Below are 57,281 nucleotides of genomic sequence, written 5' to 3' on the forward strand. Positions count from 1 at the left end.
CGCTCGTTGATCTGTCGGTTTTGGCGCTGCTGGCGCTGCTGGATCGTGGTCATCATCACCAGCCGAATCCCGATGCCCACCAAAGCGAATAGGGCGACGCCGACCAGGGTGGTCAGGACACTCTCCCCAGAACTGAAATCGAGATTGCGCAAACTATTCTCCTGCAGCTGGCGCCAGAGTGCCATGCTAGGTGGATTGGTGCAAAGCGAGATCGGGATCGTCTTCTCGCGAGGTTATTACCCTTGCGGTTGCTAGCCAATGTCCCCTGGAACCAAAAACCGGGCATCCTGGGGAAGGGGATGCCATTGGGCCTGATTCTTGCTCGCAGCGTCGTCGGTGTTCCCTTGGTCGCGAACCAATCTCGTAAGGATATCGCCAACGCGGTTGGCCCGGCCATTCAATCCATTCGGATCGAGCGCGGGCAATAGCTTCAGAGAGGGGGCCACTCGGTGCTGGGAGGGATGCCTTCCTGCGGTGCAAGGGGAGATCCGCTTTTCGCATCGGGCGTCTGAAAAGCGGTCAGTCCGCAAGCCACCCCGAGGAGGGCGTTCCGGGGCGGCAAACCAGAACGGCTGGTTTCGGGAGTTTGATCGCGCTGGCTGAACGGCAGGTACGGGGCGCAATGCTGCTCGGCCGCAACCGTAAGCTGCCGTTCCAGTTCAGTTCGCTCCCCAGACGTATTTGTCCATGTTGCTCGACCGCTCGTCAGAAACGTACTCCATGCTTTCGACCGCAACCTGGTAGCCGGCAACGGTCACATCCACATTTGCTTTCTGGGCGGTCAGGACGCCGACAATCATCACGGGATCGAGCGAGAGCCTTGTCGCCAGTTCGATCCCTTCGGGGAAGTGCCCGAGCACAAGCTGGTTGGCTGGGGGCGGCGGCACGTGCACACAGGCGCCGGTGAAGGGTGCGAGGAGAAATGTATCAACGCGCATGCTGCGTGAGCCAAGAGCAAAGCCCATCGGGGTCACATAGCCAACCATGCGAACCCGGAGCCCGCTCAGGTCTTCGCGGATCGGTACGTCGCCGTCATTGACCAGCAGGGCGTTTCCGCCTTCGTCATGCTCCTGAAGCGGCACGGGGCGAGCGACATCGCCACCGACTGGCAGGAGTTCAACCCAGCCCAGATCGACGATATCCTGGGCCGCAGCTGCAGGCAGGGCCGCCATCATGGCTGCTCCGGAAAGAAGGAAAGTCCTGCGCTGCATGATTGCCTCTCAACTCTGGACCGCTATGCCATCGGCAAGTGATTTCCTGTATGCAAAATAAGCTGGAACGAGCCCAGCGGCGGCGGAGGTCGCTGCCACCGCCAACACGATCAGCCCATCGACTGAACCCGGTGCGGCAATATCGAGACCAAGTCCGAATGTGCCCTCGATCCAGGGCGCCGCGAGGGCCATGCTCGCATAGGCCGCGACGACACCCAGAAGCGCGCCGGTCGTGCCGATCAACGTCGCCTCGCTGACAAGTAGTCCCACGACGTGCCATGGGCCAGCACCGACAGCGCGCAGAATGGCGATCTCTCGCCTTCGATCGTTGAGCAGCGCCAACAACGTGGCGATCATGCCAGCAAGCGCTGCGACGACCATCAACGCTGCCACGAGGCGCAACGCGGCCTCGACGATCTCTACAACCGACCAGAGTTCAAGAAGCGCCAATCCCGGGATAACGGCGCTGATCGGCTCCTCGCGGTACTGGTTGAGGTCGCGCTGCGCCGTGAAGGTGGCAATCGGCGAGGTCAATTTGACGAGGGCCGCGGTGACCGATCGGGGGGTCAGGTCCATGGCCCTGAGGGCATCAGCTTCGGTGCGCTCGCCGAACGGAACGCCGCCGGACTGCCAATCGACATGGATGGCCTCTATGGCCGACAGGCTCACATGCAGCGCCTTGTCGACGGGGGTGCCGGTTCGTTCGAGAATGCCCGAGACCCGGAAAGGCAGGTCGCCATGCTCTGCTAGACCGATGCTGCCCAGCCCATGATTGAGCACCAGGACGTCGCCGATCTCGTAGCCGAGATCTTCGGAGACCGTGGCCCCCAGGACGACATCAAACAGATCGTCGAACGGGGCTCCAGCACCGAAGCGGAGCGACTGGTCATCGCGATAGCGGAAATGTTCGAAGTAGCTTTGATCCGTACCGACGACGCGGTAGCCGCGGTGGGAGTCGCCAAGCGACAAAGGAATGATCCAGTCCACATCCGGCCGTTCGGCGATCGCCGAGTAGGTTTCCCAAGTGAGATTGTTGGCCGCGTCGCCGATGCGGAAGACGGCGTAGAGCATCAGCTGCACATTGCCACTGCGCGCCCCGATGATGAGGTCGACGCCAGAAACTGTGCCGGCAAAACTGGCGCGCGCCCCGTCGCGCACCTTTTCGACGCCGACCACGAGGCCAACCGACAGGGCAATGCACAGCGTCGTCAGCGTGACGAGGGCGAGTCGGTTCAGGAGACTTTTAAGGGCGAGGCGAAGAATGATCATGCCAACGCCCTGCCGGCTCGAGCAAAATCGGCCAGCGCCACCACGCGATCAAACCCTGGCAGGCTTGGATCGTGGCTGACCATCAGCAGCGATGACCCAGTGCCTTCGAGCTGAGCCTGAAGCATCTGGAGGAACGCGGCCTGTCGATCGCGATCGAGCGCAGAAGTCGGCTCATCCGCCACGATGAGATCGGGCGCGCCGATCAGCGCCCGCAGCGCGGCAACGCGCTGCTGCTGGCCAAGGCTAAGCTGGCTCGCGCGCAACCCTGCAACCTCGGCCGATGGCAATCCAATGGCATCGAGCATCTGCAGCGCCTGCGTCCGAGCCCCTTCAACGCCTCCGGCCCGCTTGAGGCGCGCTGGGGCAAAGGACAGCGGCAGCAGGATGTTTTCCAGCGCCGTCAGATAGGAAACGAGATTGAGGCTTTGAAAGATGAGGCCAATATGCTCGGCCCGGAGGCGATCGCGCCGCCATTGCGAAAGGCGAGTAAGATCGGTTCCGAGAACGCATACACTCCCTTTTTGCGGGCGTGTGATTCCTGCAATGAGGCCGATGAGCGTGGATTTGCCGGTGCCGCTCGGCGCGACCAGCAGCAGTCTCTCGCCACGGACCATGGTGAATGTATCGACGGCAAGCGCGAAGCCCGTGCGTCCCTGCCAGGCAAATTGCATGCCGCTGAGCGATATGGCTGGGGACTGCGCCATGGCCGCCTAACGCAGGGTCATGGCGGGTTGCTGGCGAGTGAGGGTGCCGGATTGTGCAACCCCATCCACCAGGCCATCCACGTCGAGCGCCTCAGCCCTGTTGAACTGATCGAAGAGTCCGGTACGGAGTTCAACATCGCCAGCAGCAAGCCCGGGGCAATCGAGAGCGTAGCTGGCTGTGAACTCAGCATGGTGATCGTCGTCATGCGCCCCGAACTCAGCGGTGGCAGCTTTCACAGTGCAAGCGGTGTCAGGGGTGAACGCAAACAGGCCGGTTGGCTGTGACAGCGTCGCGATGGCGTTTACGACAGACGATTGCTCCTCTGGCGTCGTGGCCTGTCGCTCGAAACCAACAATGTCCGATCCGGGAATGGTCAACTCGATCGAGACCGTGCTGCCGTCGACCACCATCATGAGAAGCCCCGTGCCGTGCACGTGCGCTTCGGCATGGCGTGGTTGCGCCGATAGAGGCGATGCAGAGACAAGCATCAAGGCAAGAGGCAGGAGCAGGCGGCAGTTCAAGTCAACCATCAGTCTACCCAATAGAGATCGAAGTAGCGCCGGGGAGCTTCCTCCCCGGCTGCAGGGTCAATTGGTGGCCGGTGCAGGCACTTCGAGCTGCGGATAGTCAATGCCGAGTTGGTCGAGATAGGTCTCGTGCTGGCTCGGATCATAGTAGAATTCGGCCTGACGGGGCCGATTGCGTGCGTCCGTCTCGGCATTGAGGTGGGTCGAGGGGACGTCGGTTTCGCTTTCGAAGGGGTAGTACTTGAGGTCCTTGGTCTGCACGTCGGTGAAATAGGTTTCGGCCGCCTCGACCAGTTCCGGATCGGTCAGGATATCGAGCGCGGTGAGGGCGGTTACCTTGGCGCCGGCCAAAGCGCCCTTGTGGGCGATGGGGGTTGCTACGGCGAGCGCAGCCTGCCAGTTGTGGGTAATGGTGCCGGCAATGTTGGCGGGGTAGCTCAGACGCACCGTCGGCTTGGTCCACATCACTGCACCAATGTCGTCCGAGGGGCCGGAGCCGACCTTTTCGACGGGGCCGGCGAGGTCGCCGATCTCGGTGCGAAGGCCAATGGTTGCGGCGCCGATGGCTTCCTGGACGGCCTTGGCATAGGCCTGGTCGTCCTCGCTCCACTCCGGCATGCCGACGGACTTGATGTTTTCGTACATGGCCTTGGCGAGTGCTTCATTGCCATGTGAGGGCCAGGCCGAGCCCAGAATGCGGCGCTCATAGGAAGTGCCGGTCATCAGTGTCGCGCCCTCGGCGATGCCGTCGGCGATCTCGAGCATTTCCACCGCAGCATCCGGGGAGGTGTTGCGGAAATAGTACCAGACGCTGGCATTGTCCGGCACGATATTGGGCTGCAAGCCGCCATTGCTGATCACATAATGCGAACGCTGATCAGGATGGAGATGCTCGCGGCGGAAGTTCCAGCCCGCATTCATTAGTTCCACGGCGTCAAGCGCAGACCGACCCGACCAGGGGCTGACCGCGCCATGGGCGGAAACGCCTGTAAAGCTGAATTCAGCCGAAATCATCGACATTGAATTGGACTGGCCCCAGGAGGTGCTGAGCCCATTGCCGACGTGGTTGGAAATCACGACGTCGATATCGTCGAGAATGCCGGCCTTAACGAACCACTGCTTGGCCGCCAAGGCTTCCTCGGCGATCCCGGGCCAGATCTGCAGCGTTCCGGTAATGCCCTCGCTCTCCATGAGCTCCTTGGTCGCCAGAGCGCCGACAACGCTGACGGCGATGCCCGTATTGTGGCCTTCGCCATGTCCATCACCACCATCAACGAGCGGCTGGCGAGTAAGCACACCGGGCTTCTGGGATTGGCCCGGAAGGCCATCGACGTCGGAGTTGAAGGAGATCGCCGGCCCCTCGCCGTTGCTCCAGGTCGCAACCCACGCCGTCGGCATGCCGCCGATGCCAGTCTCGATCTCAAAACCTTCCGCCTCGAGCATCTCGGTCAGGTAACGCATGGTTTCGGTTTCGTGGAACCCCACTTCGGCAAAGCTGAAGACCGAGTCGACGATCTCCTGCGTGAGCTTTGCCTTGCCATCGACCAACTCACCGAGCTGCGCCTTGAGGGCGTCGATATCCTGGGCGTATGCAAGTGGTGCGGTCGTTATCAGCAATAGGGCTGCAAGCGAACCTAAGCGCGTCATTGTTCCTCTCCGTTTCCTGAAAGCCTGGCAGCGCCGAAATCTTGTTAGGATCGAAAGGGCGTGAAGGCTTTATTTCAGCCTAAGCCATGGTCCTCACTTGTCAACGATCAATGGCCAAATTAGAGGCATAGGCGTGAAGTGACCAAAATTCGCGCAAGTTTGTGGATTAGTGGATCGCCACAGGGACGCTGTTGCCTTCGCCTGCCTTGGTCTTTGGCATCAACAGGGCGATAAAGAGGATTCCGATGACCATGAAGCAGGCGACCAGATAATACTGCTGGGCACCGTGAGCCATGGACGGAGCGAGAGCTTCGCCGCCTGCCACATAGGCCGCACTGGCAGACGTCATGATCGAGAACGCGATCGCAATGCGGGCTGCGCCCGTCAGTTGCTGGATAGTGTTCATGATCGCCGACCCGTGCGGCAGCAGATGCTTGTTCAAAGCGCCGAGCGAAGCGTTGCGAGCAGCAGCGGGATGGGTGTGCCTGGAGCAAGGGTGGACAGAAAATACAACCCGACCGCATCGATAAAGGCGGTCGATCGTGAGGCCACCCGGCAGCATGAAAAGACCAGTTTGCAGGGGAGTCAAACCATACGAGGTTTGCAGCATGACAGGCATCAACGTCATCATGCCACCCGCAGCGGTCATGAACCCCATGGCAATGATGGCGGTCGTTGCGAAAGTCCGATTGGCGAATGGCCGCATATCCAGGAGAGCACGATCAGACTTTTGCAGCTGAAGCTGGCGTCCAGCGAACAGGGGAACGAAGACGAGGCCGACACCCATTGCAAGCCATGGTGACACGATGACGTGCTCAGCCGAGCCTTCGCCAAGCGAGGCCAAGCCATAAACAAGGCCGGAAAATCCTACAGCGGAAAGCAGCACCGAGAGCCCATCGATCTTTGAGTGACGGGGCGTGCTCGGCACCTTGATCATGCGGTTGCCAACGATAAGGCAGATAACCGCGACCGGCAGGATGGTGATGAACAGCATCCGCCACCCAGCCCCCGAAAGGATAGATCCGGCGATTGCGGGTCCGAAGGCGGGGGCAGTCGAAGTAGCAACTGTCAGCAAAGCCATCATCTGCCCGCGCCGGGACTGCGGCACCAAGGCCGTAACCGCAGTGAAGGCCAGCGGCGTCGCGATGGCAGTGCCAACTGCCTGTACGATGCGACCAATCAGCAGCACCGAAAAGCCCGGCGCCACTATGGCGATGAGCGTTCCTACGGTGAAGAGCGACAAGGCGATGGTATAGACCGTCCGCATCCGGAAGCGTTCAGTCAGGAACCCTGTGGCTGGGATAACGACGGCCATGGTCAACATGTAGCCGGTCGTGAGCCATTGGCCGGTGGAGGCAGTGATCCCGAGATCGACCATCACCTGTGGCAAGGCAACAGCCATCATCATCTCGTTCAGGATTACGGTGAAGGTGGAGGCAATGAGCACCGCGATGGCGATTAGTGCTTCTGGTGCAAGCTTTTCCCTTGCGACCCTCGTTTGAGTTCCTGCCCCTGAGGGCATGGCGATATCAGACATTGTAGCTTCCTAGTCTCTCGTACACTAGTTATATTGGTGTGCTTCGGTTGTAATGAGGTGCCAGCCGCGGTTTGTGCGGCTAGCAGGAATGGGTCAGGCTGACATGGCCCGGTTGTTCGAAGCCAAGCCTTCCCGGGTAAACTCAACTTTCCCGTCCCCAATGGCCTGCATGATGGCGTCACGGTTCTTGGGGGCTCTGTCCTTGATGGCATCGGCCAGAGCGGGCCTGAGTTCGTCGGTCGTCAGGTCTGTACAATAGGCAGGCGTGCCGGGTTGGAAGCTCCAAGACTTGGCAAGGGTGCCGGCGTCCACAGCGTCAAACCCAGAGATGTCTACTAGGTCGGCAACCACCTTCTTGGCAGCGGCACCGTCGCCGGCAATTGGTATGGCAACCCGGTTGGCTGCGCCCGACGAGACACCGGCCTCAGCCAGGGTCTGCGACAGCACGGCGTTCCACGCCTTCACCAATGGGCGTCCAACCTGCTCGCTGACCCAAACCGTTTCCGGCTTGCCAGCATCGACCTCGGCGATATTGCCATCGCGTGCGGGATAATAGTTCGACGTATCGACAACGATAGGATCGCTCGGTGCATTGGCCAGAAGCTCCGCAACATCCGGGTTTTTGGCGAAGGGCAGGGACAAGATGACCACGTCGACATCCTTAGGCGCATCTTCGTTTGACACCGCCTGGACGTTGGTACCTCGCACGATGTCGACCAGGCTCTCCGGGCCTCGCGAATTAGAAAGCTTCGCCAAGTGACCAGCTGCAGCAAATTTGCGTGCCAAAAGCGCGCCGATATTGCCGGCGCCAACAATGCCGATATTCATCTGTGATATCCTTGTTGACTAGTCTGCGGCAGGACGAGCGAAATCGTTCAGGGTGTCCCGAAGCGACGCCATACCAGCCTCATCGATCTTGCAGGCGCTTCTGATCTGGCCTGCAATGTTCCAGACCTGCTCTCTGATGGCCTGGCCTGCTGGGGTCAGATTGATTATGACCCGGCGCTCATCGCTGGGATCTCGCAGGCGGCTGATCATGCCACAGGCTTCGAGACGCTTGAGAAGCGGAGTGATCGTGCCGGTGTCCATGCCCAGACTCGTCCCCAAGTCGCCGACGTAGCGCGGGATTCCGGCATAAAGCTCAAGCATGACCAGGTATTGAGGAAAGGTCAGGCCTAGTGGATCGAGGAACGGTTTGTGCATGCGCGCCATCCCTTGCCCGATAGCTGGCGGTCGACTTACCACCCCATTTCGGCAATTACGGACGCTTCCTGTGAACGACCGCTTCTGGATCCATAGCTGCGGCTTGAATGACCCTATAGGTCGCACTGCCGCCAATTCGTAAGCCGTAGCAAGGGGGCAGTACATGCCCACCGGTGAAGCCCGGCCGTGGCGATATCACTTCAGGGCGTACCCCAAAAATGACGTAACAGCCTTGCGCCCACGCACGTCACCTCACGGTCGATATTGGCCGATGTGGCACTGCTCCACAGGTGCCTGAGCCCTGATGTGACAACGTGACGCCAGTTCACGACCGCGCGATGCGAAGCGGCCTTAGAACATCGTTAGCTATGTTGACGGCTTATGGGCCTGAGCAGTTCCGTCTCGCAGGTGAGGTCGGCTGACTAGATCCATTCCGAGTTCAAGATGCCAACATTGACCACGTGTGCTGCCCGAGCCGCCTTTGTTGCCGTACTTTCTATCTTCGGGAGCAATGACGCTCTAGCGCAGTCCCAGGCAATCACAGCTGACGCCATAAACACCGCGAGTCTAACCGATTACATTGCTGCTGCAGCTTTCGCGCCTGCCGTGGTGCAGGTAGCGTCAAACGAAGACATGGAGCCTGAGAGGGTTTTCGCCGACCCCGCTCTAGCGCGCCTCCAAATTCTGCTGGATCGGGCTGGAGCTTCCCCCGGCGTGGTGGACGGCTTCGACGGCGGAAACCTGCACAAGGCGGTTCTCGCGTTTCAGATGATGAACGGCCTGCCTGCCGATGGGAAACTGACGCTCGCTGTTGCGGCTCGACTGGATGAGCCCGGCGATGCCATCGGCGTTTACACCATCACTCCGGAGGACGCCGCAGCTATAGGCGGTCCCATTCCAACCGACTACGCCGAGAAGGCTGCGCTGGACTATCTTGGCTACGAGAGCGTCCCTGAACTGTTAGCCGAGCGGTTCCACATGGATATCGGCCTGCTTGTGGCGCTCAACCCCGCCTCTGGATTCGGGGTCGGGGACAGCATCAACGTCGCGATGACCGGCACCAGCCGCCAAGGCGTGGTCACTTGGATTGAAGCGGACAAAACCCTCAAACAGGTTCGGGTCTATGGCACCGACGGGGTATTGTTAGCTGCCTATCCAGCAACCATCGGTAATGAAGAAAACCCCTCACCGACTGGCACTTATGTGGTCGAAAACGCCACAGCCATGCCGGGCTACACCTACAATCCCAAGATCAACTTCCAGCAGGGCGAGAATACCGAAGTTCTGACCATACCCCCCGGACCAAATGGGCCAGTAGGATCGGTGTGGATCGGCCTGTCAAAGCCATCCTTCGGTATCCATGGCACCCCTGAGCCGTCGATGATCGACAAAACTGGCTCGCATGGCTGCATTCGCCTAACCAACTGGGACGCTGAGGAACTTGCAGCGATGATCGCTCCAGGTGTGACTGTGGACTTCCTGTAAGCACCGCCGGCTAGCGGTTGACACCGACTATTCACGACATGCGAGCCTCAGGTATATACCTTGAGGTGACACATGGCCTGCATTGGGCACGCCCGCGTCAGCAGCAATGACCAAGACTTAGATATTCAACTCGCAATCATAAAGCTGAGGGCTGCGACTGGGCTGCGACACCCAGGGAATGGCCCACAGCAGACAGGCTGCTAAGCCAGCTCGACTGCAAGGGTTATGGCAAAGCTTACGTGGTTCCTTGGGTACGGTTCCGTAAGACGTTCCCAGCAGGCGGACCTCCGCTAATCGGGCGCGCCAGTGGCGAACTATCGACTAATCTATAGGTTGCGCCGGGAACTGGGCGTTGTAGAGCTTGGCGTAGGCGGCTTTCTTGGCCAGCAGCTCATCATGTGTGCCCTGCTCAACGATGGTGCCGCGCTCCATCACGAGTATCAGGTCGGCATTGCGGATAGTGGACAGGCGATGGGCGATCACGAACGAGGTGCGGTCGCTGCGCAAGGCCGACATGGCCTGTTGCAGCAGCAATTCGGTGCGGGTGTCCACCGCGGAGGTCGCCTCGTCGAGAATAAGCAGCGCGGGGTCGGACACGAAGGCGCGGGCAATCGTCACCAGCTGCCGCTCGCCCCCCGAAAGGTTGGAGCCTTCCTCGTCGATCATCGTGTCGTAGCCCGCCGGCAGGGAATGCACGAAGCGATCCACAAAGGTCGCGCGGGCGGCCTTGAGGATTTGCTCGTCAGTGGCGCCGGGGAGCCCATAGGCGATGTTGTCGCGGATGGTCCCCTGAAAGAGCCATGTGTCCTGCAGCACCATGCCGATCTGGCTGCGTAGCGTGCGCCGCGGGATGGAGGAGATGTCGACGCCATCCAGCGTGATCCGGCCGCCGGTCACCTCGTAGAACCGCATCAGCAGATTGACGAGGGTGGTCTTGCCCGCGCCGGTGGGGCCGACGATGGCTACCGTCTGGCCCGGCTCAACCACCAGCGAAAGCCCTTCGATGAGCGGCGTCGCGGGGTCGTAGGAGAACGACACATTCTCGAAGCGCACCTCGCCGCGGCGGGCGTCCAGCGCGGTCACGGGGCCGGGGCGGTCCGGCCTTTCCTCCTTGGCATCGAGCAGCTCGAAGACCCGCTCGGCCGAAGCAACGCCCGATTGCATCAGGTTGGCCATGGAGGCCACCTGCGTCACCGGCTGGGTGAACTGGCGGGAATACTGGATGAAGGCCTGCACGTCCCCCAGCGACATGGTGCCGTTCGCCACCCGCACGCCGCCCAGGACGGCGATGACGACATAGTTGAGATTGCCGATGAACATCATCAGCGGCATGATGAGGCCGCTGATGAACTGGGCCCCGAAACTGGCGCGGTAAAGCGCCTCGTTCTCGCGCGCGAACACTGTTTCGACTTCGCCCTGGCGCCCGAACACCTTGACCAGCGCGTGTCCGGAAAATGTTTCCTCGATATGGGAATTGAGCCGGCCGGTGCGCCGCCATTGCTCGACGAACAAGCCTTGGGATCGGCGCATCACCACCCGGGTGACCGCCAGGGACAAGGGAATCGAGACCAGCGCCACCAGCGCCAGGAGGGGGGAGATCAGGAACATCATCCCCAGCACCGCCACAACAGTTAGCAGGGAAGTGAGCAGCTGACTCATGGTTTGCTGCAGCGTTTGGCTGACATTGTCGATGTCATTGGTGACGCGACTGAGCAGTTCGCCCCGCGGCTGCCGGTCGAAATAGCTCAGGGGCAGGCGGTTGACCTTGTCCTCGACCTCGGCGCGCATGCGCAGCACGGTGCCCTGCACGACATCGTTGAGTAAAAAGCCCTGCAGCCAGGCCAGTATCGAGGCAGCCATATAAACCCCCAGTGCCCAAAGCAGCACTTCGCCCACGGCGGTGAAGTCGATGCCCTGGCCGGGAACGAGGCTCATCGAGGCGACCATGTCGGCGAACTGGTCATCCCCCCGCGCGCGCAGCGTGGCTACGGCCTCCGCCTTGCTCAGGCCCGCCGGCAGCTGTCCCCCCATCAGTCCGGAAAAGATCAGGTCGGTGGCGCGGCCCAGGATTCTCGGCCCAAGGGCGGTGAGCGCCACACTCACAACCGCCAGCGCCACCACGGCGAGGGCTTTGGCGCTTTCGGGCGCCAAGCGCGCCACCAGCCGGCGCGCCGAGGGTCCAAAGGACATGGCTTTCTGGCCGACCATGCCACCGCCGAAATGGCCTCGCCCGGGGCCCCCGGCGCTTGGCGGAATGCGCTCGGTTTCCTTCAGCCGCCCGTCGCCGGTTGCCTCGGCGGGCGGCGAATTGCTCCTGTCTGGCGCGGTCATGCCGCCTCCTCTGCGCGCAATTGCGAAGCCACGATCTCGCGATAGGTCGCGCAGCCTTCCAGCAGTTCGTCGTGGCGGCCCCGGCCCACGATCGCGCCATTGTCGATCACGAGGATAAGGTCGGCGTCACGGATGGTGGACACGCGCTGGGCGACCAGCACCACGGTGGCGTCCCGGGTGACTGGATGCAGGGCGGCCCGCAAACGCGCATCGGTGGCCAGGTCCAAGGCGCTGAAAGAGTCGTCGAACAGATAGATCTGCGGCTTGCGGATCAGGGCCCGCGCGATGGACAGGCGCTGGCGCTGGCCGCCACTGACATTGGTGCCGCCCTGGGCGATGGGCGCATCGAGCTGCTCGGGCATGCCCCTGACGAAGTCGAGCGCCTGGGCGACCTCGAGGGCTTCCCACATCTGCTCGTCGGTGGCATCGGGCCGGCCATATTGCAGGTTGGACCGGATCGAGCCGGAAAACAGCCAGCTGCGTTGCGGCACGAGCCCGATCACGCTCCAAAGCAGGTCGGGATCCAGCTGGCGAACATCCACGCCGTCCACCAGCACCCTTCCACCGGTCACGTCAAACAGGCGCGGCACGAGGTTGATGATCGTGCTCTTGCCCGCGCCCGTCGAGCCGATGATCGCGACGGTTTGGCCCGGCTGGGCGGCGAAGGACACGTCGCGGACCACGGGCAAATCGGCGCCGGGATAGGTGAACTCGACCTTTTCGAATACCAGGGTGCCCCGCTCGGGCAGCTCGGTGACCGGCACCTGGGGAGGGAGCACCGAGCTTTTGGCGTCCAGCACCTCAGTGATCCGGTCGGCGCAAACCGCTGAACGGGGAACCATGATCAGCATAAAGGTTGCCATCATCACCGACATTAGGATCTGCACGAGATAGGCGAGGAACGCCGTGAGCGAGCCGACCTCCATTTGTCCGCTCGCCACCCGATGCCCGCCAAACCAGAGCACCGCCACCGAGGAGAGGTTGAGGATGAGCATGACGGTGGGGAACATGGTGGCCATCCAGCGTCCCGCCCGCACCGCCACTGCGGTGAGCTGCTCGTTTGCCTCGGCAAACCGCTCGACCTCATGGGGCTCGCGAACAAAGGCGCGCACCACGCGCACTCCGGTGATCTGCTCACGCAGCAGCCGGTTGACCTCGTCGATCCGCTCCTGCATAGCGCGAAAGCTCGGCACCATTTGCGAGACGATGAGCAAAACCGCCACCACAAGGGCGGGAATGCAGACCGCCAGCAGCCAGGAAAGCCCGAAATCCTCCCGCATGGCCATCACCACGCCTCCCACCATCATCAGGGGAGCCGTCACCATCAGGGTGCAGCTCGTAAGTACGAGCATTTGCACCTGCTGCACATCATTGGTTTCCCGGGTGATCAGCGAGGGAGCCCCGAATTGCTGCATTTCGCGTTGCGAAAAGGAGCCGACCCGGTGAAAGATCGCGGATCTGAGGTCCCGTCCAAAGCCCATTGCGGTCCGAGCCGAGAACCAGACCGCGGCAATCGAGCCCCCGATCTGCAACAGCGCGACCACCAGCATGATGGCGCCCGTCTGCACGATAAAGGGCGTGTCGCCCACCGCCACGCCGCGGTCGATGATGTCCGCGTTGAGGCTGGGCAGATAAAGGGCGGCCACTGTGCTGACCAGCTGCAACACCACGATCAGGCCCAACCAGGGTCGGTAGGGCTGCAGGTACTCCCGGACGAGGCGGACCAGCATCAGCTCTTCCTTCCAGGGGCCGGCAGAAAGGGCCATGTCAGCTGTCTGCACGGGGGCAGCTCGGTACAGGACCGGCCGGCCTTTACGCGAGTGGCCGCGACGACGAAGCTACGAGGGCCATGGTCGCCACTCTGGGTACCGCGAGCTCGTGACGGTGGGGGTAGAGAAACCCATAAGCGGACGGTTGGGGTTACATTAGGCCTTAGCCACGAACGCCCGTGGACCCGCCTAGGTTCAATAACCAGGGCGAAAATCTCAGCGTACGTGAAGGGCAGCTTTCGCCACTGCCTTTCGTGCGGTAGCCACCCCATTGGCAAAACGGGGGAGGGGACTGCTGTCGACCCCAACTAAGACGTACCACATGTGCCCCTTGGTCCCTGAAAGCTGCCGATGATCTCCGTGCTGTTTCTGGCGTCGACATATTGAGCTAACGCCTTTGATACGGTCGAGTGAATCAACGGAACAGTAGATTTCGGCGCGGGGCGAAGTTCACAACTACAAGCGAGCGCAATCGGCACACGCGCCGGCAATGCAGATCGCCCGCCTTCAAGTGCCACCGAGCGTTGCTATCGCCCGTTTCTGCGCCGCAATGCGGAATGGGGCGTTGACGGCGCCATAGCCGCGATAGCTGCCCCGGCGTTGCACGATCTCGAAAAAGAAGCCTTCCCCGATATTGCGCGAATAAAGCTGGAAGAATTCCCCGTCTGCATCGCGGTCGTAAAGAATATTGCTGGCGCGCAAGCGATCAAGCACGGCCTGCTCGATCCCCAGTCTCGCCCGCAGATCCTCATAGTAATTGGGCGAAATTTCCAGCGTCGCCATGCCGTTGGCCCGCAGCGCATCGGCGGCGGCGAAGATGTCGTGCGTGGCGAAAGCCAGGTGCTGGATGCTCGAGCCGAAGGTTTCGGCGATGAAGCGGCCAGCGAGAGTGCGGTGGCTTTCTGCCCCGTTCAGCGTCAGCCGCAACGAGCCGCTGTCATTTTCGATGACCTGGCTTCGCACCAGGCCCGAGGGATCCACCACATCCACCATCGGGCTCTTGTCGGTCACGAAGATGGACCGATAAAACAGGATCCAGGTCAGCATCTCCTCGTAGTTCATGGTTTGCGCCAGGTGGTCGATGCGCACGAGGCCGGCGCCCTCCAGCGGGTCGGGATCGCTCACGGTCTCAAATTCGATGTCCCAGACCTGACCAAGCCGGCTCCTCGTGTCGAGAAAATAGATCACCCCACCCCCAACGCCGCGAATGGCGGGAATGCTGAGCTGGTCGGGTCCCGCTTGCTGGTTGAACAATTGGGCGTCCAGAGCCCGGGCGCGTTCGACCGTCGCGGCAGCGTCATCGACGAGGAGGCCAATGGCATAGGCCGAGGTGCCGTGGGTCTGGTAGGCGGAGTGGGCAAGGCCCTCGCGTTCGGTGTTGATGATGATGTTGATCTCGCCCTGGGTGAAGCGCTCGACGGCCTTGGCCCGGTGCCGGCCAGTGAGGCGGAAGCCAAGTTGGCGCAGATAACCGGCCAGCACGCCCGCTTCGGTTTCGTCGGCGGCAAACTCCACGAAAGCGACGCCCTTGACGTCGACGCGCGGCGGCAGTGTGGGCACGGCGATGGCGATATCGGGCTCGGCCTGGCGGACCTGATCCATCAGGTAAACCAGCGAGCGATGGCCATCGAGCGCGATGGTGCGCGGCGAGCCGGAGCGGAACTGGTCGTTGAAGATCTCGAGGGAAATGGGGCCGTCATAGCCCGTGGCGGCGACGGCGCGCATGAACTCGGTGACCGGCAGATCGCCTTCGCCGGGCATGTTGCGGAAGTGGCGGCTCCAATACAGCAGGTCCATGTCGATCAGAGGGGCATCGGCCAGTTGCACGATGAAGATTTTGTCGCCGGGAATGGAGCGGATGGAATTGGGGTCGAGCTTGCGCGAGAGCGTGTGGAAGCTATCGAGGATGATGCCCAGATTGGGGTGATCGGCGCGGCGCACGATTTCCCAGGCATCGCGATGATCGTTGACATGGCGGCCCCAGGCTAGTGCCTCGTAGCCGATGCGCAAGCCCCGGCGCCCGGCCCGCTCGCCCAATTCCCGCAGATCGGCGGCAGCGCGGTCGATGCCGCCCAGCGAAAGGGGGGAAACGCTGGAGCAGACGAGGATCAGGTCGGTTCCGAGCTGCTCCATGAGGTCGAACTTGCGCTCGGCCCGGTCAAAGGCTTGGCTGCGCTGCGGCTCGGGCAAGCCTTCAAAGTCTCGGAACGGCTGGAAGAGGGTGATGCTGAGGCCAAGATCGGCCACCATCGCCGCCACATCGCGCGGGGAATGGTCATAAGCGAGGAAATCGTTCTCGAAAATCTCGACCCCGGCGAAGCCGGCGGCGGCAATCGCCTCGAGTTTTTCGCGCAGATCGCCACTGATCGACACGGTTGCAATCGAGGTCTTCATGGCCGTTCTCCCCATTTTGAGAGGAGAGTACGAACTAGTTAGTACATTTGCAATGCAGGTTCGAATGGTGGCCGAAGCGGTGGCAATGCTGATGGCTCAGGGGAGCTTGTCGGGCCTCGTGACGAAGCGCAGCACCATCTCAACGGCCTGCTGGCGCAGCGAGGCCTGGGCGGCGGGGCTGCCCACATCCTTGCCGAAGATCTTGGAGAACGTGGCGCGGTTGGACACGTTGAAAAAGCACAAGGCGCTGATCTGCCAGTGGACTTCGAGCGGGTCGAGCCCGGGACGGAACACGCCGTCCGCTAGGCCCTTGGCATAGATGGCTTCGATATTGCCGATGGCGGTGACGTTGAGTTCGCGGATCACGCCGGAGCGCTCGAGGAACTCGCCATGATGAATGTTCTCGATCATCACCATGCGGATAAATTCCTCATGCTGATGGTGATGGTCAAAGGTGAATTCCACCAGGCGCTTGAGCGCATCGAGCGGGGGCAGGCCCGCCACGTCGAGTTGGGCTTCGCCCTCGCGCACCTGGCGATAGGCGTTCTCGAGGGCGCTGAGATAGAGCCCTTCCTTGCTGCCGAAATAATAATAGATCATGCGCTTGGAGGAGCGCGTCTTGGCCGCGATCTCGTCAATGCGGGCGCCGGAAAGCCCGTTGAGGGCAAATTCCTGCGCCGCCACTTCAATGATGTTCTGCCGGGTGCCCTCGGGATCCTGCGCGCGGGTTGGCGCGGCCCGGGCGCGGGTCTTGGTGGTTTCGAGCCGGGTACTCATATCAGCAACACCTTCCTCCGGCACCGTAATTGACTAAACTAACCGGTTCGTACATTCTGCCGCAAATCGCTCAACAGCATTTATCGGCTGGCCGGCGTGAAACACAAGGCCACTCCCAGTTGCAACGGCAAGTGGCGGGCGGGGAGACGGGTTTTGCACATCGCCATTAGTCCGGCACAGCCGTTGGCCCGCCTGGTGCTGAACGGGGAACTTCCCGCGCGCGACGGCATCACCATCGGCTTGGTGGGTCGCGGCATTGGCGGGTCCCTGTCGCCGCTAATGCACGAGCGTGAAGGGCAAAGGCTGGGGCTCGATTACCGCTACCACCTGATCGATTTCGACCAACTTGTGCTGACTGACGCACAATTGCCGGAAATCCTCGCCGAAGCGCGGGAGTTGGGCTTTGCCGGCCTCAACGTCACTTATCCGTTCAAGCAGGCCGTGCTGCCGCTGCTTGATGACCTGGCGCCCGATGCTGCTGCGATCGGCGCGGTCAACACGGTGGTGCTGGGTGATCGAACGGTGGGTCACAACACCGATTGCTGGGGCTTTGCCGAAAGCTTCCGGCGCAATCTTCCTTCGGCCGCACGCCAGCGGGTGCTTCAGCTCGGCTCCGGCGGGGCGGGGGCCGCGGTGTCGCAGGCACTGCTGCAATGCGGGGTCGAGCGGCTCGATATCTACGACACCGATGCCACGCGGGCGCAGGCGACCGTGAGCCGCTTGCGTGAGCGGCTTGGCGCCGATGTCCATGCCGTCAGCGATGTGGCAGAGGTCGCGGGGCGGGTGGATGGGATTGTCAACGCCACCCCGGTGGGCATGACCAAGCTGCCCGGCATGCCGATCGATCCGGCCTTGATCTTGCCGCGCCATTGGATCGCCGATGTGGTGTATTTCCCGCTGCAGACCGAGTTGATCCGGCATGCCTATTCGCAGGGTTGCGCGGTGATGCCTGGTGGCGGCATGGCGGTTTACCAGGCGGTGCGGGCTTTTGCGCTGTTTAGCGGATGCCAGCCCGACCCGCAGGCCATGGCGGACAGCTTCAACGCTGCCATTGCCGGCTAGATCCGGCCGGTCGAAAGCACATAATCGACGCCGCTCCGGATATGGGTCGCGAGCTTGGCGACAATGGCGTCGGCGTTGCGCTCCATCGCGAGCTCGAACAGCGCCTTGTGGTCGCTCATCACATCAGCGCCGCGAAAGCTTGCCGCCAGCATATGGTAGCGAATGAAGCGGTCAAACACGGAGGCATGCAGCGCCAGCAGCGTCTGGGAGCCGCAGGCCGAGATCAGCGCATTGTGGAAGGTGAAGTCATAGCGCACCCATTGGGCAGTTCGCTCGATCTCCCCGCGCAGCAACTGCGCCTCGATCACCGAAAGCTTGTGATGAGCGGCGACGACGCGGCCTTCCCAATCGAGATCGCCGCTGGCCAGCGACAGGCGGATGGCGTGGCTTTCGAGCAGGAGGCGCAGGTCGGCCACCTCAAGTAAATTTTCAGCTGAAGCGGGCGCCACCTCAAAGCCGCGCTGCCCCTCGGCGACAACGAGACTTTCGCTGGCCAGGCGATTGAGGATTTCGCGCAGCGTGCTGACGCTGGCGCCATATTGCGCCTTGAGGGTGTCGAGCTTGAGCTTGCAGCCAGGGGGGAGCGTGCCGGCGATGATGTCGCCGCGAATTCGACGGAACGCGAGGTCTGCTACGCCTTCATCCAATTGCTGCCCTTCGTCTGCCACGTCGTCTCCCGCGTTGTTCTAGCCTTATGATCATCATACAAAAACAAAAATCAATGACAAACACAATTTAACCGGCTAGCGTCGAATGCATCAGAAGCCGCATTGACATGAACGAACTGTTTCGTACATTGTGCAGCGAGGACGAACAAACGACGGTGGCAAGCCGTGCGTCCGTTACGCCTGATAGCGGGCGACCACATGGGAGGATGACTATGCGTTTTGGATTTACGCGTCGCGCAGTGGTGCTCGGCGGCCTGTTGTTGGCAGCGGCCATGCCGGTGGCAGCCCAGGAGAGCAAGCCTGTGCTCCGGTTTTCGGCAGTGTTCACTGAACAGGACATTCGCGCCGAAATGATGAGCCGCTTGAGCGAGGGTATCGCCGAGATCGCGACCATCGAGCCCTATTTCGGGGGCAATCTGTTCAAGCAGGGCACCGAACTGGTGGCCTTGCAGCGCGGCAATCTGGAAATGGGCAATATCGCGCCCCAGGATATCTCCAACCAGATTCCGGCTTGGTCGGTGCTGACCTCGGCCTATCTGTTCCGCGACGCCGATCACCTGCGCACCTTCTTTGACAGCGACGTCGGTGCCGAGTTCAAGCAGATGGCGGAAGACCAGCTTGGCATCCGCATCCTTGGGCCGACCTATTTCGGCGCCCGCCAGGTTGGTTTGATCACCGATAAGAAGATCAATACGCCAGCAGACATGGCCGGCGTGAAGCTGCGTATGCCCGGTGGCGATGCCTGGCAGTTCCTCGGCACCTCCATCGGCGCCAATCCAACGCCGATGGCCTATGCCGAAGTTTATACCGGCCTGCAGACCGGGGCCATCGACGGCCAGGACAATCCGCTGCCCAATGTCGAGAACATGAAGTTCTACGAAGTCATGAAGCAGATCGTGCTGACCTCGCATCTGGTGGGCTTTGACCTGCTGGTGATCAGCAAGGCAAGCTGGGACGCGATGACGCCCGAGCAGCAGGCTGCCTTTGACGCCGCCGCCAAGGACGCCATCGACTTCAGCCAAAAGGAGCATCTGGCGCGCGAAGCCGAGCTCGTCGAGCGCTTCAAGACGACCGGACTTGACGTCTATGAGCCGGACCTCGAGGCCTTCCGCACCTTTGCCCAGCAGAAATACCTGGAATCGGATCTGGCCAAGGATTGGCCCGAAGGCGTGATCGACCGCATCAACGCGCTCTAGCCGCACACTTCACGACGGCGGCACTCCCAAGGGGTGCCGCCCCAGCATCCATGTCTGGCCAGCCGCTGCGGCTGCGCACCGGGAGTTGCGCCATGCCTTCTTCTTTCTCCAGCATCGGCCGGTGGCTGCATGTGCGCGCCGAAAACCTGCTGGCGGCCATGCTGGCCACCATGTTCGTGGTCTTCATCATCCAGATCGTCTTTCGCTACCTGCTCAACCTGCCCATCGGCTGGACGCATGAAATCAGCGTCGTGATGTGGCTGTGGATGGTGCTGTTCGGCACCGCCTTCGTCGTGCGCGACGATGAGGATATCCGCTTCGACATCTTTTACGGCGCGGCGCGTGGCAAGGTGAAGAGGGCGATGGTGCTGGTATCCTCGCTCACCCTCGTTGCGCTGTTCACCCTCTCGCTGCCAGCGGTGGTCGATTACATCGCCTTCATGAAGGTCGAGAAGACGGCCTATCTCAAGATCCGCTTCGATTATCTCTATTCCATCTACGGCATTTTTGCCGTGGCGATGATCGTGCGCCAGCTCCACCTCGCCTGGCAGGCGGCCTGGGGCCAGAGCGCGGACGATTTCGACTACACCAAGGTGAGTTCGGGCATATGACCATTTCCCTGGCATTCGGCTTGTCGCTGGGGCTGTTGACGGTTCTGGCCTTTCTTGGCCTCCCCATGGGGCTGGCGATGATCTGTGGCTCGATCCTTTATCTGCTGATGAAAGGGCAGGACCCCGGCATCGTCGCCGAGCAGTTTCTCAACGGCATGTACTCCAACTACATCATGCTTGCGGTGCCGCTGTTCATCCTGGCGGCCGAGATCATGAATTCAGGCACCTTGTCCGAGCGGCTGCTGAAATGGTGCGACGCGCTGGTCGGCCGGTTCCGTGGCGGCCTGGCGCAGGTCAATGTGCTGCAATCCATCGTGTTTGCCGGCATGTCCGGCTCGGCCGTGGCGGACGCTGCCGGCTCGGGCAAGATGATGCAGTACATGATGACCAAGGACAACAAATACACCCCGTCCTATGCCGCGGCGCTCACCGCCGTCACTGCCGTGATCGGCCCCATCATCCCGCCCTCCATTCCGATGGTGCTGTACGCGCTGGTGGCCGATACCTCGATTGGCTACCTGTTTCTGGGCGGCGTGGTCCCTGGCCTTCTCATGGCCGGTTTCATGATGGTGCTGATTGCCGTCACGGCACGGGTCAAGAATTTCCCCATCGAGCCGCCGGTGCCGGTGCGCCAGCTGCCGCGCATGACCTGGCAGGCTTTGCCCGTCCTCTTCATGCCGGTCGTGCTGATGTATGGCATCTATGGGGGCATCACGACGCCAACCGAAGCGGCCGCTGTTGCCGCAGCCTATGCGCTGCTGGTGTCGGTGCTGATCTACCGGGCGGTGAAGTCCAAGGACCTTTACCAATCGGTGCTGGTTAGCGCCAAGACCACGGCCTCGATCGGCATGCTGATCGCGGGGGCGCTGGTGTTCAACTATGTCGTCACCATCGAAAACATCCCGCGCACGATCAGCACCATCCTGCTGTCGTGGGATCTGAACGCGGTGACCTTCCTCATCATCGTCAACCTGATCCTGCTGGTGCTGGGCTGCGTGCTGGAAGGCACGACGATCCTCCTCGTCATCGTGCCGGTGCTGATCCCGACGGCGCAAGCGCTGGGCATCGACATGGTGCATTTCGGCGTCGTTGCCGTGGTCAACATCATGCTCGGGCTCATCACCCCGCCTTACGGGATGCTGTTGTTCATCATGACGCGCATTTCGGGCTCACCGATGCGGGCGATCATCGGCGATGTCATGCCGTTTTTGTGGACGCTGATCGGCGCCCTGATCCTCTTTACCTTCGTGCCCGACACCGTGCTCTGGCTGCCCAGGATGTTTGGCTATGGAGCCGTGCAATGAAGCCCATCTATGTTCTAAACGGCCCCAATCTGAACCGGCTGGGCAAGCGCGAACCGGCGATCTATGGCACGACGACCCTCGCGGAAGTGGAGCAGATCTGCCGTAGCGCCGCGGGCGAGCGTCCGGTCGTCTTTGGGCAAACCAACAGCGAAGAACAGCTGATCGACTGGGTGCACGAGGCGATCGACGAGGGGGCGGGGATCCTCATCAATCCTGCGGCCTTCACCTTCACCTCCATTGCCCTGCTCGATGCGCTCAAGATGTTCGAGGGGCCGGTGATCGAGTTCCACATCTCCAATGTGCACCGGCGCGAGCCGATTTATCACCGCTCCTATGTGTCCATGCGGGCCGACGCGGTGCTGGCCGGCCTGGGAGCCTCCGGCTACGCCACGGGCGTCGCGGCGCTGCTCAATATGATTGAAAGCCGGAGCTAGCGGCGAGCGGCGCCAGCCCTGGCGCCGGGTGGGAGGGAAAGCATGGGATTTGTGCGCAACGGCGAGGTGGTGCTGCGGTATTCGGTGCAGGGGCGCGCCGATGCGCCAGTCCTCGCCCTGGTCAATTCGCTCGGCACCGATGCGCGCATCTGGGACGGCGTGATCGAGAGGCTCGTGCCGCACTATCGCCTCCTGAGCTATGACAAGCGCGGCCATGGCCTCAGCGATGCGCCCCCGGGTCCCTACGCCCTTGCCGATCACCTGTCCGACCTTGCGGCGGTGCTCGATCATTTGGGGGTGGAGCGGCTCGCCTTGGCGGGGGTTTCGGTGGGCGGTTTGATCGCGCAGGGCTTTGCGCTTGCGCAACCCCAGCGGCTCAGCGCCCTGATCCTGTGCGACACCGCGGGGCGGATTGGCAATGACGGGCTGTGGAGCGAGCGCATCGCCGCCGTTGAGAATGGTGGCATGGTGGCGCTGGCAGACCTGCTGGTGGAGCGCTGGTTTTCACCGGGCTATCGGGCCGCTGAGGCGGACGCCGTCACCGGTTGGCGCAACATGCTGCTGCGCACCCCCGCCATTGGTTATGCCGGCACCTGCGCCACGCTGCGCGACACCGATCTGACCGAAGCCATTGCCGCTATCGGGCTGCCCACGCTGGTAGTGGCCGGCGATGCCGATCTCGCCACGCCGCCCGAGCTGGTGCAGGCGACCGCGCAGCGCATCCCCGGTGCGCAGTTCAAGATCATGCCCGGGGTCGGGCATATCCCATCCATCGAGCAGCCCGGACTCTTGGCCGGGTTGATCGCCACTTTCCTCAGCGAGGCCGGTTATGGCAACAAGCCCAAGCTTTGAACGCGGCATGGCGACCCGTCGCGCCGTGCTCGGCGACAACCATGTCGACAAGGCGAACGCGCGCAAGACCGCGTTCGACGACGATTTCCAGACCTTTATCACCGAAGGCGCCTGGGGCTCGGTATGGTCGCGGCCGGGATTGAGCAAGCGCGAGCGCTCCATGCTGACCATCGCGCTCTTGGCGGCGCTGGGCCACGACGAGGAAGTGGCGATGCATGTGCGCGCCAGCGTCAACACGGGCACCTCGCCCGACGACATCAAGGAGGCCCTGTTGCATGTTGCCGTTTATGCGGGCGTTCCGGCCGCCAACCGGGCCTTCCGGATTGCCAAGGAAGAGCTGGCCAAACGCGATGAGGTGAGCCAATGAGCGCGATCATGCTGCCCGGCGCCGATGGCGCCCTCTATCAGCGCGACCACAGCTGGCACCCGCCGGCCAACACCCCCGGCTACAAGAGCACGACCTTTCGCGCGCCGCGCCAGCCCCTGCTGGCGCTGGGCGCGACGGCCAGCGAGCTGACCGGCCCCACCTTTGGTCATTCGATGCTGGGCCAGCTCGATAATGATCTGATCCGCAACTACAGCCAGGATGGGACCGAGGCGATTGGCCAGCGCATGATCGTTTATGGCCAGGTGCTGGATGAAAACGCCCGCGCGGTGCCCAATACGCTGGTGGAATTTTGGCAGGCCAATGCCGGTGGGCGCTATCGCCACAAAAGGGAAGGCTATCTGGCCGCGATCGACCCCAATTTCGGCGGCTGTGGGCGGACCATCACCGACGAAAACGGGTTTTATTCCTTCCGTACGGTCAAGCCGGGAGCCTATCCCTGGCCCAATGGCGCCAATGACTGGCGCCCTGCCCATATCCATTTTTCCGTGTTCGGGCACGCCTTTGCCCAGCGGCTGATCACCCAGATGTATTTCGAAGGCGATCCGATGATCTGGCAATGCCCGATTGTGGGCACCGTGCCCGACAAGGCTGGCATCGAGCAGCTGATCGCCCGGCTGGATCGCCACAACACCACGCCCATGGACGCGCTCGCCTATCGCTTTGACATCGTGCTGCGCGGACGCCGCTCGACCATGTTCGAAAACAAGCTGGAGGGGAACTGATGTTGCACCCTGTTCCAACCCTGCGCGAAACGCCCTCGCAAACGGCCGGGCCTTATGTGCATATCGGCATGACGCCGAACTTTGCCGAAATCCACGGCATCTATGACGCCGATCCGGGCCTGGCCATGCTGACGCCCCACACGGTGGGCGAGCGCATCGAGATCGTTGGCCACATCGTCGATGGCGCGGGCTCACCGGTTGGCGATGCCGTGGTCGAAATCTGGCAGGCCGATGCGAGCGGCGCCTTCGCGGCGCCCATGGGGCCCAACAGCAATTCGGCCCCCCCTTTTACCGGCTGGTGCCGCCAGCCCGTCAATGCCGAGGGTGTTTTTACCTTCGAGACGATCAAGCCTGGTCCCGTAGCAGGGCCGGACGGCAAGCCGATGGCGCCGCATGTAAGCCTTTGGATCGTGGCCCGAGGCATCAATATCGGGCTGCAAACGCGGCTTTATTTCGCCGATGAAGCGGAAGCCAATGCGGCCGATTTCGTGCTCAACAGGATCCCCGATCCGCGCCGCCGGCAGACGCTGATTGCCCGGCGCGAGGAGGGCACGGTGCCGCGCTATGTGCTCGACATTTACCTGCAGGGTGACAAAGAAACAGTGTTCTTCGACATTTGAGCGGGGGGAGTGACGGCTATGAACACCTTGCTCGGGGCCCTCACCGGCGACGCCGAAGTCGCCAGCCTACTCTCCGATGACGCCCAGATCACGGCCATGCTGGCGGTGGAAAAGGCGCTGGCCGAGGCGAGCGCCGAGTGCGGTTGGATCAGCGAAGATGCGGCGGCCGCAGTGGCTGCCGGCATCAACGACTTTGTGCCCGATTGGCAAGCTCTGGCGGCCGGAATGGCCCAGGATGGCGTTGTGGTGCCCGCGCTGGTGCGGCAATTGCGGGGGCTGGTTGCTGAGCCGCATTGCGCGGCCGTGCACAAGGGCGCGACCAGCCAGGACATCATCGATACCGCCCTGATGCTGCAGCTCGCCGAGCTGTTTGATCTTTATGAGGAGCGGCTGAGCGCCCTGCTGGGGCAGCTCGACCGGCTGACGGAAACGGCTGGCGAGCGGGAGCTGATGGCCCATACCCGCATGCAGGTGGCACTGCCGACCAGTTGGGGCGCCAAGCTCGCGAGTTGGCGCGAGCCCCTGCAGCGCTATTTGCGCCAGCTGCTGTCCATGCGCCGTACCCTGCTCGTGGTGCAACTGGGCGGGCCGGTGGGGGATCGCGGCAGTTTTGCCGGGCAAGGCGACGCCATTGCTGCAGCCCTCGCGCGGCGGCTTGATCTGGGACTCGCTGCCCCTTGGCAGGCCACGCGCGACCCCATCGTGGCGCTTGGCAATCTCCTGGCGATGATCAGCGGCAGTCTGGGCAAGATCGGCGCGGATATCGCCTTGTTGGCGCAAAATGAGGTGGCAGCAGTGCAGCTGCACGGCGGGGGCGGCTCGTCGGCCATGGCGCACAAGTCCAACCCGGTCAATGCCGAGGTGCTGGTGGCGCTGGCCCGCGCCAATGCGGGCCTGGCCGGCACGCTGCAACAGGCCATGGTGCATGAATATGAGCGCTCGGGCGCAGCCTGGACCCTCGAATGGCTGACTTTGCCGCCCATGCTACTCAACACCGGCGCCAGCCTGCGGCTGGGTCTGGAGGTGCTCGATCAGGTGGAACTGCGCTAGCGCAGCATACATTGCAATTCGCGTGGACGCGCAGCATGGCGGGCAGATACCTGGTCAGATCCTCGGCGCTGCGCCGCAGATCATGGGCCTCGCAGAAATCCCTCCCTCTCCGCCATTCTTACCCTAAACTGCGTCAGAGCTCTGCATGAGCCAGGCCGGCTAATCGGCGGTGCTGACCTTTGCTGCACGCGTGCCGAGATTTCAGCCAGAGCGCATTCTCTCATCTCGGATCACGGCGTTCGGTGAGCTGCTTGGCAATTCGATTCCGACTATGCGTCGGCGGACGGGCGGGTTCTGAGACAGCCTCAAACGAGCGCGCCCAACCGAAACGGGGCGCAGAGTAGAGGGCTGGCGGCCGGCAAGAGCGCGGTTCTCGAGGTGCCGGCCGCAAAGGACGTGCCGGCAACTCGGGTTTATCACGCCGCGCCAATGCAAGCTCCGGTCGAGCTTACGACGCGTTGGTGATGCGGACGATCTCGGAGGTGCCCCGTTCGGCATCTTCGGTTACTGCATAGACCGCGCCGTCAGGCCCGACCTTGACATCCCGCACCCGGGCTTGGAGCGGCACCCATTCCTCGGTTTCGACCTGATCTTTGTCGTTGAGGTGCAGGACAACAATGGATTGCGCCACCAGCCCACCAACCAGAAACGCACCCTGCCATTGCGGGAATTCATCCCCCTCGTAATAGGCCATGCCTGATGGGGCGATCACCGGATCCCAATAATAGACCGGCTGGGTGGTTTCAGCGTCTTGGGTGATGCCCTCACCGATCGGCTTGCCACTATAGTCGATCCCGTAGGTGACTTCAGGCCAGCCATAATTGGTGCCAGGCTCGGGACGATTGAGTTCGTCACCGCCCTTGGGCCCATGTTCCACTGCCCATAAACGGCCTTGCCCGTCCAGCGCCGCCGACTGCATGTTGCGGTGCCCAAGGCTCCAAATCTCGGGCAGGGCGCCCTCCACATCCACAAAAGGATTGTCGGGAAGCGGATCGCCATTCTGGTCGATGCGGAAGATCTTGCCCAAGCCAGAGCCTAGATCCTGTGCCTGCACCCGCGGCTCCACGTCGGAACGCTCGCCTACGGTAACAAACAAGGATCCATCGGTGCCGAACACGAGGCGAGAGCCGAAGTGCTTGGTGCCGTCATAGGTGGGCATTTGCTGGAAGATCACCTCCATATCCTCGAGGCTGGCGCCGCCATCATCGTTCATCACCAGTCGGGCTTTGGCCACGGATGTGCCATTGCCGCCCTCGCGCGGTTCGGAGAACGAAAAGAAAATCAGGCCTGAGCTCTCGAAGTCCGGCGCCAGCGCCACGTCGAGCAGCCCCCCCTGTCCTTCGCTGTCGACAGCGGGAACACCCTCGACCGGCGCGCTCACTTTGCCATCTTCGCTGATGATGTGCAGCGCCCCGGCTTTGGCCGTCACCAACATGCGGTTGTCCGGAAGAAATTCCAGCGCCCAAAGTTGCGGCAGATCACTTGCCACCACTTCCGTTTCAACAGCAGCGGGGTTTTCCGGCAGTGGTGCTCGCGTCTGCTGGGCGAAGGCCGGCTCCTGATCAGGCGCATTTGGGGCTTGCGTCTGCACGGTGGGCGCTTGCGCCAATACAGGGGGCATCAGTGCCGCCGTGGAGAGTACGGTCCCGACAAGCAAAAAGGAAAGGCGAGGCATCGAGAACTCCCATTGTGATAACTGCAGGAAGGCGGTGTTTTCCGGGCGACCGGCAACGACCACCTGGTTGGAGCAATCCCCGACCTTCCTTCCCGTTGCATCAACGGGGTCAATACATTTTGACCGGTTGCAGCGGGTCCTCCATTGAACACGGCACTCGGGCGAGCGGGGTCGATCGGCTGGCAACCGGCTGGGGCAGCGTCCAAACCGTATACCCCGCGGAGAACAACCGACTGCGGCGCACTCACTGCCCCGAACGCTGCGACCCCATTTCAGCTGTCGAGGGTGAACCAGGAGGCAAAGGGCAGACATCTCGGCCGCCTGCTTGGCGCGTCCCCGGCGTGGCCACAATTTGTGCTGTTTGGTCTGCTGCCTACCAGCAGCGGCATTATTCGTGCGGCGAGCATCATCCAACAAGGGCGACCGAATGAGCGATACCAAGGCGGCACTCGACGCGGACCTGATCGCGAAGCTGCTTGGCGAACAGCACCCGGACTTGGCCGAGTTGCCGCTGGCTTTGGGGGCTCTGGGTTGGGATAACCAGATGTGGCGGCTTGGGGACGAACTCGCAGTTCGTTTGCCCTGGTCGACCCAAGATGCGGATGAGCTGCTCCTCAAGGAGTTCGCTTTCTTGCCTGCCATGGCCCCGCGTCTTCCGCTGCCGATACCTGTCCCCAAAAGACTTGGGCAACCTTCCGAGCTGTTCCCGCGCACATGGATCGTGACGACCTGGGTTCCTGGCGAGCCTGCGGACCGCGCCCCTGCGACTCTTGGCCTTCAAGCCGCAGACAGCCTTGCCGCTTTCCTGGCAGCGCTTCACCACCCCGCGCCTCCTGCTGCACCAATCGGGCGACACGGCAGAGGCGGATCCCTGGCTACATCCAGCGAAGGTGTTGCCCGGTTCCTGAAAGAGGCAACCGATCGTCGGCTGATCGCCGATCCGGATGATCTGCGGGACATCTGGGCTGACGCCGTGACCGCTCCTGCATGGACGGGCCAAGCCATGTGGCTTCATGCGGACCTACACCCGGCCAATCTGCTGACCAGAGGAGGTGATTTTTGCGGCGTCGTTGACTTTGGCGACATGTGTGCAGGCGATCCTGCCTGCGACCTGGGTGCCGCGTGGCTGCTGCTGCCTGATGGCGCGATCAATCGCTTCTGGGACAGCTATCGCCCGGCGATTGACGCAGCTACCCTGCGCCGTGCCCGCGGTTGGGCACTCGGCAAGGCGCTCGTGTGCCTGATTATCGGCGATGATGGTGTTCACGGTCGGCCCGGTGGGAAGGCGACCTGGGGCCCACCAGCACAAGCTGCCATCCGGCGCCTCGTCAGCTCCTGGCGATGGGCTAAATCCCACGATCAGTAAGCAAGTTTATATAGCCCGGCGGCCAGCACCTGGATGCCCGCGACAATGTCGGCGATGGTTGAAAACTCCTCAGGCGTGTGGCTGCGCCCTTTTTCGGAGCGCACAAAGATCATTACGGTTTTGGCGATCTTGGCCATTTGCTGGGTGTCGTGGCCGGCGCCGCTCGCCATGGTGAGGGTGGGCACGCCCTGATCCGCCGCTGCCTGGCGGAAGGTGGCCACAAGGCCTGGGTCGCTGAGGCAAGGCGCCTTTTCGGTGCCGATATCCCATTCGATCTCGAGCCCGCGCCGTGCGGCTACTTCCAGCATCAATTGCTCATGGAGGCGGTAAAGCTCCTCGCCTTTGGCGGGGTGGGGGTGGCGCACATCGATGGTGAAGCGGATTTCACGCGGCACCACGGCGGCGCCATTGGGATTGACCTCCACTCGGCCGATCGTGGTCACGGCAGGGCGTCCGAGCCGGTGGGCGGTGTTGATCACGCCACTGCCGATTTCAAGGAAACCGGCCATGGGATCACGGCGCAGATCCATGGGGAAGGCGCCGGCATGGTTCTGCTCGCCCCGCAACGTCACCCGGTAGTGCCGCAGGCCGGTGATGGCATCAACGATGGCCACCGGCAGGTCGGCATGTTCGAGGATCGGGCCCTGCTCGATATGGAGTTCGACAAAGCTCTCGATATCGTCCCGCTGCGCCGTGGCGATCCGGCTGGGATCAAGGCCCACTGCGAGCATGGCATTGGCGATGCTCATGCCTTCGAAGTCATGGGTGTTGTCGGCATCGCCCTGCTGGATGGCGCCGGTGATGGCGCGCGAACCCCAGAAATTGGCGGTGGGAAAGCGGCTGCCTTCCTCTTCGCATAACGAAACGGCTTCCAGTGTCCGCTTGGGCTGGCCGTATTGTGCCTTGAGCGCCCGCAGGGCAATGAGGGCGCTCAGGGCTCCCAGCGTGCCGTCATAGCGCCCGCCCGGGCACTGGGTGTCGATGTGCGAGCCCGAAACAATGGATGGGCCGCCCTGGCTGCCCTCGAGCTTGCCCCAGACATTTCCCACCGCGTCGCGGCTGACACTGAGGCCCGCTTCGGCGGCCCAGCGGGCAAAGAGGTCATTGGCCGCCACCCATTCGGGCGAATACACCGTTCGCCACACGCCGGTGCCGCTATGGGCGCCAATGGCACCCATTTCCATGATCATGGCTTCAACCAGCGCGGGGTCGATGGTGACGGGGGTCAAGACAAACGCTCCTGGCGGCCGCGAACAAGTTGAGACAGGCAAACCGCCACGACCAGCGCGCCGCCATAAAACAGATCCTGCACGAAGGTGCTGATGCCCAGGATCGACAGGCCCGTGATGCCGGTCACAAGGAAATAGACGGCGATCACCGAGCCGATGGGGTTGAAGCGACCGGGCGTGATGCTGGTAGCACCCAGGAATGCCGCGGCAAAGGCAGGCAGGAGGTAAGTGAGGCCCGAATTGGGGTCAGCCGCGCCCAGCGAGCCGACAAACAGCACGCCGGCCAGGCCGCCCAGAGCTCCCGAAACCAGGAAAGTGACCGCGCGAACCTGGTCGACGCGAATGCCCGAGAGCCGGGCGACTTCACGCCCGCGGCCCACAAACAGCAGGCGCTGACCGGCGGCGGTGAAGGTGAAGATATACCAGATGATCGCCGCAACGATCAGCGCGTAATAGAAGGCCATGGGAATGCCGAACAAGCGGGTGACAATAACCGCATTGGTGATGGCAAAATCGATGCCGCTGATCGTGTTGGAGTTCGAGATCCACAGCGTGATGCCGTGGAGGAACGTGCCCATGCCCAGGGTCACGATCAGCGAGTTGATGCGGAAATAAAGGACGAGAAAGGCGTTCACCGCCCCGATCACGAGACCGGTGGCTACCGCCGCCAGCACTGCCGCCACGATGGGCCAGTCGAAGTAAACATTGAGGACCGCGATCACCATGGCACTGAGCGTCAGATTGCCCGCGATGGAAAGATCGTAGTCGCCGGCCGTCAACGGCACGATCAGGCCCAGCGTCATGACGACGAGGACCGCTTGCGAGCCGAAGATGGTGGAGAAATTAGCCCAGCTGAAAAAGGTCGTCGGCCGCAATAGGCTAAAGACGATGATCACCGCCACCCAGGCCAGAACGAGGCCATAGCGCTCGCCCCACACTACCCAGTTCCTGTTCCGGGTTGTGCCTTGAGCCGCATTGATTTGGGTCATGACAGCTTGGCTCCAGTGTCTTCGGTAAAGTAACAGCTTTCGGCAATGGCCGATTTGGAGATGGCGGCGCCTTCGAGTTCCGCCACCTGGCGGCCTCGGCCCAGCACGACCACCCGATTGCAGATCGCGGCCAATTGCTCATGATCCGAGCTGGCGCAGATGATCGCTGCACCAGCGTCAGCCATGCGGCGGATTTCGCCGAACACCTGTTCGCGCGCCCCGATATCGACGCCCTGCGTCGGCTCGTCCAGCAGCACCAGCTTGGGCTGCAGCTGGAACCACTTGGCCAGCACCACCTTCTGCTGGTTGCCGCCCGACAGGGCGCTCATCAGCGCCTCGGGATCGGCCGGGCGCACGTCAAAGGCGGCGTTGAGGCGCGCCGCTTCAGCGCGCATGGCGCTGCGCGAGAGCAGCCAGCCGCCCCCAAAGCGTCGCAGGATGGGCAGGGTGGCATTGTCGGTGACGCTGAGCGTGGGCACCACGCCGGCAGTCAGCCGGTCACCGGGAATAAAGGCTGTGCCATTGCGCACTGACTGATGCGGCGTGGCTTGGCTCAAGTCGCTCTCGGTGCCCTCAAGCGTCAGGAATCCCGCGTCCGCCTGGGTGGCGCCAAAGCACAGGCTGACCACATCGTCATAGCCTGACCCGATCAACCCGGTGATCCCCACCACTTCTCCGCCCCGCACGCGCAAGGAGAAATCCTCGACCGCGCCGCCTCGCAGGCCCGCAATGATCGCGACTTCGGAACCAAACTCACGCTCAGGCGGGCGCATAGTGGCCAGATCAACCGAGCGGCCGATGATGAGTTCAACGATCTCGGCCTTGCTGGCCGACTTGGTGATGAGGGAGCCGGCCAGCTGCCCATCGCGCAGCACGCTGATGCGATCGGTGATCTCGCTGACCTCGTCGATATCGTGCGAAACAAAGATCACGCTCGCGCCTTGCGCCACGATGGCGCGCACCAGGTCAAACAGCTTGCCGACATCCTTGGCGGGCAGGAAAGGCGTCGGCTCGTCAAGGATCAAGAGCTTGGTGAGCGTGCCCTTGGCTTGCTCGAGCTGATCAAAGGCGCGCACGATGGCGAGCAGCGCCCGCTCAACCGAACTGAGGCTCTCCACCTCGGCATAAGGGTCGAGGGCGAGGCCGAAGCGCGCGAACAATTCCTTGGCCCGACGGGCCTGAGCGCTCCAGTTGATGCGCCAGCGTGGCTCTGTGGCGTGCTCCCCGATCAGCAGATTTTCCAGCACGGACATGGAGGCGATGAGGCCCAGATGCTGATGCACAAAGGCAATGCCGAGCTTGCGAAATTCGCCCGGCGGCAAGGGAAGGGGCACCTCCTGGCCACCCACCAACAGGCGCCCGCCCTGGTCAGGGGTGTGAAAGCCCGCCAGGATCTTGATGAAGGTCGATTTGCCCGAGCCGTTCTGGCCCAACAGCCCGTGCACTTCGCCGGGCGCGATTTCAAGCGTCACGTCGGACAACACGCGCGTCGTGCCGAAATGCTTGGACAGGGCCTCAACCCGCAGCGCGCTGGCCGGGCCGCCCTGGGGCGAGCCGGCGGGGGCAGTAAGAGGAAGCGTCAAAGCTGCCAGAGCTCCTTGTAGCCTTGCACATAGGCGTCGCCATAGCCCTTGGAGACTTCGGCGGGTGTTCCGGCGCTGGCGGCATTGTTGGCGTCAAAGATCACCAGCGGGATCTTAGGGTCCGTAACGGGATCGAGGCCGCAAACAAGGCGCATCTGGGCGTCGAGCATGCCATAGGCGATCCAGTCGAGGTTCTCGCCAATATCCATCTCGACCTGGCCGTTCTGGATCATGTCGAGCACGAAAGGCGTGCCGTTGAAGGTCGCGATCTTCACCCGGTCGGTGGCGCCGGTGATGGTCAGGGCCGGTACCACGAACTGGTTCATGCCGTCATAGATGGGCAGGATATAGTTGATGGTCGGGTCGGCGATGATCGCAGACTGCACATTGGACTGGATCTTGCTGGCCCAATCGGGGATCGACACATTCACCGTTGTGAATTTGCTCTCGGGATGGGCAGCAAAGACCTCCTCGATGCCCGCCATCATGGACTCGGTGGACAGCACTTCATTGGTGATCAGCACCAGTGCATTGGCCTTGCCCTGGGTCTTGGTGATGGCCCATTCAGCCAGCAGCTTGCCGGCCTGCTTGTAGTCGATCGGGATGGAGGCAGTGAGCCCGCCGGGCACTTCCTGCTCGAAGCCCGTGAGGTGGGATGCGGTGACGATGGCGCCAGCATCGCGGGCCGCCTTGATCTGCGTCGTTAGCACGCGAGGATCGGCCCCGGCCAGGAGATCGATGAGGTCGAACTGGTTGGTGACCCCATATTCGATGCCCTGCACCCACTGGGTCGGCTGGCCCTGGTTTTCCCAGATCTGGTATTCAAAGCCGATTTCCTTGGCGATTTCGCCCATGGCTTCGGCAATGGTGGCAACGAAGGGAACGGCGCTCGAAGCGGGCACCGACAGGATGCTCTTTTCGGCCATGCAGGCCTTGGCGTCGAAAGGCTCGCCGGGCGCGGTGAACGTGGGAACACCGGTATATTTGTCCAGGTCCGCCTGCGCTGCTGCCAGGGCGTCCTGCGCCTGCGTCGCTCCCGCCGAAAGCAAGCCAAGCGCCAGCGTGGCCGCCACCAATCTCGTTGTTGTTGCCATGATCCTCACGTCCCCTTCTCCAAGACGCCCGCAACATGTCGCCACGGGTATACATAGTCCACGATTGACAACCGCTTTCGCGGCGCTCGTCAACTGCGTTTCCGGCGTTTTTGGTTCGATTGCCGCTGAAAATTAGCAGCTCGCCCAAGTGTTGCGCCCGCTGAACAACAATGCGGCACCGAATGCCTTCGCAGCGAGCAAAGTTGTGCGTGTTCTGCCAGGCGCCAGTGCTGTCTTCCCGAGAGTTGAGCGGCTTCTGATCAGCGGTGCAAAATCAACCAAGAGATTATGGACTATGCATCCACAGTACCGTAACGCTAAGGACGAATAGCCTTCCGGAGAATATGATGAAAACGATCGGCGTCGATGTCGGCGGCACCTTTACCGACCTGGTTTATTGCGACATGACCAGCGGAGACATCGCCATCCACAAGGTCTCCACCACGCCTGACGACCCCTCGCGCGGCGTGATGACGGGGATTACCGAGCTTTGTGCGGCGAACAATGTCGAGCCTTCCAGTATCGACTATGTGTTCCATGGCACCACTACCGCCACCAATTCGGTGCTGGAAAACAAGGGCGCCAAGGCCGGCCTCATCACCAATGAAGGCTTTCGCGACATCATCCATATCGGGCGCCACCAGCGCGTGGAGCATTATTCCATTATCCAGGAACTGCCCTGGCAGCACCGCCCGCTGGTGCGCCGGCAGCATCGCAAGACCGTCGGTGGGCGCCTGGTGCCCCCGACCGGCGCCGAGCTGGAGCCGCTGGATCGTGAGGGCGTGCGTCGTGCGGCCCAGGAGCTAAAGGCGGAGGGCGTCGAATCGGTCGCGATCTGCTTCCTGTTTTCCTATCTCAATCCCGCCCATGAGCTGGAAGCCAAGGCCATCGTCGAAGAGGTGATGCCCGGGGCGTTTGTCACCACCTCGTCGTTCATCTCCCCCCAGTTCCGCGAGTTCGAGCGCTTCACCACCGCTGCGCTCGCCGCCTTTATCGGCCCCAAGGTCGACCGCTATATCGACAATCTCGACAAGGCGCTGCGCGCCATCGGTGTGCAGGGAGATCTGCGCATCATGGCTTCCAATGGCGGGGTCGCCACCCCCAAGATGGTGGTGGAAAAACCAACCCTGACCCTGCTGTCCGGCCTTGCCGCCGGTGTGCTGGGGGGCAAGTGGATCGGTGATCTCACCAGCCATGATCGCCTGATCACCTTCGATATCGGTGGCACCAGCGCCGACATCGGCATCATCGTCGATGGGGTGTTCTCGGAAACCGATGCGCGCTCCACCTCCATTGCCGGTTTTCCGCTGCTGACCCCGATGATCGACATCCACACCATTGGTGCGGGTGGTGGCTCCATCGCCCATATCGATCGGGGCGGCGCCTTCCGTGTCGGTCCGCAATCGGCTGGCGCCGTGCCGGGTCCCGCAGCCTATGGACGGGGCGGCACCGAGCCCACCGTGACCGACGCCAATCTGGTGCTGGGTCGCCTTGCCGCGCAGGATTTCCTTGGCGGCGGCATGACGCTCGACGAAGCCGCCTCCCGCAAAGTGGTGGGCGAGCTTTCCGAACGCCTGGGCATGTCGATCAACGAGACGGCCGAGGGCATCCTCACCATCATCAATTCCAACATGGCCAATGCCATCCGCTCGCGCACCGTGCAAAAGGGCATCGACCCCCGCAGCTTCGCGCTGGTCGCCTTTGGCGGCGCCGGCCCGCTGCATGGCGTGGAAGTGGCGCGCATGCTCGACATCCCCGAAGTGATCGTGCCGCCATTCCCCGGCATTACCTCGGCCATGGGCCTGCTGACGACCGACCTCAAATATGACCTGACGCGCACGCAGTTCCAGGTCTCGGGCGCGGTCGATCTCGAGCGCATCAACAGCGATATCTCCGCCATGGAAGCCGAGCTCTCGGCACAGTTCGTCGCCGACAAGATCACCAGCCAAGACGTGTCGTTCCAGCGGATTGGTGACCTGCGCTATGTGGGGCAGGGCTATGAACTCAAGATCGCCTTCCCAGGTGGCGCCATCACCGAAGCAGGGCTCAACGAGACCTTTGAAGCCTTCCACCGTGCCCATGCGGCAGAATATGGGCACGCTTTCAAGGCGAGCCCCATCGAGATCGTCAATCTGCGGGTGAGCGGCATTGGCCGCATGCCCAAGATCGACAAGCTGCGCGCCCCCGCGAGCGGCAGCCTTGAGGAAGCGCTGGTGCGCACTGTGCCAAGCGTTTTCCGTGTTGGAGGCGAGCTCAAGACCTTTGACACGCCAGTTTATCGGCGCACCGCCTTGCCGGTCGGCCAGGCTTTCGAAGGTCCCGCCATTATCCTGCAAAAAGATTCCACCACCGTCATGCCGCCCGCGACCAGCGCCGTTGTGGAGGCTTCAGGCAGCATCATCATCACCCTGGGAGAGGCCAAATGAGCCAGAACCTCACCGAAACTCTCGTGGCCGCACCCACCCGCGTTGATCCCGTCACCGGCGCCGTGATTCAGGGCGCGCTCGAGAACATCGCCATCGAAATGGGTCACAAGCTCATGCGCATGAGCTATTCCTCCATTATCCGCGAGAGTGAAGATTTCGGCACCGCCCTGACCGACGCCACCGGCCGGCAGATGTGCGAATGCAAGATGTCGACCCCCCTGCAGTCTGGGCCGATTCCCGGCTATGTGCGCGGCATCCTCAAGCAGATGGAAGCACGCGGGGACACGCTGCGCCCGGGCGACGTCATCATGCACAACGATCCCTATGGCGGCGCCAGCCACGGCCCCGATGTGGGCTTTGCTGTCCCGGTGTTTCTGGGCGAACAGCTGATCGGTTTTTCGGTCACCACAGCGCACCATCTCGATATCGGCGCACTAACGCCGGGCAGCACCGGCATTGTGGATGCCGTCGATACTTATGCCGAGGGCCTGCAGTTCAAGGCCATCAAGGTGGTGGATGCCGGTAAGCGCAATGAAGCTGTCTGGTCGATCCTGCGCGACAATATCCGTGCTTCCGCCCTCGTTGTCGGGGACATGGAAGCCCAGGTGCAAACCGCGCAGATCGGCGCCGAACGGTTCCTCGACCTCGTCAACAAATATAGCCTCAAGACCGTCATGGACGCCTTTGAGGACCTGCTCGATTATTCCGAGCGGCTGATGCGCTCGGCCATCGCCGCGCTGCCGGATGGGGACTATTCCGCCAAAACCTTCATCGATGGCTTCCTTGACGACGCCGATCCCTCGCGCAAGGACCTGCCCATAGCCGTGACCCTCAAGGTGCGGGGCGACAGCATCACCGTTGATCTCACCGGTACCGCACCGCAACTACCCGACAAGCCCATCAACATGCCGCTGGTCGGAACGGTGGATATTTCCATCTGGCTGACGCTCCGCTCCATCCTTCTGGACAGCGTCACCTATGGCAGCATTCCCCAGAACGAGGGCCTCACCCGCCCCATCACCATTGTCGCCCCTCGCGGCACCCTCGCCAATCCGATTTTCCCAGCTCCGGTGATTGCCCGTTTTTGCCCCGGCAATGCCTTGGCCGACACCGTGATGAAGGCGCTGGCCCAAGCCGTGCCCCAACAGGTATCGGCCGGCATTGGCAATCTGCGCGTGGTCGCCTTTTCGGGCATGGAAGACGGCAAGCAGTGGGTTCATATGGAGATTTTGGAAGGCAGCTACGGCGGCCGCTACGGCTCGGATGGCATGGACGCGGTGGATACGCTCTTTGCCAATACCCGCAACAATCCGATTGAAGATATCGAGTCGCATCTGCCGATCCGGGTTGATCGCTATGAGCTGCGCAACGACGCCACCGCTGCCGGCCGCACCCGTGGCGGCATTGGCACGGTGCGCGAGTTCACCTTCCTCGCCGATGGCGCCTTTTCGGTGGAAGGGGATGGCCACAAATACCGGCCCTGGGGCTATGAGGGCGGCGAGGACGGCTATACCGCTTCGCTCAAGCTGATCCACCAGGCGGGCGGCGAAACCGACCTCGTTTCCAAGGTGCCCTATCACAAGATCAAGGCCGGCGATCACCTGATCTCGCGCGGCCCCAGCGGCGGTGGTTACGGCAATCCCTTTGAGCGTGATCCGCAGGCCGTGTTGTTCGACGTGTTGGAAGGGCTGGTTTCTGCCGAGGCCGCCGAACAGCATTACGGCGTCGCCATCTCCGGCAATGCGGTGGATGGGGCGCGCACAGCGCAGCTGCGCTCGGCCTAGAGCCCAAGCGTTCCCGACCCGGGGCCAGCATTCGTGCCGGCCTCGGAATCTGAGGCGGCAGTTCGGCACCAGGCCGGCTGTTGCCTCTTTTTTATGCCTCCAGAAACTCCCGCCAGCGGCGCACCAGATAGGTGTGCTCGTCCATAAAGGCGTTCCAGACCCGCACCCGCGCCATGCGTTCAAGATACGAGCCGCCTTCCCGGAGGTCGCCGGGTGCGATGCTAGGCTCTCCCGCCGGATTGGTCAGCACGGTCTCGGCCGGCTTGCCGGCATACCAGTAATCCCATTCCGGCCCGCTCAGATGGGGTCGCACCAGATCGGGCAGCACGAAGTAATAGCCCTGGCGGGTGGTGATGGCGCCGCCTTTGCCGTTCATCCACCAGTTGAGATAGGCATAGGCCGCTTCCAGCTGCTCGCCTTGCGCGGCTGCCGAAATGCACAGATCCACATGCCAGCCGCGAAAGCCCTCCTGCGGCACGGCCGAAACCACCGGCACGCCCTGGCTGCGCAGGGTGGCAAGGGCCGGTGAGAACATCGATTGCAGCACGGCCCCGCGGTGCATGGACCGGGCCGCCTCGTAGTGGTTGTTCCAGATAGTTTTGAAGTGACCCAGTTTCTTTTTGCGCAGCAGGATGTCCGCGACGATGTCGATCTCCTCGATGGAGAGATTGCCGACATCGGCAAAGCTCATCCCCTCGGAAGCCTCCACGGCAAGGGCTGCCTCGATCATGCCCAGCACGGGTTCGCTCATGATCGCGACCCGGCCATGCAGACGCTTGTCGAGCATCCAGCCCCAGCTATGGGGCGTGCCTTCTGGCCATTCCTTGAGGGCGGCCGGCAAAAAGGCAAAGGAATCGACGCCATGCTGCAGCGGCAGCATCACGATCTGGTCGGTGGGGGCAGGGCCGATGGCGCCCGATGGCTGCACAAAGAGCTGGTTGAACACTGACCCCAGGGCGCGGGCGTCGCTGCGGCGCGCCACCGCCTGGCTCTTGATCAGCTGACCATTGCGTATGCGCTTAAGGTCAATGGCCTGAATGGCGCGGGCCGTCCAGATCAGATCAACCGTGTGCCACTGGTGGTACACATCGAAGCTCTCAGGGGTAGTCACCACCCGCTGCAAACCCTTGACGCTGTCGATCAGCTCGAATTCCAGGTCGAAGGGCAGATCGCTCGCCGCTTGTTCCAGCACCGCGCGGGGGAGAACTTCGCTGCGGGCAATGATGCGGAGCTTGGGTCGTTGGGGCACGCAGGAACTCTTTAGTGAATGCGGGTGAGATAGGGCGCGATCGCGGCGGCATCAAACACCGAAAGCACTTTAAGCCGGGCCCGGGCTCGCGCATGGTCCGCATCGAGATGGTGACGCAGCGCCATGGCAGCGCCAGCGCCGTCGCCGAGCAGCAGATGATCGAACACCAGCGCGTGCTCGCGCAAAAGATTGGTTTCCTCGTGCAGCCCGATATAGGTCTCGAACAGGCGATTGATAACAAGCGACAGCTGCGACAGCTGCACCGCTCGCGCCAGCTGCTTGTTCCGGCCGGCCCGCAGCGCTTCCACATGCAGGTCCGCTTCGAGCTTGTCGAGCACGGCCTGGGTGAGGGGCACCGATCCCTCCAGCACCGCTGCGATATCGGCACGCGCTTTGCTCAGCATGCCGCTATCCAGATGCGGCTGCGCGGCGGCAATTGCCCCGGGCTCCAGCAGCCGGCGCACTTCATGGGCATCATCGAGCATGCGGGCGCTGAACGGGCCGGCAATCCAGTGGGAACTGCGGTCCTTGTCAATCAGCCCTCGTGCATCGAGACGCGAAAGTACGTCACGCACTACGGTGCGACTGACATCGAAATAGTCCCCGATCCCAGCCTCCGAAATCTGGAAAGTGCCGAAGGGAATGCAGTTCATGATGTCGGTTTCGACGGCCGCAAAGATGCGCTCCCAACTGGCTTGCCCCAGATTGCTCCCAAGTTCGGCTGGCAGGTCCAGCGCCAGGCCGTGTAGATTGGTGCGCGTCGTGCTTTCTCCAGCACCCCCGGCGCCGACCACATAGCCTTGCGAACTCAGCGGGGTGATCACCCCTTCAGCCGCCAACAGGTCCAAGGCCCGCTTTACGGGCGGGCGGCTCACGCCCAGCCGGTCGGCCACTGCCGAAACCAGCAGCCGGGTCCCAGCGGGTAACTTGCCCGTCCGGATATTGGCGTGAAGTGCCTCCCGAACGATCTGGTAATAAGGTTTGTTGTCGGCAGGTTGTGCTTTAGCCATCACTTCGAAACTGCACGACTAGGGCGGGCAAAAAGGGGACGTGTATCTCGCAAGGCAACCCTACCGACACTGGTCCCGTTCGGAAATCGCTTCCGTTGGGACTGGGCTCGTTTTAGCACAGCATTGAAGACAGGGGGGCGGCTTGCATGAAACCTGATCTCGTTCAGCGCCCTTCAGCGCGGCTCCTGGTTGTCGATCCCAGCGGTTGCGTGCTGTTGTTTCGCTTCGTGCACGGTTCGGGCGCGCTGGCCGGGCGAACTTTTTGGGCGACGCCGGGCGGCGCAGTGGACGAGGGCGAGAGCTTCGAACAGTCCGCCCGGCGCGAACTCGAGGAAGAAACTGGCCTGATCCTGGAGGTAGGGCAGGAGGTGGGCCAGCGCAGAACCACATTCCCCCTGGCCTCGGGCCAGATGGTGCAAGCCGATGAGCGATACTTTCTGGTTCGGGCGCCGAGCCAGGACATCTCGCGGCAAGGTTGGACCGATCTCGAGCGCGAAGTGATGGCGGAGCATCGCTGGTGGAGCCACAAGGAGCTTGCCACGACGAGCGAGCAGGTGTTTCCCGAAGACCTCCTCGACTATCTCCGGGCTGCCGGCGTTGCTTGAGCCGGCCCTGGCACCAGCAAGAAATCCAACGATCAGCCGATGGAATAATGAATTGGCTTGAAGCTGCCGCCATTGCTGGCCGGCGCCGAGCATGCTGTGAGCCCGATGATCAGGTCCATCCGAGCCTGGAAGCGGATGAAGTCTCCCGCTTTGCTCAGTGGCGGCAGCACTTTGAATTTGCCCGTTACCCCATCCACCGGCACGTTCATGAAGCAATTAAAGGCCACGGGAATAGCGTCTTCGGCGATGCCATAGGGCATCAACGCGTGGTGCAGATTGCCATGGCAGCCCTGGTGAGGTGGCTCATTGTCGTAACACAGGCGAAAGGTTGCTTCGCTGCATGGGGTCAGCAGGAAATCGTGCCGGCCGACCGTGTCCTCGATGATGTCGAGCATCACGTTGGAACGGTTCGAATACAGCAGATTGCCGGTGGTGAGATAGATGCTCTCGGCATAATCCAGGGTGCGGCCCGAGGAGATCATCTCGGCAGTATCGGCCCGTGAAATCGCCAACAGGTCCGCGACCTGGCCACCCAGCGGATCGATAACGGTCAGGATCTGCCCCGCGCTGAGCTCGAAGGCCGTACCTGAGCGTGGCGCAATTTCGTTGATGCCGAGGTCCATCAGGAATGCTCCGTTTCGCCTAAAGGGTCGGCCGCGGCTGGAATTTCCTCGCGATGATAAGGACAGCTCCAGCCATCGGGCACTTTGCGGCCGCTATATTGCCTGGCTTCGGAAACGGTGCCGTGGCGAGCCAGCATTGGGTTGATGCTGCCCGCAAGTTCCAGATCACGCTCCAGGATCGAGCCGCGCAGCTTCTCGTAGCGGTTCTGCGCGCGCAAGGCTTCGAACTGATCATGCAGGTTAAAGATCATGGTCGGATAAGCAAAGCGGCGGGCCGGGCGGCTCGCCCCGGGATGCAGGCCCACCACAAAGAACCCTTGGCCGCCGAAACTCAGCGAAAAATGCGGATCATCGGGATCTGCACTGACGCGTGGGTCCGATGTTTGTCCGCGCCAGCTATCCTTTGCGGTCAGCGACTGGATGCGCTCCCACATGTGCCGCTCGAACCGCGCTTCATCAAGGTCATCAGGGCCCTCGAAGATCACCGCAAAGCTCGTAAACAGCGTGGGATATTCTTGATAGCCCCAGGCGAACCGCATGAGCTGGTCCTGGATCTCGACATCGTTCCAGGCGCTGTCGATGCTGCGAGCCACATAAGTGGTCAACTGGTCTTTTCCCAAGGCGGACTTGGCGCCAACGCAGGGAAAGGATGGATCCCGGATAAATTCTTCCAAGGCACGTTCAGAGTCGAAAAGCATGAGCCCACGGCATTTGATGCAACTATGCAGCTAAGGCTTGTGCCGCGATCGCGTTCCATCACAAGCCAGAACGCCACCAAACTCGTGCGAAGGGAAACACTTGAACACCGGCAGCGACGACCCTTCGCCGAAGTGGCCGGTCGGCAGCCGACCTCCATTCGGCCATCGGTCTTGCGCTGGATAGGGGGTAGGGCGGTCATCGCCAGAACACCCACCGACTATGCCGCGTCTGCCGCAAGTGTCCGCTTCTGTACGATAGCTGAGATTTCACCGTCATGCTGTGTTCCCCATTCGCACAGCGGCGCCAGAACACGAGCCAAGCTCTGGCCAAACTCGGTCAGTTCGTATTCGACATGCGGGGGGACCGTCCGGAAATCAATGCGGCGAATAATGCCGTCATTGGTCAGCTCCTTGAGATGCTGGATCAGCATCTTCTCGCTCACATTGGTGACAAGGCCGCGCAACTGTCCTGTGCGCTTCGGGCCACTAACTAGATGGAACAGGATAAGCGGCTTCCACTTGCCGCCCAGAATTTCCAGCACCGCTTCCAGGCCGCATCTGAACTTGGTTTGGGTCATCTCTTCCCCGCCCACCCATACTTACTAAAAGGTCGGTACTTGTCTCTAGGTGCGCACGGTTATAGCTAGGTTGGGCAATGATGTCGACGGGCATCGTCCTCCTCCAGAAGCCCGATCCGCGGTTGGCGCTTCGCCTTGCCCCATGAGCGAACATGACCGAGTCAAACCCTGTCCTTTTGCGCCCAATCCGTTTGGGCGATCTCGAACTCCCCAACCGCATTGTGATGGCGCCAATGACCCGTGCGCGGACCAACAATCCTGAACTGGTCCCCAATGCGCTTCAAGCCCAGTACTACGCCCAGCGCGCTTCGGCGGGCCTCATTCTGACCGAGGGGACCTGGCCCAGCCGCGATGGGGTGGGCTTCATAAATGTACCCGGACTTTACACGCACCAGCAGGCCGAAGGCTGGCGTCGCGTCACCGATGCCGTTCATGAAGCGGGCGGGCGGATTTTCGTCCAGCTCGGTCATACCGGCCCTTCGTCGCACCCTGATATGCTGGACGGCGCACTGCCACTTGCCCCATCGGCGGTGAACCCTGGTGTGCAGACGTTTACCAATGCCGGCTTTCAGGAAACCGTAACGCCCAGAGCCATGGACCTCAGCGATATCGCCCGCACGGTGGACGACTTCGCCAAATCCGCTCGTTTGGCGCAGATTGCCGGTTTCGATGGAGTTGAACTCCATGGCATCAGCACCTTTCTAATCCCGGCCTTCCTCTACGAAACCCTCAATTTCAGAACGGATGACTATGGCGGCTCGGTCGAAAACCGGGCGCGGCTCCCGCTGGAAATTATCGACGCCCTGGCCGATGCCTGGGCTCCTGGTCGGGTTGGCATCAAGCTCAGCCCAGGCTTGACTGGCGTCGGCAAGTTCGTTGCGGGAGCCGAAACCCTGAAGACCTTTGAGCATCTGGTTAGCCAGTTGTCAGAGCGCAATCTGGCCTACTTGCACCTCATGAACCCGATCAGCAATCTGGCAGGCACGCCGGTGGAAGCTCTTGGAGCCGATATTGCCAAGCATTTCCGGCCCCTTTACTCCGGCCCGCTGATCGCCAATGGCGGCTATAGCTTCGAAACCGGCAATGCTTTGATCAACAATGGCTTTGCCGATGCCATTGCCTTTGGCGCTCCGTTTATCTCGAACCCGGACCTGGTCGAACGCTTCGCTACCGGGGCAAGCCTGAGCCCGAGTGATCGCGAAGCCTATTATGGCGGCGGAGCCGCTGGATATGTCGATTACCCCAGGGCTGCCGAAGCTGTCATGGCTGTGTGATCGGGCTGTTACACCCCAAGGATTGGCGGGCCTGCTGACCCGCCAATTATTAACCGTGCGGCCCGCCAGATGCGAAAGCCTACTGTTCTGGAGGTTGATCGAAATGCCCTCAAGCTTGCCCGTGCTGGCAGGGGTATTGTCCGCTTTTCCATCCACTCAGGGGCGGTAACGCAGCATATCGACCAGGGCGACCAGTGCGGGGGTCCGTTGCCGCCGCGATGGATAGTAAAGATGATAGCCCGGCGAAGGCGGGCACCAATCCTCGAGACACCGCACGAGCCGCCCGCTGCTGAGATGATCGGCCACTTGATCCTCGAAAACATAAGCCAGCCCGTATCCGGCCAAAGCGGCTGCCTCCAGAGTGTCCCCGTCGTTGACCACCAGGGTGCCGTCCACCGCGACGTCGAGGGGGCGCCCGCCTTGCGAAAAGTGCCACCTGGCGATGTTTCCAGCGCTCGCCATGCGGAAGTTGATGCAGTCGTGGCGGGCGAGATCCCAGGGGTCCTTGGGAACCCGATAGCGGGCGAAATACTCCGGTGTCGCCACGACCGCAGCGCGGGCGTCCGGCCCGATCGGCACTGCCACCATGTCCTGTTCAATCTGGTGGCCAAACCGGATTCCGGCATCAAAACCGCCGGCGACGATATCGGCAAAGGCGTCGTCGGCGAATATCTCCACCTTCACCCGGGGATAAGCCATCCGGAACGCCTCGAGGGCTGGCAGGACCAGGGACTTGGCGGGAAAGCGGATGGTGGTCAGGCGGATGGTGCCAGTTGGCGTATCGCTTAACCCCGCGAGCGCCTCGATCTCTGCTTCAAGCCCGGCGAGTGCCGGTCTAAGCGTGTCGAGCAAGCGCTGTCCCGCCTCGGTGGCCCGAACGCTGCGCGTTGTGCGCGCCAAAAGCCTGAAGCCAAGGCGTTGCTCAAGCTTGCTGATCGTTTGACTGAGCGTCGCTTGCGACAAGCCAAGGCGCTTGGCGCCCCGCGTAAAGCTCTGCTCTTCGGCGACAGCCTGGAAGGCAAGGAGGTCGCTCAAGTCCTGGCGTCTCATCTATCGGCCCAGCCAATGAACCCTATCAGATCTATCAGCCTAATGCAGAAGCCAATTCGGGTCTATCTCCTCGGCATCAACCTTGGAGATCAATCATGTCCCTTTCCAGCACTGCTCTTGTTACCGGAGCGTCCTCCGGCATCGGAGCTGCCTATGCGCGCCGATTAGCAGCCCGTGGGCACGACCTCATCCTTGTCGCGCGCCGCGCCGAACGGCTCGAGCAGTTGGCCGCCGAACTCATCAGCAGCTACGGCATCAGCGCACGACCACTGGTTGCCGACCTCGCCACGGATGACGGCATCACACGGGTGGCCGAAGTTCTGGCGTCCGATACGTCTATAGACATGCTGGTCAACAATGCAGGCCTGACCCACATCGGGGGCACGGCCGAGCTGTCGTCCGAGGGGATCAGCACCATGTTGTCGCTGAACGTGTCCGCGCTGACGCGTCTCACCCACGCCGCTCTGCCGGGATTCATGGCACGAAACCGAGGCACCATCATCAATATCAGCTCGGTCCTGGCATTCCAGGCTTTGCCCCTCTCCTCCATCTATGCCGGAACCAAGGCTTTCGTCTTGCTGTTCACGAGCGGACTGCAGCAGGAGCTCAAGGACACAGCCATCCAGGTGCAGGCAGTGCTGCCCGCTGGTGTCGCCACCGAGATTTACGATGGCTCGATCATGCCGCTCGACCAAATCCCGGCAGAACTGATCATGAGCGCAGATACGATGGTCGACGCGGCTCTGGCCGGTCTGGATAGCGGCGAAGATGTCACCTTGCCGTCAGTGGCGGACATCGAGCTCTGGCACCAATACGCCGCAACCTCCGAAGCACTGTTCGCCGCCAGTCAAACCGGCTCCCCCGCGCCTCGTTACCGCGTTTAACAAGACCGCGGTCATCTGTCGTTCAGAACCCGTTCATCTTGCAGGCAGAATTGCGGCAAAGTGGTTCGGCACCGAGGGGGGCAGGGGGTGGTCCCGGTCTTTTTCGATGAAACCGGCAGGCAGCGGAATACTCATGTCAGCACCACATGCTGCGTCAGTTCCTCGATGGTGGTGTCGGCCTTGGCCACGTCACAAACCTTGGTGCCGTGGCTCATGATCACGAAGCGGTCACAGACCTGATAGGCGTGGTAGAGGTTGTGGGTCACGAGCACGCTCGAGACCCCTTCTGCCTTGAGCTTAAGCACCTGATGCAGGAGGGCTTCTGTTTCACGCACGGAAAGCGCCGAGGTGGGCTCATCGAGGAGAAGGACGCGTCGTTTGAAGAACACGGCGCGAGCAATTGCGACCGCCTGTTTCTGGCCGCCCGAGAGATCGCCCACCAGCTTGTCGGGACTGTCGATACCCGAAATATGCACTGCGCTTTCAAGCACCTGCATGGTAATCTCGCGCATGCGTTTGAGGTCAAGAAAACCGAAGCGGTCGGTGAGTTCTCGCCCCAGAAAGATGTTGCGTGAGATGGACAGGCAATCCACAAGAGCGGTGTTCTGGTAAATGGTTTCAATGCCCGCTTCGGCGGAGTCGCGCCGGCAGGTAAACTCGTGCCGCTGCCCCTCCACCGAGATATAGCCCGAACTCGGCTGGTGGATGCCCGAGATCATGTTGACCGTGGTCGACTTGCCAGCCCCGTTATCGCCAAGCAGGCCCACAACCTCACTATGCCCGACTTCAAAGCTGAGATCGGTCAGCGCCTTGAGGGGTCCAAAGGACTTGTTGATATTGTGCAGGGCCAACAGGCTCATATGGAAGCTCCCCGGCGATCGAGCCCATGGTTGAAGATCGAGGCCACCACGATCAGCGTGGCGATGAACATGTCGAGATAAAAGCCAGGCGCGCGCATAAGCAGCAGCACGTCGGTAATGGTGAAGATCAGCATCACCCCGAGGAACACGCCCAGGATTGAGCCGCGCCCGCCGCGTAGGGAGAGCCCACCGATGACGCAAGCGGCGATCGCCTGCAGCTCCAGCCCGGCTCCCTGTCCCGGTTGCACGCTACCAACGCGGGTGGTCGCGAGGATACCGGCAAAAGCGGCCATGAAGCCGGCAAGGGCGAAGGCCATCAGCTTGACCCGGGCGGTGTTGACGCCGATCGCTGTTGCTGCCGAGCGATTGCCGCCTGTCGCGAACACATGATTGCCAAAACGGTGCCGGTGCAGCATGGCCCAGAACACCAGGCAGAGCCCGACAAACCAGATAAATGCGGCGTTGATGCCGAGTACTGTGCCGCCAAACATGGCCTGGAACACCGGATTGGGATCAAAGCGCACCTGCACGGCGCCGTTGATCAGCAGCACCGCGCCCCGCCAGAACAACAACCCCCCCAGGGTGACGATAAAGGATGGCAGATTGAAGCGCAGCGTCAGCGCTCCATTGCCCAACCCGATCGCAGCACCGACAAGCAGGCCGACAGGGGCGGCAAGAAAGGCGTCCACGCCTTGGCCCACCAGCACCGCCATGACCACGGCAGTTAACGTGTAGACCGAACCGATGGACAGATCGAACTCCCCGGCGATCATCAGCACGCCGGCGCCAAGCGCCAGGCAACCCAGTACGGGGACCGAGCGCATCATGATGCCCATGTTCTGCGGCGACAGGTAGCGGAAGGTGTCAGGGAACAAGAGCCCGGCGATGATGCAGGCGAGTTGCACGACAACAAACACCAGCAGGATCGCACCTGCAGGCATCGACAGCAAATCGTGCAGCCACGTCGCTGCCGTCCGCTTCGGCGCAAGGGCGCGAGCAGGGGAAAGTTCGGTCACGGTGATATCCAGTTCTGAAGGCAAGCCCCGGCCCTGTGGGCCGGGGCAGATCCCGTTAGCGATAGGTACCGATCAGTGGCTTGACGGCGCCAATGCGGCCTTGGTCCAGGAACGCGCCCTGTCCGGTGTCGACATCTGTCGGGGTCAAACCGTAGCGCTTGGCCATGGCGATCTGGGCGATGGGGTAGTAGCCCTGGAGATAGGGTTGCTGGTCCATGGTGGCGAACATCGCGCCCGTTTCCACCGCGTCTGCAATTTCGATCGCTAGATCAAAGCCGCCAAACGGCACGTCCACCCCAGCGTCGCGAATGGCGCCAGCCCCAACAGTGGAGGTGACCGAACCAGTGCCGAACACGGCCTTGATGTTTGGATTGGCGATCAGCGCCTGTGCCATGATGTTCTGAGCTTCTGCGGGGTCCAGGCCGGCACGCACTGTTTCAACAGTGATACCGTGTTCCCCCATAGCCTTTTCAATGCCGCCGCCGCGCGCCACGGCGAAGCTTGCCTCGGGAATTTCGCGTGGGTTGAAGACCGTGTCCCCTTCCTTGAGACCAAATTCCTCGATCATCCGGTTGCCCAGTTCGTAGCCGGAGGCGAACTCATCCATGCCAACATAGGCCTGCCGGCAATTGCCATCGCGGCCTTCCAGGTCGTCATTATTAAAGCCGATCACCACGATGCCGGCTTCGACTGCCGCGCAAATGCTGTCGTCGAATGCATCCGAACTGGAGATGGACACGGCGATCCCATCCACGCCCGTGGCCGCGGCCGTTTCGATCAGATCATTCTGGCGCACTGGGTCGTTGTTGGCATATTGCACGTCCAGATCAACATTGAACGCGGCGGCAGCGTCTTGCGCGCCTTTGACCACGGGATTGAAGAACTGCACGCTCGGATCGAGATAGATGATCATGGTCGCCTTAACCGGCTCCTGATCCTGCGCCATCGCTCCTCCTAGGCTGGCGAACAGGGCGCAGCCTCCCAGCAAGGCGCACTTAAACTTAGTCAGTTTCATGGATTAGTCCTCCCTTTGAATTGCCCCGGGTCCTCCTCAGGTCCGGGTCGAACGGCGTGTTCCGATCCGGAGCCCGCCGCCAGTTTTCGGTCGTGCAGCGCTCCTCAGTGCTCGAACCACGGTTGCCCGCGTCCAAGGGTCATATGCAGACCCTTGAACTGGGAATATTCGTCAAAGCCATAGCGGCCGAGTTCCCGGCCAGTGCCGCTCTTTTTGTAGCCACCGATCGGCAGTTCGGGTGTTCCGTCGATAACGGAGTTGATCCAGCAGCGGCCCGCCCGCAGCTTGCGCGTGGTCTGAATCGCGGTTTCAAGGTCGCGCGACCAGACGCTGGCCGACAGCCCAAAAGGGGTCCCATTAGCAAGGGCAACGGCTTCTTCGGGCGCGTCAAAACCTATGGTTGCCAGAACGGGTCCAAAGATCTCCTCTTGGGCAATGCGCATGTCCGGGCGCACCCGGTCGAACACGGTCGGGGCAAAGAAATTGCCCGACTTGGCATCGACCATGTCGCCGCCGAGCAGCAATTCGGCTCCTTCCGCCACCCCTGCCGCCACATAGCTTGAGACCTTCTCGGTATGCTGCTGGGAAACCATGGCGCCAAATCGTGTGGTTGCGCCAAGGGGATCGCCAAAGGGCAGGCGCCGCGAAATGTCGAGTAGGCGCTCCAGCAGCGCCGGGCGAATGGCATTGGCAACGATAAGGCGGCTGCCGGAAATGCAGCATTGGCCGGCATTGTGGTAGACGCCATAGGCGATCCCGTCGGCCGCAGCCTCAAGGTCCGCGTCGGCAAAGACGATCTGCGGCCCCTTGCCACCCAGTTCCAGGCCCACTCGCTTGACACTGCCCGCAGCAATGCTCGCCAACTCGGTGCCGACCCGAACCGATCCGGTAAAGGCCAGAACGTCCACTCGCGGATCTTCCGCCAGGACCTGTCCAACTTCGGGGCCGTATCCGGTTATGACGTTGAACACACCGGGGGGCAGCCCAGCTTGGAGGGCAATCTCGGCCAAACGAATTGTGGTGCCAGAGGTGAATTCGCTGGGCTTCACGACAACGGTGCAGCCCGCACCCAGCGCCCACGGAACGCGCTCGGACACGATGATGAATGGAAAATTCCACGGGGTAATAATGCCAACCACCCCAGCAGGTTCGCGCAGCACGAGTCCCAGTCGGTTTTCGCCGATTGAATTGTGGGTGTCCCCCTCAAGGCCGCGGCATTGACCAGCCGCATAGGTCCACAAATCAGCGCAGTATCCGATCTCCCCACGCGCCTGGCTCAGCGGCTTGCCCGTTTCGAGGCATTCGATCAGCGCCAACTCGTCTAGATCAGCCAAGATCCCTGCGGCCACGCGGTGCAAGATGGTTGAGCGCTCCGCTCCGCTCATGCGCGGCCAGGGACCATCGTCGAAAGCCCGACGGGCAGCGCTGATAGCCAAAGCAGCGTCTGCTGGGCCACCCGCGGGCCACACGCCTACAACTTTGCCCCGGTGGCCTGGGCTGTCCCGCTCAAAAACCCTGCCCGACTGAGCATCGCAAGGCACGCCATCGATCACCATACGATAGCTACGTTTACTCGCCAATCGCGGATCACTAAGGTTTGGCGATACAAAATTGGGCTGAAAGCGGGACTGGATGTTCATCGCCATTGCGGGTCAAACCCGCCTCTCCTCAGATGTGCCGGACGTTCATTGCGCCCTGTATGGAATTGTATGGTACCGTATGGCGGCTGCATGTGAGCTGTCAATCGGGATGAGACTTGTACGATGACCTTGGATATCCAGATGGCCGAGAGCGGCGAGAGCGCTGCCGTGACCATCGAGAAAGACCTTCGCCGCGCCATCATCGAGTTGGAGCTGCTGCCTGGCTCCCGCCTCTCCGAGCAGGAGATCGCCACCCGCTTGGGCGTGTCACGACAGCCTGTCCGCGAGGCGCTGATCCGGTTGGCTAATTCGCGGCTGATCGAGATAAGGCCCCATCGAGGCACCGTGGTTGCTCGCATCTCAGCTCAGGAAATGACCGAAGCCCTGTTCGTGCGGCAGTCCTTGGAAGTTGCTGTCGTGGCGCGAGCGGCGCAGTCCTTCGACCCTTGGCAACGCAAGCGCATCGCCAATCTGCTGGTGAAGCAGGAGGAGGCATCCAGCCGGCTCGATCACGCCGCCTTTCGCGAGCATGATGAGGCGTTCCATATTGCCGTGGCCACTGGGGCTGGCGTCGGCATGGCTTGGAGAGCCATCGCGGACATGAAAACGCATATGGATCGGGTCTGCAATTTAACCTTGCAGCGGGAAGCCGACATGCAACGCCGGGTGCGCGAGCATCAGGCGATCATGGAGGCCATCGACGCCCATGATGTGCAGCGGGCCCAGACGGCCATGGCCGAGCACTTGGGGAGCATACTGGACGATCTACCCGATCTGGAAAATCAGCACTCCAGCATGTTTATGTAAGCCTCTGCCCCTCAGCGAGGCGAAGGTTTACTTCGGCTGCGATTGGAGGCGACCGTTATTGCCGCCGGTCGTTTGCGATCTCCTGCCAAACATCATAGGCGGCTAGAACGGTCTGGGTCTGGGCTTCATGGCCCAGCTGGAAAGCATCTCCGTAGATGGTTTCATCGGGGTATTCCGTGATGAGCGTCACCGGCACTTTCAGGTCAGGGAATTCAGTGATGTTCACCGGAAAGCCGGAGTAAATGTCGAAGGTTAGTGCACCAGCATGGGCCCGATAAAGCTCGATCTGCCTCGCGTTAAGTTCGGCGAGGCCAGGAACCCCATTGAGTCGTCGGGCTACCTCGCGCGCTAGACGTTCGGATTGGGCGCGATAGCCGGGCTGGTGCCGCAGGACCAGAAAGAAGCCTTTTGGCACGGTCCACAGGGCAAAATTGCGTGGCACATATCCGGTCAGCGGCCGCGTCCACTCGTGAGCGGGATAGCCATGAAGGTTGACATGCAGGGCAGGGCCGCACAGCGCCAGCATCTGCTCGCGGACGTCCCGTTCATAAAGCGGGCCGGCCTGCCGGTATTCAAGGTCGTCGCCGAGCGCCGTGTAGCGGGCGGCGTGATGCATGTGGCGCGGCTCGACCTCGTAAAGTTCACGGGCGAGGGCATAACCATCGGGGTTCTCGAGCGGCACGACGCTGAAGTGGGCATTCTTGCGACGCGCGAGGCGTTGGGCCGCCCGCAAGGCGCCGACCACGCCGGTTGGCTCATTGGGATGTTGGCCGCCGGAAACAAGAACAGGGGCATCTGACCCGAGGTGATAGCGCCCCGATACAGTGCGCCCGCAGTAGGAGGTGCCGGTAAAAACCTCGCCGCCGACCGCTTCAAGTCCCTCATTCACATCATCAAAGGCAATCGGAGCCGTCGCGGTTTCCAAGGACTGGCGGGGTGCCGAGGGCAAAGCGTGGCTATGATGGCGCAAGGAGATATCGAGGCGCGCAGGCCCAAGCCCATAGCTGACCACCGGGACAATGCGGCCGGGCTGCAGGCCCCGGTCCCCAGACGGCCGACCAGACTTGCTATGAAAAATCTCGAGACCTGAGAAGTAAAGATCCTCATGCAGTGCTTCGGTTAGGCTGATCACCTCCTCGCCGAGGGGCAGGGGCCGGTCGGCAATCGGCAATGTCACGGCAATGCGTAGCTCGTCAAAGAATGGCTCGGTAGGGCCCCACGCATGCTCAACAATTGCTTTGATCGCTGTTGCAAACAGCGCCTCAAAGTCGGTGTCAATCCGCTCGTCCGCTACCGTTACACCCGCGCGCTCCACCCGCACCCAACCTGTGGGAGAAAGCACCTGCGCTCCCGTGTGATCCACATGGACACGGTTTGGCGCTTGTACCTCCAGGCTTGCCGAACTGCCATCCTCGTGCAGGAGAACGACGTCATAGTGAAGGTCGGCGTCAGCTCGGGGGGTGAAGCGGACCGGCACGGCCAAAAGACCGGCGAGCGGGTAAGCTTCGAGCAGGAATCGCCCAGGCTCCCCTTGAGGGTGAACAGGATAGGTTATTTCCACCGCGGTGACACCAGCCAGGTCGATCTCTTCCAGAAAGGCGTGGACCAGTGGCTTGTAGGCAGAGCGAAACCGCGCCCGAACACCGTTTGCCGCGAGCTTGAATTCCGCCGCGCGGCGCGAGGCTTCGTCGGCAAAGAGCCAAGCTTCGATGTCAGTGGCATCGGCGAAGCGGGCGGTGATCTCCTCAATGGTGGACGGGAAGGTCTGGCAAAGTGGGAAGCTCATCGGCTGGTTCTTCCAGTAGGATCGAGACGGTCGCGCAGCCAGTCACCCAGGAGGTTGAGGCCGAGCACGGTCAGGAAGATGGCAAGGCCGGGAAAGACGCTAACCCACCATGCGGTCTGCAGGTAAGTGCGGCCATCGGCCAGCATGCCGCCCCAAGAGGGCGTGGATGGATCAACGCCGAGCCCGAGAAAGGTGAGGCTTGATTCCAGTAGGATGTTGTTGGCGATGTTGAGCGTCATCAGGACGACGACGGGCCCCAGCAGATTGGGCAGCAGGTGATGACGGATCAGGTTGAACCCCGACACGCCAAAGGAGCGAGCCGACAGCACGAACTCACGCTCGCGCAGCGTCAGCACCTGGCCGCGCACGATGCGTGCATATTGCACCCATTGGGAGACGATCATGAGGATGATGATGTTGGTCAGCCCACCGCCAATGATGGCCATGAAGGTGATGGCGAGCAGAATAAAGGGCAGCGCCAGCTGGATATCGGCAAAGCGCATGACGAGGATATCCCAGATGCCGCGGTAATAGCCGGCAACAAGGCCCATGACGACCCCGATGACAACCGCGCCGGCAACCGAAACCACGCCCACAAGGAGCGATATGCGGCCCCCCCATACCACGCGGGCCAGAACGTCACGACCAAGAGGGTCGGTGCCAAAGAGATGGGCCGCGTTGGTGAAGGGCGGCGTGAGACGCGCCATCAGGTTCACGCCCGTCCCACCATCGGGAAACAGCAGGGGAGCGAAGATGACCGCTAGCGCAATGCTGCCGACAATTACGAGACCCACCAGGAGTTCGACCGAGCGAAAGGCGGAAAGCGGATGCGGCTTGAGTGCAATTTCGCTCACGGTTCTACTCCGTCCGAATGCGCGGATCGACCAGGCCATAAGCGATGTCGACCAGAAGGTTGACCAGTACGATCATCAGCGAAAGCACCACTATGACGCCTTGCAGTACCGGGTAGTCGCGCGCAGAAACCGCATCAAAGGCCAGCGTGCCCATGCCCGGCCAGTTGAACACGCGCTCCACCACGACGATGCCGCCCAGAAGGCCGCCGAATTGCAGGCCCAGATAGGTGATCAGGGGAATAGCGCTGTTTCGCAGTGCATGCTTGTAGAGCACGGCGCGTTCGGAGAGCCCTTTTGCCCGAGCGACCAGCACATATTGCTGCTGCAAGATCTCCAGCATGGAGGTGCGCACCAGGCGGACATTGGTTGCCGTCAGGATGATTGCCATGGTGAGCGCTGGCATGATGAAGCTCTGCCAACCTTCGAGGCCGCTTGGCGGCAGCCATTGGAAGGTGATGGACAACAGCAGCACCAGCATGATGGCAAGCCAGAAATTGGGAAAGGACAGCCCAACCAGCGACAACACGCGAATGAGCTGGTCGGGCCATTTGCCACGATGGGTTGCTGAAGCCACCCCCAGCGGGATCGAGACCAGGATTGAAACGACGAGGGAGGTGAGTGCCAGGGACAAGGTTGCGGGCAACGCCCGGCCAATGAGTTGACTGACGGGTGTACCGCCCATGAAAGAGCGGCCGAGATCGCCGGTGAAAATGCCGCCCAAGAAATCGAAATACTGCACCAGGAAGGGCCGATCGATGCCCAGGCCCACCCGAATGCGCTGCAGATCGGCTTCAGTGATACTGCCGGCCCCTTGGCTCAGCATCAGGGCAGGGTCGCCGGTGAGCCGAATGGCAAAGGCGACAATCAGCGTGACGGCGAAGACGACGAAGGCTGCCTGCAACAACCGCTTGATAAGGAAACCTGCCATCGCTTCACCCCGGAAGTGCATGAGCCGCCCCGCTTCGATAGCGGAGCGGCGAGTTTAAAAGGTCTCGAACTATTCGACGGTGACGTCGGTCAGGCGCAAGCGGCTATCGGGCGGGGCAACAAAATTGCCGACCCGGTCACTGACCGCGTAGATCTGGTTGACGTTGTAGAGCGGCATTTCCAGCGCTTGGTCGGCGACATATTTTGCGATCTGCTTCAGTACAGTCTCGCGTTCGGCGACATTGGTCATGCTGCGCTGGGATTCCAGTAGTGCGTCCAACTCGGGATCGTTGCCATACGGGTTCCACTTCTCGCCTTCGTGGTACATCAGATAGGCGGTGTTGTCGTAGTCGAACGTCCATGCGCCCCAGGACTGCTGCCACATCGCGCCAGTGCGACCGGCGGGAATGATGTCGTTGAGCAAGACATTGGTTTCATAGGGCTGGATGGTTGCCGTAATGCCGACTGCGGACAGATAGGCAGCCACGGCCTGCGCCACTTCATTGAAGGTGGCGTCGTTGCCGCGCACGTCGATCTGGACGGTGGCACCCGGTTCGACTCCCGCCTCGGCCAGCAGCGCCTTGGCGCCTTCCGGGTCAAACGGGATGGGCTCCAGATCGGGGTCGTTACCAAAGGTCTGAGCCGACTGGAACGACGAGATCGGGGTCGCCTGGCCCGCGAGGATCGCTTCGATGATGGTGTCGCGATCGACAGCCATCACGAGAGCACGGCGAACGCGCTCGTCGGCCGTGATGCCTTCATCGGTCTTGAAGCGCAGGGAATATACCGTGGGGCCGGGGACCGAAACGACCTTGAGGTTGGGGGCCTGTTCAATGGTGGGGATGGAGCCGACCGGAACGGAAGGCGGGATCACCATGTCGATGCGGCCGGACTGCAGTTCGGCTACAGCCGTGGAGGGCTCGGTGATGAAGCGGAACACTACGCTTTGCAGCTTGGGTGCTTCGCCCCAGAATTCGGGGAAAGCTTCCAAAGTCACCTGGTTGCGCGCCTCGTAGGAGGCCATGCGGAACGGCCCGGTGCCGACCGGCTGGGTGTTGAAGACCTCATCGCCTTTTTCGGCGATATAGTCGGGCGGCACGATCATCGCGCCATAACCGGTCAGCTTGGTGAGCAGGACCGGGTCGGGCTGCGACAGATGCAAAACCACCGTCTTCGGGTCGACCACTTCGACGCTTTCGATGGAGTTGTAGTTGGACTGCTGCGGGCCCACGGCGCCTTCTTCGCCCAGGAGGCGATCAAAGGTGAACTTGACAGCATCGGCGTCGAACGCCTCGCCATTGTGGAATTTCACGCCTTCGCGCAGCTTGAACGTGTAGGTGAGCCCGTCCTCGCTGATCTCCCATTCGGTCGCGAGCGCCGGCACAATCTCAAGCTCGGGCGTGCGTGCCACGAGGCCATCGAAAACATTGTTGGCGACGGCGGACCAGTTAACGAGGAAAGTGTCGATCGGATCCCAGCTGCCGGGATCCTGAGGGGTGGCGATGTTGAGGGTGCCCGCTCCTTGCCCTAAGGCAGTGCCGGTCACGCTGAGCGCCAGGACGCTCGACAAGAGCGCTCCCGTAAGGGCTTTGTGCCAAAGTTTCATGTTTTCTCTCCTGTTGAATCTGGGGCCGATCAGTCTTCAATCGCAACCAGGTGCCCGGGCGCGACTTCGCGGTAGCTCAGCACTGTTGGTTCCTGTCCGACGGGTCGCACGGGACTGGGAATCTCCCCTTCCATCAGGGTCCGTCCCCGATCCTTGCCCGGTTCGGCGCGCGGCACAGCGGCGAGAAGGCGGCGTGTGTAGGAGTGCATGGCATTCTCGAACACTTGCCGGCGGGAGCCGATTTCCACCACCTGGCCGAGGTAAAGCACCGCGACCCGATGTGCCATGCGCTCGACCACGGCCATGTCATGGCTAATGAACAGGTAGGCTAGGGAACGCTCTTCCTGCAGCGCCATCATCAGCTCGATAACCTGGGCCTGTACGGAGACGTCGAGAGCTGAAAGCGCCTCATCGGCAATGATCAGCTTAGGATCGCAGCTGAGTGCCCGAGCGATAGAAATACGCTGACGCTGGCCGCCCGAGAATTGGTGCGGATAGCGGCTGGCGACGCTCGGGTCGAGGTCGACCTTGACCAGAAGCTCGGCGACACGCGCCTGCAACGCTTTCTCGTCCTTGATCAGGCCATGGGTCCGGATCGGCTCGGCGATGGAGAAGCCAACGCTCTTGCGCGGATCGAGCGAAGCGAAGGGATCCTGAAAGATATACTGGATTTCCCGCTTTAGGCGCATGGCATCGGCGCCGGTCAGGTCGGCCACGGAACGGCCCTGATAAAAGATCTGTCCCGATGTGGCGGGCTGCAGGCCCTGCAGGGTGCGACCAATGGTGGATTTGCCCGAGCCGGATTCTCCCACCAGCGCAAGAGTCTCGCCCGGCCGGAGGTTGAGGCTGACATGTTCCACGGCGTGGACCCGATGCGTGACGCGGCCCAAC

General features: G+C 62.0%; 51 protein-coding genes (1 of these 51 running past the window's edge). 18 read left to right on the forward strand and 33 right to left on the reverse strand.

All coding sequences use genetic code 11. The features are described 5' to 3' along the window. Positions 1-659: 659 nt before the first annotated feature. The 8 genes from HRQ64_RS19205 to HRQ64_RS19240 form a co-directional block, all read right to left on the reverse strand. A complete protein-coding gene (locus HRQ64_RS19205; protein WP_172125753.1) occupies positions 660-1,211 on the reverse strand; it encodes a DUF3299 domain-containing protein in 552 nt (183 codons plus the stop codon). A gap of 9 nt (positions 1,212-1,220) precedes the next feature. Then, positions 1,221-2,480, reverse strand: a complete 1,260-nt coding sequence (locus tag HRQ64_RS19210) for an FtsX-like permease family protein (protein ID WP_172125754.1) — start codon at positions 2,478-2,480, stop codon at positions 1,221-1,223. Continuing rightward, complete coding sequence (locus HRQ64_RS19215) at positions 2,477-3,184, reverse strand: ATP-binding cassette domain-containing protein (RefSeq protein ID WP_172125755.1); 708 nt, start codon at positions 3,182-3,184, stop codon at positions 2,477-2,479. Before HRQ64_RS19215 ends, HRQ64_RS19210 begins: the two co-directional genes overlap by 4 nt. A 6-nt stretch (positions 3,185-3,190) precedes the next feature. Further along, positions 3,191-3,715 (reverse strand): DUF2796 domain-containing protein, encoded by a 525-nt coding sequence (locus HRQ64_RS19220; protein WP_172125756.1) that lies wholly within the window; start codon positions 3,713-3,715, stop codon positions 3,191-3,193. A gap of 57 nt (positions 3,716-3,772) precedes the next feature. Continuing rightward, positions 3,773-5,359 (reverse strand): amidohydrolase, encoded by a 1,587-nt coding sequence (locus HRQ64_RS19225; RefSeq protein WP_172125757.1) that lies wholly within the window; start codon positions 5,357-5,359, stop codon positions 3,773-3,775. 166 nt (positions 5,360-5,525) lie between these two features. Then, on the reverse strand, positions 5,526-6,896 hold the full coding sequence (locus HRQ64_RS19230; protein WP_210258724.1) for an MFS transporter: 1,371 nt from the start codon (positions 6,894-6,896) through the stop codon (positions 5,526-5,528). Between the two features lie 93 nt (positions 6,897-6,989). Continuing rightward, positions 6,990-7,733 carry an NAD(P)-binding domain-containing protein gene (locus HRQ64_RS19235; RefSeq protein ID WP_349236753.1) on the reverse strand — a complete coding sequence of 248 codons (744 nt, stop codon included), beginning with the start codon at positions 7,731-7,733 and terminating at the stop codon, positions 6,990-6,992. Positions 7,734-7,742: 9 nt separating this feature from the next. After that, positions 7,743-8,099: a MarR family winged helix-turn-helix transcriptional regulator gene (locus HRQ64_RS19240; protein ID WP_172125759.1), complete on the reverse strand. Its 357-nt coding sequence runs from the start codon at positions 8,097-8,099 to the stop codon at positions 7,743-7,745. Between the two features lie 444 nt (positions 8,100-8,543). Here HRQ64_RS19240 and HRQ64_RS19245 point away from each other — a divergent pair, with 444 nt between their 5' ends. Beyond that, the gene (locus HRQ64_RS19245; RefSeq protein ID WP_172125760.1) at positions 8,544-9,584 is read left to right on the forward strand and encodes a L,D-transpeptidase; all 1,041 of its coding nucleotides are present in this window, start codon (positions 8,544-8,546) and stop codon (positions 9,582-9,584) included. Between the two features lie 321 nt (positions 9,585-9,905). On the opposite strand, the gene HRQ64_RS19250 is transcribed toward HRQ64_RS19245, so the two are convergent. The 4 genes from HRQ64_RS19250 to HRQ64_RS19265 form a co-directional block, all read right to left on the reverse strand. Next, a complete protein-coding gene (locus HRQ64_RS19250) occupies positions 9,906-11,915 on the reverse strand; it encodes an ABC transporter ATP-binding protein (protein WP_172125761.1) in 2,010 nt (669 codons plus the stop codon). Continuing rightward, positions 11,912-13,696 carry an ABC transporter ATP-binding protein gene (locus HRQ64_RS19255; protein ID WP_211198923.1) on the reverse strand — a complete coding sequence of 595 codons (1,785 nt, stop codon included), beginning with the start codon at positions 13,694-13,696 and terminating at the stop codon, positions 11,912-11,914. Before HRQ64_RS19255 ends, HRQ64_RS19250 begins: the two co-directional genes overlap by 4 nt. A 495-nt stretch (positions 13,697-14,191) precedes the next feature. Then, on the reverse strand, positions 14,192-16,078 hold the full coding sequence (locus HRQ64_RS19260; RefSeq protein ID WP_172125762.1) for a sugar phosphate isomerase/epimerase and 4-hydroxyphenylpyruvate domain-containing protein: 1,887 nt from the start codon (positions 16,076-16,078) through the stop codon (positions 14,192-14,194). A 96-nt stretch (positions 16,079-16,174) separates the two neighbouring features. Next, positions 16,175-16,855: a TetR/AcrR family transcriptional regulator gene (locus tag HRQ64_RS19265; protein ID WP_127751910.1), complete on the reverse strand. Its 681-nt coding sequence runs from the start codon at positions 16,853-16,855 to the stop codon at positions 16,175-16,177. A gap of 153 nt (positions 16,856-17,008) precedes the next feature. Here HRQ64_RS19265 and HRQ64_RS19270 point away from each other — a divergent pair, with 153 nt between their 5' ends. Continuing rightward, complete coding sequence (locus HRQ64_RS19270) at positions 17,009-17,917, forward strand: shikimate dehydrogenase (RefSeq protein ID WP_248307258.1); 909 nt, start codon at positions 17,009-17,011, stop codon at positions 17,915-17,917. Here HRQ64_RS19270 and HRQ64_RS19275 read toward each other — a convergent pair. Beyond that, positions 17,914-18,585 (reverse strand): GntR family transcriptional regulator, encoded by a 672-nt coding sequence (locus HRQ64_RS19275; RefSeq protein ID WP_172125763.1) that lies wholly within the window; start codon positions 18,583-18,585, stop codon positions 17,914-17,916. The two genes, HRQ64_RS19270 and HRQ64_RS19275, sit on opposite strands and share 4 nt — an antisense overlap. A gap of 212 nt (positions 18,586-18,797) precedes the next feature. Here HRQ64_RS19275 and dctP point away from each other — a divergent pair, with 212 nt between their 5' ends. The 9 genes from dctP to HRQ64_RS19320 all read left to right on the forward strand — a co-directional run bounded on the left by dctP (position 18,798) and on the right by HRQ64_RS19320 (position 25,762). Next, positions 18,798-19,781, forward strand: coding sequence for a TRAP transporter substrate-binding protein DctP (gene dctP / locus HRQ64_RS19280; protein ID WP_172125764.1), 984 nt, complete (start codon positions 18,798-18,800; stop codon positions 19,779-19,781). A 92-nt stretch (positions 19,782-19,873) separates the two neighbouring features. Next, positions 19,874-20,392, forward strand: a complete 519-nt coding sequence (locus tag HRQ64_RS19285; protein ID WP_172125765.1) for a TRAP transporter small permease subunit — start codon at positions 19,874-19,876, stop codon at positions 20,390-20,392. Continuing rightward, positions 20,389-21,696 (forward strand): TRAP transporter large permease, encoded by a 1,308-nt coding sequence (locus tag HRQ64_RS19290; protein WP_127751914.1) that lies wholly within the window; start codon positions 20,389-20,391, stop codon positions 21,694-21,696. Before HRQ64_RS19285 ends, HRQ64_RS19290 begins: the two co-directional genes overlap by 4 nt. Then, a complete protein-coding gene (locus tag HRQ64_RS19295) occupies positions 21,693-22,130 on the forward strand; it encodes a type II 3-dehydroquinate dehydratase (protein WP_127751915.1) in 438 nt (145 codons plus the stop codon). The genes HRQ64_RS19290 and HRQ64_RS19295 overlap by 4 nt, the downstream gene beginning before the upstream one ends. Before the next feature lie 42 nt (positions 22,131-22,172). Further along, positions 22,173-22,982 carry a 3-oxoadipate enol-lactonase gene (gene pcaD, locus HRQ64_RS19300; protein WP_172125766.1) on the forward strand — a complete coding sequence of 270 codons (810 nt, stop codon included), beginning with the start codon at positions 22,173-22,175 and terminating at the stop codon, positions 22,980-22,982. Then, a complete protein-coding gene (gene pcaC, locus HRQ64_RS19305; protein ID WP_127751917.1) occupies positions 22,960-23,349 on the forward strand; it encodes a 4-carboxymuconolactone decarboxylase in 390 nt (129 codons plus the stop codon). The genes pcaD and pcaC overlap by 23 nt, the downstream gene beginning before the upstream one ends. Then, complete coding sequence (pcaH, locus tag HRQ64_RS19310) at positions 23,346-24,092, forward strand: protocatechuate 3,4-dioxygenase subunit beta (protein WP_172125767.1); 747 nt, start codon at positions 23,346-23,348, stop codon at positions 24,090-24,092. The genes pcaC and pcaH overlap by 4 nt, the downstream gene beginning before the upstream one ends. Then, a complete protein-coding gene (gene pcaG / locus HRQ64_RS19315; protein WP_172125768.1) occupies positions 24,092-24,712 on the forward strand; it encodes a protocatechuate 3,4-dioxygenase subunit alpha in 621 nt (206 codons plus the stop codon). Before pcaH ends, pcaG begins: the two co-directional genes overlap by 1 nt. Before the next feature lie 18 nt (positions 24,713-24,730). Continuing rightward, positions 24,731-25,762: a 3-carboxy-cis,cis-muconate cycloisomerase gene (locus HRQ64_RS19320; RefSeq protein WP_172125769.1), complete on the forward strand. Its 1,032-nt coding sequence runs from the start codon at positions 24,731-24,733 to the stop codon at positions 25,760-25,762. A gap of 448 nt (positions 25,763-26,210) precedes the next feature. Here the strand turns inward: HRQ64_RS19320 and HRQ64_RS19325 are convergent, their stop codons facing one another. Further along, complete coding sequence (locus tag HRQ64_RS19325; protein WP_248308285.1) at positions 26,211-27,383, reverse strand: PQQ-dependent sugar dehydrogenase; 1,173 nt, start codon at positions 27,381-27,383, stop codon at positions 26,211-26,213. 481 nt (positions 27,384-27,864) lie between these two features. Here HRQ64_RS19325 and HRQ64_RS19330 point away from each other — a divergent pair, with 481 nt between their 5' ends. Continuing rightward, positions 27,865-28,803, forward strand: a complete 939-nt coding sequence (locus HRQ64_RS19330) for an aminoglycoside phosphotransferase family protein (protein WP_172125771.1) — start codon at positions 27,865-27,867, stop codon at positions 28,801-28,803. Here the strand turns inward: HRQ64_RS19330 and HRQ64_RS19335 are convergent. Genes HRQ64_RS19335 through HRQ64_RS19350 form a run of 4 tightly spaced genes read right to left on the reverse strand, consistent with a single transcriptional unit; the run spans position 28,797 to position 33,698 of the window. Beyond that, positions 28,797-30,032, reverse strand: a complete 1,236-nt coding sequence (locus HRQ64_RS19335; protein ID WP_248308286.1) for a Zn-dependent hydrolase — start codon at positions 30,030-30,032, stop codon at positions 28,797-28,799. The two genes, HRQ64_RS19330 and HRQ64_RS19335, sit on opposite strands and share 7 nt — an antisense overlap. Further along, entirely contained in the window at positions 30,029-31,021 is a 993-nt protein-coding gene (locus HRQ64_RS19340) for an ABC transporter permease (RefSeq protein WP_172125772.1), read from the reverse strand. The genes HRQ64_RS19335 and HRQ64_RS19340 overlap by 4 nt, the downstream gene beginning before the upstream one ends. Beyond that, positions 31,018-32,604 carry a sugar ABC transporter ATP-binding protein gene (locus tag HRQ64_RS19345; protein WP_210258725.1) on the reverse strand — a complete coding sequence of 529 codons (1,587 nt, stop codon included), beginning with the start codon at positions 32,602-32,604 and terminating at the stop codon, positions 31,018-31,020. Before HRQ64_RS19345 ends, HRQ64_RS19340 begins: the two co-directional genes overlap by 4 nt. Then, positions 32,601-33,698 carry a substrate-binding domain-containing protein gene (locus tag HRQ64_RS19350; protein ID WP_172125773.1) on the reverse strand — a complete coding sequence of 366 codons (1,098 nt, stop codon included), beginning with the start codon at positions 33,696-33,698 and terminating at the stop codon, positions 32,601-32,603. Before HRQ64_RS19350 ends, HRQ64_RS19345 begins: the two co-directional genes overlap by 4 nt. Before the next feature lie 344 nt (positions 33,699-34,042). Here HRQ64_RS19350 and HRQ64_RS19355 point away from each other — a divergent pair, with 344 nt between their 5' ends. Both HRQ64_RS19355 and HRQ64_RS19360 read left to right on the forward strand, forming a co-directional pair. Continuing rightward, positions 34,043-36,124 carry a hydantoinase/oxoprolinase family protein gene (locus HRQ64_RS19355; RefSeq protein WP_210258726.1) on the forward strand — a complete coding sequence of 694 codons (2,082 nt, stop codon included), beginning with the start codon at positions 34,043-34,045 and terminating at the stop codon, positions 36,122-36,124. Further along, positions 36,121-37,908: a hydantoinase B/oxoprolinase family protein gene (locus HRQ64_RS19360; RefSeq protein ID WP_172125774.1), complete on the forward strand. Its 1,788-nt coding sequence runs from the start codon at positions 36,121-36,123 to the stop codon at positions 37,906-37,908. The genes HRQ64_RS19355 and HRQ64_RS19360 overlap by 4 nt, the downstream gene beginning before the upstream one ends. Before the next feature lie 91 nt (positions 37,909-37,999). Here HRQ64_RS19360 and HRQ64_RS19365 read toward each other — a convergent pair whose 3' ends face one another. Then, the gene (locus HRQ64_RS19365; RefSeq protein WP_127754432.1) at positions 38,000-39,157 is read right to left on the reverse strand and encodes a signal peptide prediction; all 1,158 of its coding nucleotides are present in this window, start codon (positions 39,155-39,157) and stop codon (positions 38,000-38,002) included. Between the two features lie 11 nt (positions 39,158-39,168). Beyond that, complete coding sequence (locus HRQ64_RS19370; RefSeq protein WP_172125775.1) at positions 39,169-40,167, reverse strand: GntR family transcriptional regulator; 999 nt, start codon at positions 40,165-40,167, stop codon at positions 39,169-39,171. A 146-nt stretch (positions 40,168-40,313) separates the two neighbouring features. Here HRQ64_RS19370 and HRQ64_RS19375 point away from each other — a divergent pair, with 146 nt between their 5' ends. After that, positions 40,314-40,772, forward strand: a complete 459-nt coding sequence (locus tag HRQ64_RS19375; protein ID WP_172125776.1) for an NUDIX domain-containing protein — start codon at positions 40,314-40,316, stop codon at positions 40,770-40,772. Positions 40,773-40,804: 32 nt separating this feature from the next. On the opposite strand, the gene HRQ64_RS19380 is transcribed toward HRQ64_RS19375, so the two are convergent. From HRQ64_RS19380 to HRQ64_RS19390, 3 genes are all read right to left on the reverse strand, one after another. After that, entirely contained in the window at positions 40,805-41,395 is a 591-nt protein-coding gene (locus HRQ64_RS19380; RefSeq protein ID WP_172125778.1) for an urea carboxylase-associated family protein, read from the reverse strand. Continuing rightward, on the reverse strand, positions 41,395-42,093 hold the full coding sequence (gene gntA, locus HRQ64_RS19385; protein WP_172125780.1) for a guanitoxin biosynthesis heme-dependent pre-guanitoxin N-hydroxylase GntA: 699 nt from the start codon (positions 42,091-42,093) through the stop codon (positions 41,395-41,397). The genes HRQ64_RS19380 and gntA overlap by 1 nt, the downstream gene beginning before the upstream one ends. Positions 42,094-42,311: 218 nt before the next feature. Then, positions 42,312-42,671 (reverse strand): helix-turn-helix domain-containing protein, encoded by a 360-nt coding sequence (locus HRQ64_RS19390; protein ID WP_172125782.1) that lies wholly within the window; start codon positions 42,669-42,671, stop codon positions 42,312-42,314. Between the two features lie 152 nt (positions 42,672-42,823). Here HRQ64_RS19390 and HRQ64_RS19395 point away from each other — a divergent pair, with 152 nt between their 5' ends. After that, positions 42,824-43,945 (forward strand): alkene reductase, encoded by a 1,122-nt coding sequence (locus tag HRQ64_RS19395; RefSeq protein ID WP_172125784.1) that lies wholly within the window; start codon positions 42,824-42,826, stop codon positions 43,943-43,945. 156 nt (positions 43,946-44,101) lie between these two features. Here the strand turns inward: HRQ64_RS19395 and HRQ64_RS19400 are convergent, their stop codons facing one another. After that, complete coding sequence (locus HRQ64_RS19400) at positions 44,102-44,995, reverse strand: LysR family transcriptional regulator (protein WP_172125786.1); 894 nt, start codon at positions 44,993-44,995, stop codon at positions 44,102-44,104. Positions 44,996-45,090: 95 nt separating this feature from the next. Here HRQ64_RS19400 and HRQ64_RS19405 point away from each other — a divergent pair, with 95 nt between their 5' ends. Then, on the forward strand, positions 45,091-45,879 hold the full coding sequence (locus tag HRQ64_RS19405; RefSeq protein WP_172125788.1) for an SDR family oxidoreductase: 789 nt from the start codon (positions 45,091-45,093) through the stop codon (positions 45,877-45,879). A gap of 131 nt (positions 45,880-46,010) precedes the next feature. Here the strand turns inward: HRQ64_RS19405 and HRQ64_RS19410 are convergent, their stop codons facing one another. The 4 genes from HRQ64_RS19410 to HRQ64_RS19425 form a co-directional block, all read right to left on the reverse strand. Next, positions 46,011-46,739 (reverse strand): ATP-binding cassette domain-containing protein, encoded by a 729-nt coding sequence (locus HRQ64_RS19410; RefSeq protein ID WP_172125790.1) that lies wholly within the window; start codon positions 46,737-46,739, stop codon positions 46,011-46,013. Beyond that, on the reverse strand, positions 46,736-47,686 hold the full coding sequence (locus HRQ64_RS19415; RefSeq protein ID WP_349236754.1) for an ABC transporter permease: 951 nt from the start codon (positions 47,684-47,686) through the stop codon (positions 46,736-46,738). Before HRQ64_RS19415 ends, HRQ64_RS19410 begins: the two co-directional genes overlap by 4 nt. A 124-nt stretch (positions 47,687-47,810) precedes the next feature. Then, positions 47,811-48,770 carry a substrate-binding domain-containing protein gene (locus HRQ64_RS19420; protein ID WP_172125792.1) on the reverse strand — a complete coding sequence of 320 codons (960 nt, stop codon included), beginning with the start codon at positions 48,768-48,770 and terminating at the stop codon, positions 47,811-47,813. Positions 48,771-48,874: 104 nt separating this feature from the next. Continuing rightward, positions 48,875-50,326, reverse strand: coding sequence for an aldehyde dehydrogenase family protein (locus HRQ64_RS19425; RefSeq protein ID WP_172125844.1), 1,452 nt, complete (start codon positions 50,324-50,326; stop codon positions 48,875-48,877). Between the two features lie 225 nt (positions 50,327-50,551). On the opposite strand from HRQ64_RS19425, the gene HRQ64_RS19430 reads away from it, so the two are divergent. Beyond that, the gene (locus tag HRQ64_RS19430; RefSeq protein ID WP_248307255.1) at positions 50,552-51,217 is read left to right on the forward strand and encodes a GntR family transcriptional regulator; all 666 of its coding nucleotides are present in this window, start codon (positions 50,552-50,554) and stop codon (positions 51,215-51,217) included. 55 nt (positions 51,218-51,272) lie between these two features. Here HRQ64_RS19430 and HRQ64_RS19435 read toward each other — a convergent pair whose 3' ends face one another. From HRQ64_RS19435 to HRQ64_RS19455, 5 genes are all read right to left on the reverse strand, one after another. Further along, entirely contained in the window at positions 51,273-53,003 is a 1,731-nt protein-coding gene (locus HRQ64_RS19435) for a peptidase M14 (protein WP_172125794.1), read from the reverse strand. Then, the gene (locus HRQ64_RS19440) at positions 53,000-53,848 is read right to left on the reverse strand and encodes an ABC transporter permease (protein ID WP_349236755.1); all 849 of its coding nucleotides are present in this window, start codon (positions 53,846-53,848) and stop codon (positions 53,000-53,002) included. The genes HRQ64_RS19435 and HRQ64_RS19440 overlap by 4 nt, the downstream gene beginning before the upstream one ends. A 13-nt stretch (positions 53,849-53,861) precedes the next feature. Further along, complete coding sequence (locus HRQ64_RS19445; protein ID WP_172125798.1) at positions 53,862-54,785, reverse strand: ABC transporter permease; 924 nt, start codon at positions 54,783-54,785, stop codon at positions 53,862-53,864. 69 nt (positions 54,786-54,854) lie between these two features. Beyond that, the gene (locus tag HRQ64_RS19450; RefSeq protein WP_172125800.1) at positions 54,855-56,390 is read right to left on the reverse strand and encodes an ABC transporter substrate-binding protein; all 1,536 of its coding nucleotides are present in this window, start codon (positions 56,388-56,390) and stop codon (positions 54,855-54,857) included. Between the two features lie 29 nt (positions 56,391-56,419). Continuing rightward, positions 56,420-57,281, reverse strand: partial view of an ABC transporter ATP-binding protein gene (locus HRQ64_RS19455; protein WP_248307254.1) — the final stretch only. The gene runs 989 nt beyond the window's last position; 862 of the gene's 1,851 nt are visible here — the last part of the coding sequence; the start codon falls outside the window, past its right edge — the gene reads right to left on this strand; it ends in the stop codon at positions 56,420-56,422.

The organism is Devosia sp. 919, from assembly GCF_013185965.1.
Taxonomy (GTDB): Bacteria; Pseudomonadota; Alphaproteobacteria; order Rhizobiales; family Devosiaceae; genus Devosia.

Coding starts and splice junctions, on each gene's coding strand:
- HRQ64_RS19430 (WP_248307255.1), top strand. CDS start 50,552: ATGGCCGAGAGCGGCGAGAGCGCTGCCGTGACCATCGAGAAAGACCTT.
- HRQ64_RS19295 (WP_127751915.1), top strand. CDS start 21,693: ATGAAGCCCATCTATGTTCTAAACGGCCCCAATCTGAACCGGCTGGGC.
- HRQ64_RS19360 (WP_172125774.1), top strand. CDS start 36,121: ATGAGCCAGAACCTCACCGAAACTCTCGTGGCCGCACCCACCCGCGTT.
- HRQ64_RS19395 (WP_172125784.1), top strand. CDS start 42,824: ATGACCGAGTCAAACCCTGTCCTTTTGCGCCCAATCCGTTTGGGCGAT.
- HRQ64_RS19290 (WP_127751914.1), top strand. CDS start 20,389: ATGACCATTTCCCTGGCATTCGGCTTGTCGCTGGGGCTGTTGACGGTT.
- dctP (WP_172125764.1), top strand. CDS start 18,798: ATGCGTTTTGGATTTACGCGTCGCGCAGTGGTGCTCGGCGGCCTGTTG.
- HRQ64_RS19250 (WP_172125761.1), bottom strand. CDS start 11,915: ATGACCGCGCCAGACAGGAGCAATTCGCCGCCCGCCGAGGCAACCGGC.
- HRQ64_RS19260 (WP_172125762.1), bottom strand. CDS start 16,078: ATGAAGACCTCGATTGCAACCGTGTCGATCAGTGGCGATCTGCGCGAA.
- HRQ64_RS19325 (WP_248308285.1), bottom strand. CDS start 27,383: ATGCCCCCTGTATTGGCGCAAGCGCCCACCGTGCAGACGCAAGCCCCA.
- HRQ64_RS19265 (WP_127751910.1), bottom strand. CDS start 16,855: ATGAGTACCCGGCTCGAAACCACCAAGACCCGCGCCCGGGCCGCGCCA.
- HRQ64_RS19435 (WP_172125794.1), bottom strand. CDS start 53,003: ATGAGCTTCCCACTTTGCCAGACCTTCCCGTCCACCATTGAGGAGATC.
- HRQ64_RS19225 (WP_172125757.1), bottom strand. CDS start 5,359: ATGACGCGCTTAGGTTCGCTTGCAGCCCTATTGCTGATAACGACCGCA.
- HRQ64_RS19350 (WP_172125773.1), bottom strand. CDS start 33,698: ATGGCAACAACAACGAGATTGGTGGCGGCCACGCTGGCGCTTGGCTTG.
- HRQ64_RS19330 (WP_172125771.1), top strand. CDS start 27,865: ATGAGCGATACCAAGGCGGCACTCGACGCGGACCTGATCGCGAAGCTG.
- pcaC (WP_127751917.1), top strand. CDS start 22,960: ATGGCAACAAGCCCAAGCTTTGAACGCGGCATGGCGACCCGTCGCGCC.
- HRQ64_RS19220 (WP_172125756.1), bottom strand. CDS start 3,715: ATGGTTGACTTGAACTGCCGCCTGCTCCTGCCTCTTGCCTTGATGCTT.
- HRQ64_RS19215 (WP_172125755.1), bottom strand. CDS start 3,184: ATGGCGCAGTCCCCAGCCATATCGCTCAGCGGCATGCAATTTGCCTGG.
- HRQ64_RS19445 (WP_172125798.1), bottom strand. CDS start 54,785: ATGGCAGGTTTCCTTATCAAGCGGTTGTTGCAGGCAGCCTTCGTCGTC.
- HRQ64_RS19230 (WP_210258724.1), bottom strand. CDS start 6,896: ATGTCTGATATCGCCATGCCCTCAGGGGCAGGAACTCAAACGAGGGTC.
- HRQ64_RS19380 (WP_172125778.1), bottom strand. CDS start 41,395: ATGGACCTCGGCATCAACGAAATTGCGCCACGCTCAGGTACGGCCTTC.
- gntA (WP_172125780.1), bottom strand. CDS start 42,093: ATGCTTTTCGACTCTGAACGTGCCTTGGAAGAATTTATCCGGGATCCA.
- HRQ64_RS19370 (WP_172125775.1), bottom strand. CDS start 40,167: ATGGCTAAAGCACAACCTGCCGACAACAAACCTTATTACCAGATCGTT.
- HRQ64_RS19425 (WP_172125844.1), bottom strand. CDS start 50,326: ATGGTGATCGATGGCGTGCCTTGCGATGCTCAGTCGGGCAGGGTTTTT.
- HRQ64_RS19400 (WP_172125786.1), bottom strand. CDS start 44,995: ATGAGACGCCAGGACTTGAGCGACCTCCTTGCCTTCCAGGCTGTCGCC.
- HRQ64_RS19405 (WP_172125788.1), top strand. CDS start 45,091: ATGTCCCTTTCCAGCACTGCTCTTGTTACCGGAGCGTCCTCCGGCATC.
- HRQ64_RS19285 (WP_172125765.1), top strand. CDS start 19,874: ATGCCTTCTTCTTTCTCCAGCATCGGCCGGTGGCTGCATGTGCGCGCC.
- pcaD (WP_172125766.1), top strand. CDS start 22,173: ATGGGATTTGTGCGCAACGGCGAGGTGGTGCTGCGGTATTCGGTGCAG.
- HRQ64_RS19390 (WP_172125782.1), bottom strand. CDS start 42,671: ATGACCCAAACCAAGTTCAGATGCGGCCTGGAAGCGGTGCTGGAAATT.
- HRQ64_RS19245 (WP_172125760.1), top strand. CDS start 8,544: ATGCCAACATTGACCACGTGTGCTGCCCGAGCCGCCTTTGTTGCCGTA.
- HRQ64_RS19420 (WP_172125792.1), bottom strand. CDS start 48,770: ATGAAACTGACTAAGTTTAAGTGCGCCTTGCTGGGAGGCTGCGCCCTG.
- HRQ64_RS19205 (WP_172125753.1), bottom strand. CDS start 1,211: ATGCAGCGCAGGACTTTCCTTCTTTCCGGAGCAGCCATGATGGCGGCC.
- HRQ64_RS19375 (WP_172125776.1), top strand. CDS start 40,314: ATGAAACCTGATCTCGTTCAGCGCCCTTCAGCGCGGCTCCTGGTTGTC.
- HRQ64_RS19410 (WP_172125790.1), bottom strand. CDS start 46,739: ATGAGCCTGTTGGCCCTGCACAATATCAACAAGTCCTTTGGACCCCTC.
- HRQ64_RS19355 (WP_210258726.1), top strand. CDS start 34,043: ATGATGAAAACGATCGGCGTCGATGTCGGCGGCACCTTTACCGACCTG.
- HRQ64_RS19240 (WP_172125759.1), bottom strand. CDS start 8,099: ATGCACAAACCGTTCCTCGATCCACTAGGCCTGACCTTTCCTCAATAC.
- HRQ64_RS19340 (WP_172125772.1), bottom strand. CDS start 31,021: ATGACCCAAATCAATGCGGCTCAAGGCACAACCCGGAACAGGAACTGG.
- HRQ64_RS19210 (WP_172125754.1), bottom strand. CDS start 2,480: ATGATCATTCTTCGCCTCGCCCTTAAAAGTCTCCTGAACCGACTCGCC.
- pcaH (WP_172125767.1), top strand. CDS start 23,346: ATGAGCGCGATCATGCTGCCCGGCGCCGATGGCGCCCTCTATCAGCGC.
- pcaG (WP_172125768.1), top strand. CDS start 24,092: ATGTTGCACCCTGTTCCAACCCTGCGCGAAACGCCCTCGCAAACGGCC.
- HRQ64_RS19320 (WP_172125769.1), top strand. CDS start 24,731: ATGAACACCTTGCTCGGGGCCCTCACCGGCGACGCCGAAGTCGCCAGC.
- HRQ64_RS19450 (WP_172125800.1), bottom strand. CDS start 56,390: ATGAAACTTTGGCACAAAGCCCTTACGGGAGCGCTCTTGTCGAGCGTC.